58 protein-coding genes, 2 pseudogenes and 1 riboswitch (2 of these 61 running past the window's edge) are annotated in these 57,671 nt (G+C 39.1%); of the genes and pseudogenes, 14 read left to right on the plus strand and 46 right to left on the minus strand.

Annotation, left to right across the window (positions count from 1 at the left end):
• The 6 genes from ACYP5M_RS11795 to ACYP5M_RS11820 form a co-directional block, all read right to left on the minus strand.
• Positions 1–1,222, minus strand: the 5' portion of a protein-coding gene (locus tag ACYP5M_RS11795; protein WP_434167701.1) for an aspartate aminotransferase family protein. Its footprint begins 146 nt before the window's first position; the window shows 1,222 of its 1,368 coding nt (coding positions 1–1,222); its start codon is at positions 1,220–1,222; its stop codon lies off the left edge, out of view.
• A 44-nt stretch (positions 1,223–1,266) separates the two neighbouring features.
• Complete coding sequence (locus tag ACYP5M_RS11800) at positions 1,267–1,506, minus strand: ferredoxin (RefSeq protein ID WP_434167702.1); 240 nt, start codon at positions 1,504–1,506, stop codon at positions 1,267–1,269.
• A 13-nt stretch (positions 1,507–1,519) separates the two neighbouring features.
• Positions 1,520–2,383 carry a putative beta-lysine N-acetyltransferase gene (gene ablB, locus ACYP5M_RS11805; protein WP_459735073.1) on the minus strand — a complete coding sequence of 288 codons (864 nt, stop codon included), beginning with the start codon at positions 2,381–2,383 and terminating at the stop codon, positions 1,520–1,522.
• Positions 2,384–2,448: 65 nt separating this feature from the next.
• Positions 2,449–2,715, minus strand: coding sequence for a YokU family protein (locus ACYP5M_RS11810; protein ID WP_179891117.1), 267 nt, complete (start codon positions 2,713–2,715; stop codon positions 2,449–2,451).
• 2 nt (positions 2,716–2,717) lie between these two features.
• A complete protein-coding gene (gene kamA / locus ACYP5M_RS11815) occupies positions 2,718–4,160 on the minus strand; it encodes a lysine 2,3-aminomutase (RefSeq protein ID WP_434169722.1) in 1,443 nt (480 codons plus the stop codon).
• 268 nt (positions 4,161–4,428) lie between these two features.
• Positions 4,429–5,910 carry a sigma-54 interaction domain-containing protein gene (locus ACYP5M_RS11820; RefSeq protein ID WP_434167704.1) on the minus strand — a complete coding sequence of 494 codons (1,482 nt, stop codon included), beginning with the start codon at positions 5,908–5,910 and terminating at the stop codon, positions 4,429–4,431.
• 157 nt (positions 5,911–6,067) lie between these two features.
• Between ACYP5M_RS11820 and ACYP5M_RS11825 the strand changes: the two genes are divergently transcribed.
• The gene (locus ACYP5M_RS11825) at positions 6,068–6,577 is read left to right on the plus strand and encodes a GNAT family N-acetyltransferase (protein ID WP_434167705.1); all 510 of its coding nucleotides are present in this window, start codon (positions 6,068–6,070) and stop codon (positions 6,575–6,577) included.
• Between the two features lie 213 nt (positions 6,578–6,790).
• Here the strand turns inward: ACYP5M_RS11825 and ACYP5M_RS11830 are convergent, their stop codons facing one another.
• Positions 6,791–7,780: a LacI family DNA-binding transcriptional regulator gene (locus ACYP5M_RS11830; RefSeq protein WP_434167706.1), complete on the minus strand. Its 990-nt coding sequence runs from the start codon at positions 7,778–7,780 to the stop codon at positions 6,791–6,793.
• A 129-nt stretch (positions 7,781–7,909) separates the two neighbouring features.
• On the opposite strand from ACYP5M_RS11830, the gene ACYP5M_RS11835 reads away from it, so the two are divergent.
• Entirely contained in the window at positions 7,910–8,758 is an 849-nt protein-coding gene (locus ACYP5M_RS11835; RefSeq protein WP_434167707.1) for an HAD-IIB family hydrolase, read from the plus strand.
• A 16-nt stretch (positions 8,759–8,774) separates the two neighbouring features.
• Here the strand turns inward: ACYP5M_RS11835 and ACYP5M_RS11840 are convergent, their stop codons facing one another.
• From ACYP5M_RS11840 to ACYP5M_RS11870, 7 genes are all read right to left on the minus strand, one after another.
• Positions 8,775–9,698: a M15 family metallopeptidase gene (locus ACYP5M_RS11840; RefSeq protein ID WP_452444488.1), complete on the minus strand. Its 924-nt coding sequence runs from the start codon at positions 9,696–9,698 to the stop codon at positions 8,775–8,777.
• Positions 9,699–10,008: 310 nt separating this feature from the next.
• Positions 10,009–10,656, minus strand: a complete 648-nt coding sequence (locus ACYP5M_RS11845) for a 3-oxoacid CoA-transferase subunit B (protein WP_101223188.1) — start codon at positions 10,654–10,656, stop codon at positions 10,009–10,011.
• 17 nt (positions 10,657–10,673) lie between these two features.
• Positions 10,674–11,369, minus strand: a complete 696-nt coding sequence (locus ACYP5M_RS11850; protein WP_434167709.1) for a CoA transferase subunit A — start codon at positions 11,367–11,369, stop codon at positions 10,674–10,676.
• Between the two features lie 32 nt (positions 11,370–11,401).
• On the minus strand, positions 11,402–12,787 hold the full coding sequence (locus tag ACYP5M_RS11855; protein ID WP_459735074.1) for a GntP family permease: 1,386 nt from the start codon (positions 12,785–12,787) through the stop codon (positions 11,402–11,404).
• A 556-nt stretch (positions 12,788–13,343) separates the two neighbouring features.
• Positions 13,344–15,014, minus strand: a complete 1,671-nt coding sequence (locus tag ACYP5M_RS11860; protein WP_230178211.1) for a sigma-54 interaction domain-containing protein — start codon at positions 15,012–15,014, stop codon at positions 13,344–13,346.
• A 64-nt stretch (positions 15,015–15,078) separates the two neighbouring features.
• Positions 15,079–16,254 carry an acetyl-CoA C-acetyltransferase gene (locus ACYP5M_RS11865; protein WP_452444486.1) on the minus strand — a complete coding sequence of 392 codons (1,176 nt, stop codon included), beginning with the start codon at positions 16,252–16,254 and terminating at the stop codon, positions 15,079–15,081.
• Complete coding sequence (locus ACYP5M_RS11870; protein ID WP_459735075.1) at positions 16,251–17,198, minus strand: 3-hydroxyacyl-CoA dehydrogenase family protein; 948 nt, start codon at positions 17,196–17,198, stop codon at positions 16,251–16,253. The genes ACYP5M_RS11865 and ACYP5M_RS11870 overlap by 4 nt, the downstream gene beginning before the upstream one ends.
• A gap of 257 nt (positions 17,199–17,455) precedes the next feature.
• On the opposite strand from ACYP5M_RS11870, the gene ACYP5M_RS11875 reads away from it, so the two are divergent.
• Positions 17,456–18,232 (plus strand): 3-hydroxybutyrate dehydrogenase, encoded by a 777-nt coding sequence (locus tag ACYP5M_RS11875; RefSeq protein ID WP_101223195.1) that lies wholly within the window; start codon positions 17,456–17,458, stop codon positions 18,230–18,232.
• 296 nt (positions 18,233–18,528) lie between these two features.
• Positions 18,529–19,371, plus strand: a pseudogene (mle, locus tag ACYP5M_RS11880) (alpha/beta fold macrolide esterase).
• 61 nt (positions 19,372–19,432) lie between these two features.
• Here the strand turns inward: mle and ACYP5M_RS11885 are convergent.
• Positions 19,433–19,618, minus strand: a complete 186-nt coding sequence (locus tag ACYP5M_RS11885; RefSeq protein WP_286141416.1) for a YjcZ family sporulation protein — start codon at positions 19,616–19,618, stop codon at positions 19,433–19,435.
• A gap of 326 nt (positions 19,619–19,944) precedes the next feature.
• Between ACYP5M_RS11885 and ACYP5M_RS11890 the strand changes: the two genes are divergently transcribed.
• Complete coding sequence (locus ACYP5M_RS11890) at positions 19,945–20,484, plus strand: hypothetical protein (RefSeq protein WP_459735076.1); 540 nt, start codon at positions 19,945–19,947, stop codon at positions 20,482–20,484.
• Positions 20,485–20,526: 42 nt separating this feature from the next.
• Here ACYP5M_RS11890 and ACYP5M_RS11895 read toward each other — a convergent pair whose 3' ends face one another.
• The 5 genes from ACYP5M_RS11895 to ACYP5M_RS11915 form a co-directional block, all read right to left on the minus strand.
• A complete protein-coding gene (locus ACYP5M_RS11895; RefSeq protein ID WP_232782925.1) occupies positions 20,527–20,706 on the minus strand; it encodes a DUF4083 domain-containing protein in 180 nt (59 codons plus the stop codon).
• Between the two features lie 730 nt (positions 20,707–21,436).
• On the minus strand, positions 21,437–21,892 hold the full coding sequence (locus ACYP5M_RS11900) for an SRPBCC family protein (protein ID WP_459735077.1): 456 nt from the start codon (positions 21,890–21,892) through the stop codon (positions 21,437–21,439).
• 150 nt (positions 21,893–22,042) lie between these two features.
• Positions 22,043–22,915: an AraC family transcriptional regulator gene (locus ACYP5M_RS11905; RefSeq protein WP_427571529.1), complete on the minus strand. Its 873-nt coding sequence runs from the start codon at positions 22,913–22,915 to the stop codon at positions 22,043–22,045.
• 251 nt (positions 22,916–23,166) lie between these two features.
• A complete protein-coding gene (locus tag ACYP5M_RS11910) occupies positions 23,167–23,817 on the minus strand; it encodes a hypothetical protein (protein ID WP_459735078.1) in 651 nt (216 codons plus the stop codon).
• Positions 23,818–23,973: 156 nt separating this feature from the next.
• Positions 23,974–24,420, minus strand: coding sequence for a GNAT family N-acetyltransferase (locus tag ACYP5M_RS11915; protein WP_459735079.1), 447 nt, complete (start codon positions 24,418–24,420; stop codon positions 23,974–23,976).
• 219 nt (positions 24,421–24,639) lie between these two features.
• Between ACYP5M_RS11915 and ACYP5M_RS11920 the strand changes: the two genes are divergently transcribed.
• On the plus strand, positions 24,640–24,819 hold the full coding sequence (locus ACYP5M_RS11920) for a small acid-soluble spore protein H (protein ID WP_101223203.1): 180 nt from the start codon (positions 24,640–24,642) through the stop codon (positions 24,817–24,819).
• Between the two features lie 213 nt (positions 24,820–25,032).
• Here the strand turns inward: ACYP5M_RS11920 and ACYP5M_RS11925 are convergent, their stop codons facing one another.
• The 4 genes from ACYP5M_RS11925 to ACYP5M_RS11940 all read right to left on the minus strand — a co-directional run bounded on the left by ACYP5M_RS11925 (position 25,033) and on the right by ACYP5M_RS11940 (position 28,806).
• Positions 25,033–25,545: a DUF3189 family protein gene (locus ACYP5M_RS11925; protein ID WP_459735080.1), complete on the minus strand. Its 513-nt coding sequence runs from the start codon at positions 25,543–25,545 to the stop codon at positions 25,033–25,035.
• Between the two features lie 281 nt (positions 25,546–25,826).
• The gene (locus ACYP5M_RS11930; RefSeq protein WP_459735081.1) at positions 25,827–26,936 is read right to left on the minus strand and encodes a D-alanyl-D-alanine carboxypeptidase family protein; all 1,110 of its coding nucleotides are present in this window, start codon (positions 26,934–26,936) and stop codon (positions 25,827–25,829) included.
• Between the two features lie 356 nt (positions 26,937–27,292).
• A complete protein-coding gene (locus ACYP5M_RS11935) occupies positions 27,293–27,430 on the minus strand; it encodes a hypothetical protein (RefSeq protein ID WP_459735082.1) in 138 nt (45 codons plus the stop codon).
• A 404-nt stretch (positions 27,431–27,834) separates the two neighbouring features.
• Positions 27,835–28,806 carry an acyltransferase family protein gene (locus ACYP5M_RS11940; protein ID WP_459735083.1) on the minus strand — a complete coding sequence of 324 codons (972 nt, stop codon included), beginning with the start codon at positions 28,804–28,806 and terminating at the stop codon, positions 27,835–27,837.
• 370 nt (positions 28,807–29,176) lie between these two features.
• Here ACYP5M_RS11940 and ACYP5M_RS11945 point away from each other — a divergent pair, with 370 nt between their 5' ends.
• A complete protein-coding gene (locus tag ACYP5M_RS11945) occupies positions 29,177–29,569 on the plus strand; it encodes a thiol-disulfide oxidoreductase DCC family protein (protein WP_459735084.1) in 393 nt (130 codons plus the stop codon).
• Between the two features lie 444 nt (positions 29,570–30,013).
• Here ACYP5M_RS11945 and ACYP5M_RS11950 read toward each other — a convergent pair whose 3' ends face one another.
• From ACYP5M_RS11950 to ACYP5M_RS11985, 8 genes are all read right to left on the minus strand, one after another.
• The gene (locus ACYP5M_RS11950) at positions 30,014–30,472 is read right to left on the minus strand and encodes a hypothetical protein (protein ID WP_459735085.1); all 459 of its coding nucleotides are present in this window, start codon (positions 30,470–30,472) and stop codon (positions 30,014–30,016) included.
• Positions 30,473–30,542: 70 nt separating this feature from the next.
• Complete coding sequence (locus ACYP5M_RS11955) at positions 30,543–32,402, minus strand: S8 family peptidase (protein WP_350299978.1); 1,860 nt, start codon at positions 32,400–32,402, stop codon at positions 30,543–30,545.
• 481 nt (positions 32,403–32,883) lie between these two features.
• Entirely contained in the window at positions 32,884–34,230 is a 1,347-nt protein-coding gene (locus ACYP5M_RS11960; protein WP_459735086.1) for a DUF3238 domain-containing protein, read from the minus strand.
• A 148-nt stretch (positions 34,231–34,378) separates the two neighbouring features.
• The gene (locus tag ACYP5M_RS11965; protein WP_459735087.1) at positions 34,379–34,885 is read right to left on the minus strand and encodes a KGG domain-containing protein; all 507 of its coding nucleotides are present in this window, start codon (positions 34,883–34,885) and stop codon (positions 34,379–34,381) included.
• 143 nt (positions 34,886–35,028) lie between these two features.
• Positions 35,029–35,178: a YvrJ family protein gene (locus tag ACYP5M_RS11970; protein WP_101223211.1), complete on the minus strand. Its 150-nt coding sequence runs from the start codon at positions 35,176–35,178 to the stop codon at positions 35,029–35,031.
• Between the two features lie 40 nt (positions 35,179–35,218).
• The gene (locus ACYP5M_RS11975; protein ID WP_230178192.1) at positions 35,219–35,437 is read right to left on the minus strand and encodes a DUF2922 domain-containing protein; all 219 of its coding nucleotides are present in this window, start codon (positions 35,435–35,437) and stop codon (positions 35,219–35,221) included.
• A 43-nt stretch (positions 35,438–35,480) separates the two neighbouring features.
• Positions 35,481–35,699, minus strand: coding sequence for a DUF1659 domain-containing protein (locus tag ACYP5M_RS11980; protein ID WP_402899170.1), 219 nt, complete (start codon positions 35,697–35,699; stop codon positions 35,481–35,483).
• 184 nt (positions 35,700–35,883) lie between these two features.
• On the minus strand, positions 35,884–36,162 hold the full coding sequence (locus tag ACYP5M_RS11985) for a DUF2798 domain-containing protein (protein ID WP_434167725.1): 279 nt from the start codon (positions 36,160–36,162) through the stop codon (positions 35,884–35,886).
• 159 nt (positions 36,163–36,321) lie between these two features.
• Here ACYP5M_RS11985 and ACYP5M_RS11990 point away from each other — a divergent pair, with 159 nt between their 5' ends.
• Together ACYP5M_RS11990 and ACYP5M_RS11995 are read left to right on the plus strand one after the other, a co-directional pair.
• Positions 36,322–37,185 carry a LysR family transcriptional regulator gene (locus ACYP5M_RS11990; protein ID WP_230178190.1) on the plus strand — a complete coding sequence of 288 codons (864 nt, stop codon included), beginning with the start codon at positions 36,322–36,324 and terminating at the stop codon, positions 37,183–37,185.
• A gap of 163 nt (positions 37,186–37,348) precedes the next feature.
• Positions 37,349–37,990, plus strand: coding sequence for a hypothetical protein (locus ACYP5M_RS11995; RefSeq protein ID WP_101223216.1), 642 nt, complete (start codon positions 37,349–37,351; stop codon positions 37,988–37,990).
• A 43-nt stretch (positions 37,991–38,033) separates the two neighbouring features.
• On the opposite strand, the gene ACYP5M_RS12000 is transcribed toward ACYP5M_RS11995, so the two are convergent.
• The 6 genes from ACYP5M_RS12000 to ACYP5M_RS12025 all read right to left on the minus strand — a co-directional run bounded on the left by ACYP5M_RS12000 (position 38,034) and on the right by ACYP5M_RS12025 (position 43,195).
• Positions 38,034–38,288: a sigma-G-dependent sporulation-specific acid-soluble spore protein CsgA gene (locus ACYP5M_RS12000; RefSeq protein ID WP_101223217.1), complete on the minus strand. Its 255-nt coding sequence runs from the start codon at positions 38,286–38,288 to the stop codon at positions 38,034–38,036.
• Between the two features lie 108 nt (positions 38,289–38,396).
• Positions 38,397–38,594, minus strand: a complete 198-nt coding sequence (locus ACYP5M_RS12005) for a helix-turn-helix transcriptional regulator (RefSeq protein WP_034309784.1) — start codon at positions 38,592–38,594, stop codon at positions 38,397–38,399.
• A gap of 28 nt (positions 38,595–38,622) precedes the next feature.
• Positions 38,623–39,114, minus strand: a complete 492-nt coding sequence (locus ACYP5M_RS12010; RefSeq protein ID WP_459735088.1) for a DUF6773 family protein — start codon at positions 39,112–39,114, stop codon at positions 38,623–38,625.
• Between the two features lie 413 nt (positions 39,115–39,527).
• A complete protein-coding gene (locus ACYP5M_RS12015; RefSeq protein ID WP_101223219.1) occupies positions 39,528–40,955 on the minus strand; it encodes a GntP family permease in 1,428 nt (475 codons plus the stop codon).
• 135 nt (positions 40,956–41,090) lie between these two features.
• Positions 41,091–41,867 (minus strand): 3-hydroxybutyrate dehydrogenase, encoded by a 777-nt coding sequence (locus tag ACYP5M_RS12020; RefSeq protein ID WP_459735089.1) that lies wholly within the window; start codon positions 41,865–41,867, stop codon positions 41,091–41,093.
• Between the two features lie 44 nt (positions 41,868–41,911).
• A complete protein-coding gene (locus tag ACYP5M_RS12025) occupies positions 41,912–43,195 on the minus strand; it encodes a GntP family permease (RefSeq protein WP_459735090.1) in 1,284 nt (427 codons plus the stop codon).
• A gap of 420 nt (positions 43,196–43,615) precedes the next feature.
• Between ACYP5M_RS12025 and ACYP5M_RS12030 the strand changes: the two genes are divergently transcribed.
• From ACYP5M_RS12030 to ACYP5M_RS12040, 3 genes are all read left to right on the plus strand, one after another.
• On the plus strand, positions 43,616–44,527 hold the full coding sequence (locus tag ACYP5M_RS12030; protein ID WP_459735091.1) for a LysR family transcriptional regulator: 912 nt from the start codon (positions 43,616–43,618) through the stop codon (positions 44,525–44,527).
• Between the two features lie 158 nt (positions 44,528–44,685).
• Positions 44,686–45,600 (plus strand): NAD(P)-dependent alcohol dehydrogenase, encoded by a 915-nt coding sequence (locus ACYP5M_RS12035; protein ID WP_459735092.1) that lies wholly within the window; start codon positions 44,686–44,688, stop codon positions 45,598–45,600.
• A 162-nt stretch (positions 45,601–45,762) separates the two neighbouring features.
• Positions 45,763–46,116 (plus strand): hypothetical protein, encoded by a 354-nt coding sequence (locus ACYP5M_RS12040; protein WP_459735093.1) that lies wholly within the window; start codon positions 45,763–45,765, stop codon positions 46,114–46,116.
• A gap of 103 nt (positions 46,117–46,219) precedes the next feature.
• On the opposite strand, the gene ACYP5M_RS12045 is transcribed toward ACYP5M_RS12040, so the two are convergent.
• Positions 46,220–46,558, minus strand: a complete 339-nt coding sequence (locus ACYP5M_RS12045; protein WP_459735094.1) for a hypothetical protein — start codon at positions 46,556–46,558, stop codon at positions 46,220–46,222.
• Between the two features lie 536 nt (positions 46,559–47,094).
• Positions 47,095–47,198, plus strand: a riboswitch (purine riboswitch).
• 182 nt (positions 47,199–47,380) lie between these two features.
• Between ACYP5M_RS12045 and ACYP5M_RS12050 the strand changes: the two genes are divergently transcribed.
• A complete protein-coding gene (locus ACYP5M_RS12050; RefSeq protein ID WP_459735095.1) occupies positions 47,381–48,250 on the plus strand; it encodes a 5'-methylthioadenosine/S-adenosylhomocysteine nucleosidase in 870 nt (289 codons plus the stop codon).
• A 109-nt stretch (positions 48,251–48,359) separates the two neighbouring features.
• Here the strand turns inward: ACYP5M_RS12050 and ACYP5M_RS12055 are convergent, their stop codons facing one another.
• The 3 genes from ACYP5M_RS12055 to ACYP5M_RS12065 form a co-directional block, all read right to left on the minus strand.
• Complete coding sequence (locus ACYP5M_RS12055) at positions 48,360–48,731, minus strand: hypothetical protein (protein ID WP_434167733.1); 372 nt, start codon at positions 48,729–48,731, stop codon at positions 48,360–48,362.
• Between the two features lie 163 nt (positions 48,732–48,894).
• On the minus strand, positions 48,895–49,620 hold the full coding sequence (locus ACYP5M_RS12060; protein WP_101223227.1) for a ZIP family metal transporter: 726 nt from the start codon (positions 49,618–49,620) through the stop codon (positions 48,895–48,897).
• A gap of 156 nt (positions 49,621–49,776) precedes the next feature.
• Complete coding sequence (locus ACYP5M_RS12065; protein WP_101223228.1) at positions 49,777–50,115, minus strand: hypothetical protein; 339 nt, start codon at positions 50,113–50,115, stop codon at positions 49,777–49,779.
• 197 nt (positions 50,116–50,312) lie between these two features.
• Here ACYP5M_RS12065 and ACYP5M_RS12070 point away from each other — a divergent pair, with 197 nt between their 5' ends.
• Positions 50,313–50,807: a L,D-transpeptidase family protein gene (locus tag ACYP5M_RS12070; protein WP_459735138.1), complete on the plus strand. Its 495-nt coding sequence runs from the start codon at positions 50,313–50,315 to the stop codon at positions 50,805–50,807.
• A gap of 73 nt (positions 50,808–50,880) precedes the next feature.
• Here ACYP5M_RS12070 and ACYP5M_RS12075 read toward each other — a convergent pair.
• The 4 genes and pseudogenes from ACYP5M_RS12075 to ACYP5M_RS12090 all read right to left on the minus strand — a co-directional run.
• Positions 50,881–52,335: pseudogene (locus tag ACYP5M_RS12075) on the minus strand (Msr family ABC-F type ribosomal protection protein).
• A gap of 767 nt (positions 52,336–53,102) precedes the next feature.
• Complete coding sequence (locus ACYP5M_RS12080; protein WP_459735096.1) at positions 53,103–54,431, minus strand: hypothetical protein; 1,329 nt, start codon at positions 54,429–54,431, stop codon at positions 53,103–53,105.
• A 162-nt stretch (positions 54,432–54,593) separates the two neighbouring features.
• Positions 54,594–57,131, minus strand: a complete 2,538-nt coding sequence (locus ACYP5M_RS12085) for an SNF2-related protein (RefSeq protein WP_459735097.1) — start codon at positions 57,129–57,131, stop codon at positions 54,594–54,596.
• Positions 57,131–57,671, minus strand: partial view of a ParB/RepB/Spo0J family partition protein gene (locus ACYP5M_RS12090; RefSeq protein ID WP_459735098.1) — the 3' end only. Its footprint extends 668 nt past the window's final position; only the last 541 of its 1,209 coding nucleotides appear in the window; the start codon falls outside the window, past its right edge — the gene reads right to left on this strand; its stop codon occupies positions 57,131–57,133. The genes ACYP5M_RS12085 and ACYP5M_RS12090 overlap by 1 nt, the downstream gene beginning before the upstream one ends.

Raw genomic sequence — 57,671 nt, forward strand, 5'->3', positions numbered from 1 at the left:
CGATTCCTTCAATCGCACCTGCAGCAGGATAGATTATCAACCCCTTCGCAAAAGCCTTATTGACAAGCCTTGGAGTCAGGCCGATTTGCAAGTCGAATGGCGTTTTTGATACCCGATCTGAGACAAACTCAAGTCCAAGGAGAAGCCCTTTCCCTCTTACATCACCGATGATGTCGAATTTCTCGGCCAAGCCTTGAAGCTTCTTAAACAGATATTGGCCTTTCTCTTCCGCTGCGCGAACCAGGTCATTGCGCTCAATGTAGGAAAGCACTTCCAATGAAACGGCTGCAGATAGAGGGTTTGCACTATATGTGTGTCCAGCCATGATAGATTTCGAGCCTTTTAAAATGGGCTCCATGACACGGTCAGTAATCATCGTGGCTGCGATTGGAGTATACCCGGCGCTCATTCCTTTACCCAATGCGATGATATCCGGGGTGACTCCCCAGTGTTCCATTGCGAACATTTTTCCTGTCCGGCCGATTCCCGTCATTACCTCATCGGCGATAAAGAGAATGTCATAGGTTTCGCAGATTTCCTTAATCCTTTGATAGTAGCCATCCGGCGGTGTTACAGCACCAGCGGATGCCCCGATTATCGGTTCTGCGATGAAGGCTGCGACATTTTCGGAGCCGACCCTTTGAATCGCTGTCTCCAGTTCGTCTGCACACTTAAGCTTGCATCCTGAAGTTTCGTTATTATGAGGACAGCGATAGCAGTAGGGAGCAGATATGCTAGGAAAATCCTCCAATAGCGGCACAAAACGTTTTCTTCTTGGTACATGGCCTGACATCGATAAAGCGCCCATCGTGATCCCGTGATAACTCGTCCACCTGGAGATTATGCGATTTTTTCGCTCAAACCCTTTTTCTTGCCAATGTTGAATTGCGATCTTCATTGCCGTTTCAGTCGCTTCCGATCCACTATTCACAAAAAATGACCAATTCAAATCCCCTGGAGCCAGCTCACTTAGCTTTTTGGCCAATGCCTCTGCGGCTCCGCTCGTAAAATGAGACCTATATGCAAAAGAAACCTTGCGGGCCTGCTCCGTCATTGCATCGACAACGTCCATTACACCATGTCCAATACTTGCCGTGACCGCACCTGATGAGCCGTCTATATACTGTTTTCCATCTGTATCATAAAGATAAATTCCATTCCCATGAGAGATAGTGGGATAGTCCTGATCTAAAGTAGGTTTAATCAAATGATTTCGTTCCATTTCATCTCTCCTTTTAACGTTCGTACATATTATCTATTAATCTATTACGTTCTTAAAAGACTAAAAGGCTCATCCTGAATCAGGATGGATTCCGTAGGGCAGCCTTCCATGGCATCTTGCATGTCATCATGCAGGATTTCAGGAACTTCGGCAATCCCCTGATTATCGTCCAGGATGACGAAAGCGATCCCTTGATCGTCATAGTCATAAATCTCAGGACCTGTTGCACCGCATGCCCCGCACGCAATACAGGTTTCTTTATCAACCCATGTGTATTTAGCCATAGAAACAATCCTCCTACTTGACGGATAAATCTTTACCCCAAATATTCATATCCTCATACTTATCCCAAATATTGCAATTCTTCGTTAACCTGCCTCCATATTCATACCCCAGCTGATGAAAGACTGCGTTCATGCCCATTGACAATGATCGCGCTAATGAATAAGAGCAATAAATGTTTTTCCTGAACAATTCTTGTTCCAATGCGGAGATGAGCACCTTCATGAAACCATGCTTTCGATGCTGGGGAATTGTTGCACAGTCCGTTATTTCAGCATTATGATACATCTCATTCACTTCAGCGGATGCAGCACTCACGATGGTTCCTTCAAATTCGATAACACTAAAGATCGTCCCTTCCTCCATCACTTTCTTGATATATCGCTCATCATTCATCGGTGTAGGATAGGTTTCAAAAATGGCACCATATAGCTTCGCCAGCTCTTGTGCATCTTTCTCCGTAGCAGACCGGAGGATATAACCGTCAGGTATTTGCTGAGATGCATTCGGTCTAGGAACCGTGGTTACATCTTGGATGACTATATCTTCCTTGACCCAAAAGTCGCTTGTCCGCCTTTCATCCGTTAAATAGAAGGCCATGCAATAGGCATCATTCCCTTTGAAATACTTGCTCAATATTCCTTCCAGCATGAATCCTTGACCTAACGCCGCCGATAAATCTTCATTCCTTGCTTTAAGTATCACTTTTGTAAAGCCCTGCTCCTTTGCGATGGCAAGGGCCCGATCGATCGCTTTTTTGATATTTCCCCGATAATCATCCATGCGCAAGCGCTGATTGGCATGATCATGATAGAGCTCCATCGTATAACAATCCCCAGTCTCCGCTTGGGTGAAAAAAGGCAGCTTTTGAACAGGCATTATGTACCCCCCTTATTTAAAGAATTCGGGAGAAGAGATGCCTATCATCCGCTTCTCCCGGCATTCTATTTCCAATTGAATAATTTTTTGATAGGTGCCTGAAGAAGCTGATCATACGTGAACTCATTAGGATATTCACTCACATCATATATAGATAAGGCTTCATCCACCTTTTGATTCATCGAATCGGACACATAGATTCCACACTCAGGACAGTTCACGGCCGGAACTTGAAGGACTTTTATTGAGCGTTTCCCGTCAGGCATGATCCAGTAACAATCCTTCTTTTCACTTTCTTCCACGTTTGGGGCGTTGCACCACAAGCAATCCATCTTCATTCCTCCTTGCCTTCAGATTTCACCGAGCCGCTGGCGGCCAAGGCATTCTTTTTTTCTTGTGCCAACCTTAATTTTTCCTTCATTTCATCCCGTTTATCACGGCGATCCTTCAATGAAGCATGTTCCTCAGTGACTTCATACGCTTTTCTCTTGTCAAGACGACGAAGGCCTTCTGGCACCAAGTTGAATTTCTCGTCCGTCATGAGAGCGGAAATCCCGACGGCTTCTTTCCTATCCGCAGTACCATACACTTCATCAAAGTAAGCATCTGCACTGCCGGCAACATAATTCTTCGGCTCCGGATAGCTTGTGATAACTCCTTCAAAGTTCCGTAAAACGACTTTATCCGGACTTTGCGAAAGAAGGTAATTCGGAGTCAAGGCAATCTTTCCGCCTCCGCCAGGAGCATCCACCACAAAGGTAGGCACTGCATATCCTGATGTATGGCCGCGCAGCGCTTCAATGATTTCAAGTCCTTTTGAAACCGGCGCCCGGAAATGGCCAATCCCTTCAGATAGATCACATTGATAAATGTAATAAGGTCTTACCCTTGCTTTTACACAGTCATGCATAAGCTTTTTCATGATATGTACACTATCGTTGATTCCAGCCAGGATGACTGCCTGATTACCAAGCGGTACGCCTGCCATCGACAGCATATCACATGCTTTTTTCGCTTCATCCGTCAGTTCAAGCGAATGATTGAAATGTGTATTCAACCAAACCGGATGATACTTTTTCAGAATATTACATAAATTTTCTGTAATCCTCTGCGGGAAAACGACCGGTGCACGTGTGCCGATCCGAATGATTTCCACATGCGGGATGGCACGTAGGTTACTCAATACGTATTCAAGGATCTTATCATTGATCAGCAGGCCGTCTCCGCCAGAGATCAGCACGTCCCTCACTTCCGGAGTGTTCCGGATATATTCAATCGCCCCGTCAAGCTGCTTCTTGGGAACACCCATGCCAACCTGACCTGAGAAACGGCGTCGAGTACAATATCTGCAGTACATGGAGCATTGGTTCGTTACAAGGAATAGAACGCGATCCGGATATCGATGCGTCAATCCTGGAACAGGGGAATCCTCATCCTCATGCAGCGGATCCTCCAAATCATATCTAGTCTTGTTCATTTCTGCCGAAAGCGGTACCGACTGTAAACGAATCGGACAGCGAGGATCATCGGGATTCATCAAAGAAGCATAATAAGGCGTAATGTTCAACGGAATCGTTTGAGTCGAAATCCGGACTCCTTCTTCTTCTTCAGGTGTCAGGTTGACGACCTTTTTCAAATCATCCAGTGTTTTAATCGTATTGGTCAATTGCCAGAGCCAATCATTCCACTGCTCTTCCGTTACATCCTTCCACAATTCGATATCATTATAATGCCTGCGTCCACCTAGGTATTCTTTATGTTTTACATCCAATCCCATCAAATTCATTTAAAATGCCCCCTTTATTCTTAGAACTTATATATATACTCTCGCAAGAATGATGCCAACATGAATAACATGGAAAACATAAGCAAAAAGGGACAAATCGAGCTTAAAATCGCAAGAAATTTTTCAATACGCATAATTTTTTGCAGCCAGATTCTTTGCGCCAAGCAAAAAATCAAAAAAAGAGGGTCTCTATACAAAAGAGCCCTCTTCAGGTTACAACATGATCAAGAAAGTGGCAGCGTTTGCAAAAAACCTGCATTCACTTTGAATCCTTCGACCCTGCCGTATAAACTTTTTCAATGCCGTACTTGTTTAACTTATATTGCAGTCCCTGCCTTTTAATATTGAGGGCTTCTGCCGTTTTGCTGATATTCCCGTTATATTTCTCGAACATATTGATGATCATTTCCCTTTCCATTTCTTCAAGAACGACAGGTAAATCAATCCTGTTTTTCAATGGGGAAGGCTGGCTCTGCGCATTTGCTGCAGCATAATTTCCTGAAGGGAAAAGATAAGCAGGAAGATGATGTTCATCAATCATATCTTCCCCAGCGTCCATGACGTTAAAGGTTAACTCGATGGCATGTCCCAGTTCACGAATGTTCCCGGGCCATGGATATTGAAGAAGCCTCTGCATCGCCTTTTGACTGATCCCGCGCACTTCCGTAAAAAATGATTTGTTGAATTTTTGAATAAAGTGATTGACGATTTCCGGAATATCCGTTTTACGCTCGGAAAGAGAAGGCATCTGGATCGTTACGACATTGAGGCGAAAAAACAAATCCGAACGAATGATTTCCCGCTCCAACGCCTCTTCTGGAGAAATGTTCATCGCAGCAATGATTTTCACATTAATCTTTTGCTCCTTCGAACCTCCAACACGGCGCACTTCACCTTCCTGAAGCACCCGCAGCAATTTTGCCTGCAGACCGAGGTCGAGGCTATTGAGCTCATCAAGGAAAAGAGTACCGCCATTTGCCTGCTCAAAAATGCCCATGCGATCCATCGCTCCGGTAAAAGCCCCTTTCGTCGTGCCGAACAGCAGCCCCTCCATCAATTCCTTTGGAACGGCCGCACAGTTTTGCGCGATGAAAGGCTGATTTCGCTGAGCACTTACATTATGTATACTTTGCGCGACCAGTTCCTTCCCTGTCCCTGTTGGTCCATAAATCATGACTGGGGAATGTGTACGGGCCGCTTTTTTAGCCAATGAAATCGCTTGCTGAAAAGCAGGGCTATTACCGATCAAATCACTAAAATGATAGGTCGCCGACCCTTCAGAGAACTTATTTTTCCTATGGGTCTCGGCCAGCTGGGAACGCAAATCGACAATTTGGTCATACATATTCATGACCTTCGTAATATCCTTAGCGATTTCCACTGCCCCAATAATTTCACCATCCTCATATAAAGGATACGTACTATTGATCGACGTTATTTTTTTCTCCTTTAAATTGACATATGTTTGAATCGACTCAATCGTTTCATTGCCTTTTTCCAATGCTACATGCAGCGTACTGGATTCATCAGTCAATGAAGGATAAAGCTGAAAAATATTCTCCCCCAGCACTTGCTCCCGATCCAGCCCGTCGATATGCGCCATCATTTCATTGTAAAAAACCGTATCCCCATCTTTATTCACAATATGGACACCCACATTGATCACATTCAATATCCATTCAAATTGAGTGGAAAACTGATTTACTGAAGATTTCATTTCTTCATCTCCGTTCTCTGTCATTTGATAGAATCACCTGTAAATTATAGCATTTAATGGGAAACATTCATCTCTTTATTCTTATTAAAATCAAACTTCAGCACAAAGGCAATAGAATAATAAGGTCAAATAAAGGAATTAAGCCAAGAAAATTATAAGAGAAAATATATAAAATTTAGGGGTGAGTCAGATTTCGGAAACTAGATTAGAAATTAAACCGTGGGAAGATAAAGACCTTCAATTACTATTTCAACTTAATGCCCCAGAAATGATGGAACATCTTGGCGGACCAGAAAGTAATGAACAAATCCTGAAGCGTCATCAGCGGTATCTACAGATTGGAGATAAGGGATGCATGTTTAGCATCACCCCGTTTCCAGAGGCAAAGGCAGCCGGTTCCGTTGGCTACTGGCAGAAAGTGTGGAACGATGAATTTGTGTACGAAATCGGTTGGAGCGTCCTCCCTTCCTTTCAAGGAAAAGGAATCGCATCTCATGCCGTGAAGGCACTGATGGAGAAAATCAAAGCCGAACGAAATTACAAATACATTCACGCATTCCCTTCGATCACTAATCCTGCATCAAACGCAATTTGCCGCAAGCTCGGCTTCAATCTCATATCCGAATGTGAATTCGAATACCCGCCAGGGAGCTTTATGAAATGCAATGATTGGTGCCTGGAACTTGAATGAATTCTATAGATGAATAGTGGATTTGTGTATAGGAAGGATCATACCGTGGTAAGTCGAATTATGTTGGGTTTAGGTGAATTATTTCCCGGGAAAGTCGAATTATTCTGGGGGGTGGTCAGATTATTCCCGGGGTAGGACGAATTACAGAATTTCTTTAGTGTCTGTCTGAAAGGATAATAAACTGAATAAGAAGCTTTTATATCTTTATGAATGTTAGGTTGATTCTCTGATTTTAAGTTTGGTAGGCAATTTAATAATGTCGCGCTTTAATTTCAAATCTTCATTTAAGTATTTTATCAATTCTATTACAGTGCGTTGTCCTAGTTCCATAATCGGTATATCGATTGTGGTTATGGTAGGGGTTGTGACTTGGCAAATAGATTGATTATCATAACCAACTATAGCCAGGCATTCCGGTATTTTATAGCCCAACGCAGTTGCCTTTTTAATAATTCCTGCTGCTACCTGGTCATTTCCAGTAAATAAGGCAGTAGGTTTTTCTTTTAATTTGACTATTTCATCACAAATACGGAATCCATCTTCAATATTAAATCCATGTCCAAATATCCAATCGTCATTATGTAATAAATCATTATCCGCTAACGCTTTTATAAACCCCTCTTTTCTTTGACCCTGTGCCTGACTATAAGAAGTATCGTAGCAAAAACCTATTTTCCTATGGCCTTTTTCTATTAAATGATTAACAGCTTTGTATGTCGCTTCGAATTCGTCATATCCGATAATCGGTATAGAAGCGGAATGATGGTATTCATTACACAGTAAAATTGGGCCGTATTTCAAATAAGGCTTGATTACATTCCATTCATTTTCTAACGCTCCTAAAATAACACCCTCTACTTCTCTATTCTTTAATTTCCCCATAACATCTAATTCATTTTTCGCATCATAAAAGGTTTGAAAAATAAGAACTTTATAATCATTTTCCAAGGCTGCCAGAGATACTCCTTTAACCAATTGGGCAAAGAATGGATGATCGAAACTTGGGACTGATATTGCAATGGTTTGGGTTTTATTTGACCTAAAATTCCGGGCTAGTGAACTTGGTGCATAATCAAGCTCTTCCATGACCTTTAAGATTTGTTCCCTTTTTTCATTTGATACATATGGATGATTATTTAAGACTCTGGATACCGTTGTTTTAGAGACATTACATATCTTGGCTATCTCACTAATTCTCGTCATTTAATCCCATCCTTGTAATATGTGGTTGACATGTTATCGATTTCAGAAGTTATGATTAAACCGTTGCTAATATATTAACAAAATTTTTCTGAGTTGTATTTTTAAAAAGTTATATTTGGAGGGATTGTTATGTTATTGAATAAAAAGGGCGGGTTTCAGTTATTGCCAAAGGTTGAAGACCCAAAATACATTGTATTCTGTGATTTCGATGAAACCTATTATCCTCATTCCATGAGTCACGAGAGACAGGAAGATGTATATGAACTTGAAAATTACTTAGAAGCAAAAAGCATGGATGAAAAACTTGTCTTTGGCTGGGTCACTGGGAGTAGTACCGAATCAATATTACATAAAATGGAACATGGTGGATTCAGATTTTTCCCCCATTTTATTGCAAGTGACTTAGGTACCGAAATCACCTATTTCTCGGAAAATAACTTTTTGGAAAGTGATCCAGATTGGCATTCACAGATTAATAACGAAGAATTTAATAAGAGGAAAATCGATGAAATTTATAATGTTCTACTTAACGGCAATATACCATTGATTCCTCAGACTCAAATGGGAAGTTCACGCTACAAAAGGAATTATTATTATCAAATACAACATGAATCTGTCGACAAGAAGAATTTAGCCACCATCCAGAGGGTGGCCAAAGAGTACGGGATAGGGGTAAATATCAATCGTTGCAATCCCCTTGCCGGCGATCCTGAAGATAGTTATGATATAGACTTCATTCCATTAGGCACTGGAAAAAACGAGATTGTCCGTTTTATGCTAGACAAATTCGGGCTGAGTCGGGAGCATGCCTTTGCTTTCGGGGATAGCGGCAATGATCTGCTCATGTTAAAAAGTGTTAAACATGGTTACCTTGTAGGGAATGCAACTCAAGAAGCGAAGGAAGCTCATACTAAAATAGCGACAGGTACGTACTCCAAAGGAATATTAAGAACTTTACAATCCATCATTACTATTTGAGTGAATCGGATTTCCATCAAGCAAACAATTCATTCCATGTTACTTTGCCTGCAAGCTTATCAGCAGAAATCTTGCTTGCTTTTTGGTATTTGAATAATGCCGCCTCGGTTTTTTCCCCGAATTCTCCGTCAAGAGTACCGGGGTTAAACCCTTCCATATATAACGCTGCTTGCAGGATCCATGTGATATTGCAGCTAGCTCCTTTTTTTATTGTGACGGTTGCATTCTTCGTTTTAGGCCCCCATTTTCCATCGACAACAAGCTTTTTATTGAATTGCTTATTCAATTCCGTTTGTAAACCTATTATAAGGGCCTTTCGAGTTTTGGGACCATAAAACCCATCACACTCAATATTCGTTTCATATCGGCTATTTAACGTTTTTTGAATCGAAATGATAGGATATTCTCCTTTGCCGGTTTTCTGCATTTTCCTTTTTTCTAATTTGAAAGTAAGGCCGGGTTCTTTTCCTGTTTGTAACTGTGTATAAGATAACCCGCCTGTCATCTCCAAGTGGGGGTAATCCTTGAATGAACTCCAATCCCCGCCCCATTTAAATCCTAAACCCTTACCTATGGCAGCCACTCGCTGCCATTTTGAATTAACTGTCCATATCGCCCTCCTGCCATCATCACTCACAATGAAGAAGTCAATAGCCAGTCCATAATTATGATAGGATTGCCCTGGCTTAGCGTTCGTCACAATGGGTTTAGCTAGATTACTATAGTTTTTTCCTTTGTAGCTGTAAACTCGTCCTTGACCATAAAGGTTGGCTTGTTCTTCCAAAGAGCGATAACCTGCACTTATCTGTACAGTGATTCCTTCATTATAAGCACGTTCCACCATTTCCAATGCTGATGCCTTCACAACAGGATTCATCCCTTTGCCCATCTTTTTCACTGATTGCTCCAATAATGTCCGTAATGCTACTTTCACTGTCATCCCTCCTTTTAAGTTCCCATCAAAGTTTATATAAGCCTTTTTAAAGGAAAAGTAGCAGAGTTGGAAAAGTTTGTTCTCATGTATTAGAGAATAGAAGTGATATGTTATTTATTTAACAAACGTTCCTGCTGATTCAGAAATCCCCTCCCTTTCCGCCGACTGTCTGCCAAGTATTGATAACTGAGGTTAAAAGGCCTTTCGTTCCTTCATTATTGATAGGGAATTCCACAAAAAAAATTAGACTGCTTCCGTTCGCCCGTTTGCGAATGAAAGCAGTCTAATAATGTATTATTTTATTTTTCTCTTTAACTTACGCTTTAATTTCAATAGAGGGGCTAACTGTAAAGTCGGCCTCTGTTTTGCTTTTCACTTCATCAAGTGTTACGCCATTTTGCAGTTCAATCAATTCCATGCCAGCTTCTGTAAATTGAAAAACAGCCAGTTCGGTAATCAGGCAATGGACGACTTTTTCTCCCGTCAATGGCAATGTACAGCTTTTTTTCACTTTGGATTCCCCATGCTTGTTCACATGGTCCATGATGACAACAATACGTTTTGCGCCTTGGACGAGGTCCATCGCTCCTCCCATTCCTTTTACCATCTTCCCTGGAATCATCCAGTTTGCCAAGTCCCCATTTTCGGAAACTTCCATCCCGCCTAAAATGGCTAGATCGATGTGGCCGCCGCGAATCATTGCAAACGATTCAGCGCTATCAAAAAATGATGCCCCTGCTTTTGCGGTTACTGTTTCTTTTCCTGCATTGATCAAATCCGGATCGACTTCATCCTTTTGTGGATAAGGGCCGATTCCCAGTAAGCCATTTTCCGATTGAAGCATGACATTAAAGTCATTCGGGATCATGTTGGCAATCAAGGTCGGCATTCCAATCCCTAAATTTACACACATACCGTCTTGGATTTCTTTAACGGCCCGTTCTAAGATTAGTTGTCTAGTCATTCGATACTCCTCCTTTTTTATGCGTTAGCAGTTGTAAGTCTTTCAATTCGTTTTTCATAGTCATTCCCTACAAGCACTTTCTGTACATAAACTCCTGAAGTATGAATTTCATCCGGATCGAGCTCCCCTGTGCCCACAAGCTCCTCCACTTCGACAAGCGTGACTTTCCCTGCGGTGGCAACGACAGGGTTAAAATTCCTTGCCGTTTTACGATATACAAGATTACCGAAATGATCTGCTTTCCAGGCTTTTACAAAGGCAAAATCTCCGACTATTCCTTTTTCCATAATGTATGTGCGGCCATCAAACTCTTTATGTTCTTTACCATTTGCGACTTCCGTTCCTACTCCTGTAGCTGTATAAAAGGCAGGAATTCCCGCTCCGCCCGCTCTTAAACGCTCGGCCAGCGTTCCTTGGGGAACTAGCTCGACCTCCAGCTCGCCGCTTAAAAATTGCTGTTCAAATAACTTATTTTCCCCTACATAAGAAGCGATCATTTTTTTGATCTGTTTGTTTTCAAGCAATAGCCCCAGACCCCAGTCATCGACACCGCAATTATTGCTGACAATCGTCAAATCCTTTACACCTTTGTTACGCAAAGCAATGATCAGTTTTTCTGGAATTCCGCTTAATCCGAACCCGCCTACGATAATGGTTGCTCCATCCTCGATTTGTTGAATAGCGCTATCAAAAGATGTTAATATTTTACTCATTTTCCATCATCTCCATTCTAAATACTATTCTATTAAATAAACAGTGAAGTTGCAAAAGCTATGATGAACACGGTCACTGTTTTCAAAATCGTAATCGCAAAGATATCCTTGTAAGATTGACGATGTGTCAGTCCAGTAATGGCAAGTAAGGTAATGACGGCACCATTATGCGGCAGTGTATCCATTCCGCCAGATGCCATGGATGCAATTCGATGAAGCATTTCCGGGGTGATTCCGACACTTTGGGCCACCTGCAAATAGTGACCTCCCATTACTTCCAACGCAATCGAAAGTCCACCAGATGCAGATCCGGTAATCCCTGCCAGCACATTGACGGCAATAGCTTCGGATACAAGTGGATTACCGCTTGCATTGAACACCCAGTTTTGAATGACCGAGAATCCAGGTAGCGTTTTCACAACATTCCCAAAACCAACTTCAGAAGCGGTATTGAATATCGCTAGCAATGATCCCATTGCCGCAGCTGTTAATCCACTTGCCAATTTGACCTTGATGCGTCCAACATTCAGAAGCATCGCTGCAATGATACCGATTGTCAGTGCCACAATCAAAGACCAGGATGAAGTGACAGTGCTTACATCTGCAATGTTGAAAGTTTCCTTCAACATCGATGCATCATACCAGTGCTTAACCGAAATGGCACTGCGGCTGAAAGCAAAATTAAATGCTACGACAAGGATGAGCGGTACGATGGACAGCCAAAAGTTAGGCAGGTTTTGCTGTTCTGCACTTTCTGGCTCATTAATATGTCCTTCCCCGTATCCTTCACCATTTGCCAACGCTTGTTTACGGCGACGCTCTAACCAGATCATTCCTCCTGTAAATACCATGATCGCGCCAATAATCCCCATTACTGGAGCTGCATACGTATCTGTTCCGAAATAATTCGTTGGAATGATATTTTGAATCTGAGGTGTTCCAGGAAGGGCATCCATCGTATAAGTGAAAGCGCCTAATGCAATCGTTCCCGGCAATAATCTTTTTGGAATGTCTGCTTCTTTAAAAATTGCCGCTGCGAATGGATAAACGGCGAATGCCACTACAAACAATGAAACCCCGCCATATGTCAGCGCCGAACACGCCAGCACTACAGCAAGAATGGCCTGCTTTGAGCCTAGTGATTTTACGATGGTCTTGGCGATGGATGCAGCTGCACCGCTTATCTCCATGACTTTTCCAAATACGGCCCCTAATAAAAATATCGGGAAAAACGCTTTTATATAGTTAGCCGCAAACGTCATATATGTCTCTGTGTAACTCGGCAGCAAGTGTCCACCGGATAAGATGACCGCCAGTAAAGTAACAACCGGCGCTATGATAATGACCGGATAGCCCCGGTAGGCTAAAAAGATTAAAAGTCCCAGCGCCACAACAATGGCTAAAATTTGAATCACCAACTCAATTCCCCCTTTTCTCCCCTTGCCCCAAAATTGTTTCGGCGGCATTTAAATAGAACTATTAATCTCCTAAATTCCACATTTTTAATCTTTCCGCTTTTACCATCCAAGCCTGCCTTCCCCAAGTCAGGCTGAATGATCTTCCAATTTTTGAGAACGCTTTCAACAATTTGCTGAATTACGAAATCCCTTTTCATTTTACGTGAAAAAACAGTATAAAATGACAGATAGGCCATTCACTAAGTAATTATGCAATTATTGTGCCAACTTTAATGCAATGAAAAATCTCATCTTTAAAGCCTTTTCCAACAGTTTATTTCCCTTTTAAGAGCTAAAGTCCCTTAAAACTGTCAAGGTTTCAGTACACCTAAATATAAACTTTAAAAAAGTGTAAGACTTTTCTTACAACTTTCAAATTTTCTTTCGTTTTATGTACGGATTTCCTAACACACGCAAATATTTGCTAGTGAAAAATATGCACAAATGTGTATCTATTCTTAATTGGTGTTAAAAAGTATAAAAAAAGTGCCCTTGGGCTAAAGGGCACTTTCTGCATTCATAAACCATATTTATTCATTTTTTCATACAGCGTTGTTCGACTAACTCCGAGTCTCTTTGCCGTTTCTGATTTATTGCCTGAGGTCATTTCCAAGCATGAAACGATTGCAGCCCGTTCCGTTTCATCCATTACTTCAGCTAAGGTACGGATCGATACTGATTCTTTATGACCCGTTATTTCTTTAGGGAGATGCTTGGAACGTATCATTTCCCCTTCTTCAACAATATTCATTGCGCGTTCAATGATATTCTCCAACTCACGAATATTCCCCGGCCATTTATAAAGACGAAGCAGCCGTAATGCTTGATCACTCATTCCCATTACGCGTTTTTTCATAAGGTTCTGATACTTTTCAACAAAATGATTTCCCAGTATTTCAATGTCCTCCGGTCGCTCCCTTAAGGAAGGAACCTGGATTTGCAAGACCTTCAACCGGTAATACATATCAAGCCGGAATTCCCCTTTCGAGACCATTTCCTCCAGATTACGGTTCGTTGCAGCGATTACCCGTACATCAATCGGAATACTTCCCGTAGAACCTACTCTCTCAATCTCTTTTTCTTGTAAAACACGGAGCAGCTTCACCTGCATATGCAGTGGCAGCTCACCGATTTCATCGAGAAAAATCGTTCCGCCTTCAGCCGCTTCGAACTTACCTGCTTTTCCGCCTTTTTTTGCACCAGTGAAAGAACCCTCTTCATAACCAAAAAGCTCTGACTCCAGCAGCTCTGCCGGGATGGCGGCACAGTTCACTTTGACAAACACGCCCATGGCCCGTCTGCTATCATTATGAATGGAATGGGCAAACAGCTCCTTACCTGTTCCGCTTTCGCCCAAAATCAACACATTCGAGTCGCTTTTAGCTGCAATTTTGGCTTGACCTTTCACTTCCATGAAAGCAGGACTTCTTCCCATCAAATGATCAAACGTATATGAGGCCTTATTTCTCTCGCGAAAATCGCCTTTGTACTTTTTCAGCTCTACTTCAAGTGAATTTATCCGCTTGGAAAGAGCGGTAAATTGCCCGACATTCTTAAAAAGGATCTTTCCGACCGCTCCTATTAATTTATCTTGTTTCCGTATCGGGGAGCGGGTCGCAATAATATAATTATCTTTAATTTTTTGTAATTCAGCGACCTCTTGCTTGCCAGTTTTGGCGACCACATGCATACGGGTGTTTTCAATGACCTCCGTTACATGTTTCCCTATCGAGCTTTCCTGATCGACCCCAAGAAAATCCGCATAAGCGTGGCTCAGCATTTGGACATACCCTTCCGTATCAACCATCACCAAGCCGTCATAGGCAAACTCGATAATATCCTTAAACAGAAGTTCTTCATGATTATCGATATTAAGAAAATCACTTTTATTATTTGTAAACAATAGGAGGTAAATCTGATACTCCTCATCACCCATTTGAATGATGGCTTTTCTGACAATCCCATTATTATCATTCAAGCGGATCGGAGTATTTACAGCTGGTACAAGGTTTTTTTCTAAAATCAATTTTATTTGCATCTCAAATTGATTCTCAGCAAAAGCCTCAGATAATACGCGATTGCTTAGAACGATTTCTTTTTCGTTTTTCGTCACCAAAACACCAAAAGGCAATTCTTCCAATATCGCTTTCACTAATTCCAATTGAATAGTTTTATTATCGCTGACCATTCCTATTCTCCTTAACCCGTCTGAAGTTTCCTCCATTATATCATAGGAAAATGAGGCCAAGTCATTACCGCTCCACAATCAGCGCAGTTCCTTGCCCGCCACCGATACATAAGGTGGCAAGGCCGGTTTTTGCATCTCTAAGCTTCATTTCATACAATAAAGTCACTAAGATGCGGGCACCGGAAGCGCCTACCGGATGACCCAGGGCAATCGCCCCTCCATTCACATTCACTTTCTCCGGCTTCAGTTCAAGGTCCTTAAGCACGGCGAGTGACTGTGCCGCAAAGGCTTCATTCACTTCCATCAAATCAATATCTTCTATTGTCAATCCCGCTTTTGCCAAAGCTTTCCTTGTAGCAGGAACTGGACCGTATCCCATGATTTTCGGATCAAGCGCGGCGTTTGCATATGACTTGATTGTCGCTAATGCTTCCAATCCCAGCTCGTCTGCTTTTTCTCTAGACATCAGGACCAACATCGCACCCCCATCATTGATTCCGGATGCATTTCCTGCCGTAACCGTTCCATTTTCCTTAAAAGCAGGACGCAGCTTCGTAAGTTGTTCTATCGTCAGCCCATGACGCGGGTGTTCATCTTGGTCCACCAAGATCGTCTTTCCTCTGCGTTTATATTCAACAGGTACGATTTCATCTGCAAATCGTCCTTCAAGCTGCGCCTTTTCAGCCTTCATTTGACTATCTAAAGCAAATTCATCCTGCTTTTCACGGCTGATTTCCCATTGCTCGGCAATATTCTCTGCAGTCACACCCATATGATATTGATTAAATACATCCGTTAAGGCGTCATAAGTCATTGAATCCACCGCTTCGGCATTACCCATTTTCTGCCCAAAACGATAATTTGGAAGTAAATACGGAGCATTGCTCATGCTTTCGATACCCCCGGCAAGAATCACATCAGCATCTCCAAGGGCAATGAATTGCGCTCCCATTATGACTGTACGAAGGCCAGATCCGCAAAGTTTATTAATGGCCATGGCCGGCGTTGTTTCCGGAATCCCTGCATGAATCGCAACCTGACGTGCCACATTTTGCCCTAATCCAGCAGAGAGAATATTCCCAACCAATACTTCATCGATCAAATCAGCCGAGATATTTGCCCGCTTAATCGCTTCCTTAGCTGCCACGACTCCCAAGTCGACCGCTGAAACATTGGCAAGACTGCCTCCAAACGCACCAACTGGTGTTCTTGCTGCCCCTACAATCACTACTTCTCTCATAACACTTCCTCCTTCTCCATTTTTAATTTTCCCAGTTTAATAAAATTACGGTCCCGCTCATTGATTTTCTGGGAAACGGTAGATTCTTCATACGTAAAAATCCCTTCTCCCGACTTCGTCCCAAGCTTTCCCTCGGCCACCAAATCACTAATCAAATCAGGGGCTTCCTTACTCTGATCCAATGCCGGTGAAACATTATCGAAAACACGCTGCCAAGTGTCCAGACCGCCAAAGTCAGCAATCTCGATCGGTCCGGTGAATGCCCATCGAAAACCTGGTCCAGCCGTTATCGCTGTATCGATATCCTCAGCATTGGCAACGCCCTCTTTTAATAGATAAAAGGCTTCCCGCATCAAGGCAGTCTGGAGACGATTGGCAATGAATCCTGCTATTTCTTTTTTCAAGAGAATCGGAGACTTGCCGATTTTACGCATCAAATCCATTGTTGTCTTTACGATTTCCGGCTTTGTTTCGTCATGCTTAACAATTTCAACCAATGGAACCAAATGGCCAGGATTAAAGAAATGCGTGATGATCATTCGGTCCGCAAACGATGCCTTCTCCATCAATTGAGAAATTGGAAAGGTCGATGTATTGGAGGCAACAATGGCATCCGGTTTGATTATTTCCTCCATTTGCTCATATAGATTCAACTTCAGCTCGATGACTTCCGGAATGGCCTCAATGATAAAATCAGCATCTCTTACTGCCCCTTCCAAATCCACGCTATATGTAATATGGGCTAAAGCTACTTGCTTTTCCTGATCAGTCAAAACCCCTTCCTCGATGAGCAATGATAGATTCTCAGAAATTCGATTTTGGGCACGGTGTAGCAACTCTTCCTTAATATCGTTAATGGTGACGAAATACCCGCTAACTGCAAAAGACTGAGCGATTCCACTTCCCATTACACCTGAACCGATAATGGCTATTTTTTTAATCATCCAGCTTCCCCTTTCCGTTTCAATTACCTTTATTTACTCGCCTTTTTATATATGCAATATCCATGCCAACGATAAGGGGGAATAAAATTCTTTTGTTATCAAGAAAATCATGATAGACTCTTACTCATTAACCTAAATCATATTTTTAATAACCTTCCCTTTATATTTCCAATGGAGCTTACTCTGAGAAATATTCCCTGTTTACGACATATAATGACAGACCTGGACCATTACATTTTTTATTGGAGGAATGTAATATGGTTAAAGATAAAGTGGCGATAATTACCGGATCCGCTAGAGGAATCGGCTTTGAGATTGGAAAGATATTTGCTGAAAATGGCGCAAAGGTCGTTTTGTCCGACCTTGATCAAAACACTGTTGAAAAAGCTGCTCAAGACCTTAGGAACAACGGCTTGGAGGTTATCGGCTTAAAAGCTGACGTAACTAGTGAAGATGATATTATCCAACTAATCAAACAAGCTAAAGACAAATACGGACGAATAGATATTTTCATTAATAACGCCGGCCTTCAGCATGTTGCACCTATTGAAGAGTTTCCAACTGAAAAATTCGAACTGATGATCAAAATCATGCTGACCGCGCCGTTCATTTCAATTAAGAACGTTTTGCCCATCATGAAAGAACAGGGCTTCGGCAGGATAATTAACATCTCTTCCATTAACGGTCTGATTGGATTCGCCAACAAAGCAGCGTACAACAGTGCCAAACACGGTGTAATCGGTTTGACGAAAGTCGCCGCCTTGGAAAGCGCCTCTTTTGGCATAACCGTCAATGCCCTTTGCCCAGGATACGTGGACACGCCTCTCGTCCGCGGTCAACTGGAGGACCTGGCGAAAACAAGACAAGTTCCACTGGAAAGCGTTTTGGAAGAGGTCATCTATCCACTTGTCCCACAAAACCGCTTACTCGATGTAAGTGAAATTGCCGACTACGCCATTTTCCTCGCAAGCGACAAAGCAAGGGGCGTCACAGGCCAGGCAGTCGTGTTAGATGGCGGATATACAGCTCAATAAAATGCATCTTAAAAACCCCGAATAAAGGACACCAAAAAAGGTGCTCTGTATTCGGGGTTTTCTGTCTTCATGGAAATGTGGGAAAATTTGGTGACAAAAAGAAATCCCCCATGTTACAGTAATATAGGGATACCTCCCACTTTTACAAATATCAAAAGGAGGCCTCGTCATGATTATTAAGTGGGTTAGACTGCGATAATTAAAAGCGCAGGCCAATCATCATGCTCCGGAAAGAATATATTGATCTGCGCCATCGTAACGGCTATTGGATAATATTTAATACGGAGGTAAAAAACATGAGTGAACAGATACTGAAAATAAATAAAGTGGATATATGTACTGAAAGTTTTGGAAACCCTAAGGACCCTGCCGTGCTTTTGATCATGGGAGCGATGTCTTCATTAGATTGGTGGGATGATGACTTCTGTCTCCGTCTTGCCGATTCGGGGAGATTTGTGATTCGCTACGATCATCGGGATCTGGGACGGTCTACCGTTTATGAACCCGGTACCTCCAACTATACAATAACGGATTTGGCTGACGATGCCGCTGGTGTCCTGGACGCTTATTCCATAGGGCGGGCTTCTATCGTTTGAATGTCACTAGGCGGTATGATCGGCCAGATTCTTGCCTTAAGATATCCGGAACGCGTAAATACGCTTACGCTAATTGCATCAAGCGTGTTCGGGACAGTAATGGAAAAACTGCCTCCAATGGATCAGAGCATATTGGATCATCATGCAAAAAGTGCTTCCATTGATTGGTCAAATCGGGAGACGGTCATCGCTTATCTTGCGGATGGATGGAAAACTTTAGCCGGTTCCAAACCTTATGAGCAGGAAAGAATGCATAAACTGGCGAAAAGAGAGGCTGACCGTGCCAAACAGCTACCGAGCAGATTCAATCATGCCATGCTTGCTGGCGGAGACGAATATTTCGATCGAATGGGTGAGATTTCCGTACCTGTCCTCATCGTTCACGGCACAGAAGATCCAGCCTTGCCATACGATCACGGACTTGCTCTTGCGAAAGCCATCCCTCATGCTGAATTAGTGACTCTTGATGGATCAGGGCATGAGATTCATAGTGAAGACTGGGATGAAATTATCGACTCAGTCATAAAGCTTACTTCGCGATAATTAAAATAAGTTAGCATAAAGGAAGCCGACCAATAAAGGTCGGCTTTTCTTTATACATTTGTTAGCAGAAACCGCCATATCCTTGAACGGGATAACAGCCACCGTTACCTCCATCGCCGCCGCCGAAACAAGCAGCTCCAACGATGATTAAAAGGATAAACAAAACGACTATAAAAGCGAAACCGCCACCAAATCCACCAACATCGTTACCGCAACCGCAATTTGATTCATGACCACAATTTGACAATAGAAACATCTCCTTATTTGTTTTAGGAGGAAAAAATTAAATGGGTTAATTCAACATATGTTCTAATTAGGATATTGACACAAAATCACCGAAAACTTTTTTAACCACCCTTAGTTGATCCGAAATAAAACAGTTTAACAGCGTATTTTTACTGTTTTGAAATTTCATACACCTTCACCTGACATAGCGTCGAACTGCCGGACACCTTATCACTAAGAATACGAACATTCAAAAAGGATTTATCTCTGTGAAGATGATAATTGTTTTGTAATATCCTACTAACTTCAGCTTATTGTACAATGAAGGTAAAAAGGTTCGAGGTATTTATGATAAAAGGAAATTCTTATATTCTTGTTTTCTCCATGCTTGTTCTGTTGACAATAGTACTAGTTTCAACTACACCGATCATAATTAAAACTTTACTTGCTTTAATAACGATTGCGTTTTTATTTCCTGTGATTAGAAAGCTTCTGTTTAAAGACCATCTCAGAAAAATTAAAGTGGCATTCTACTCATCATTAACCTTTACTATTGGTTTATTTCTTGTCTCGATTTTTGAAGAACCATCCTTTAAATTAGATGGAGATTTCTTTCAGATTATTCTTATTGTATTTTTTTATAGTTTAATGGGAAATTTCTTTTATGGCTTACCAGTCTCACTCATTGCTGAATTTATTTCAATGAAGTATTTCAATATTCGTTTCTGGTTATCTGGAGTAATACATATTGGTTTTGGATTGGCTACATACTTTATTGACCCAGGAGGTTTCTTTATCTATGCGGTTATTTGCTCAATAATCTTTTTTGCACTAGATGAAATCACTAGAGTATATTCGGCTTCTTATTCGACTAACCTGAGCCGATAGAGTGGCCTGTGTGGAACAAAAAAAGAAAAGGATTAAAAGAAATTAATCTCTTTTATCCTTTTCAAGCATCTCAATTACTCTATCAAGTTTTTGTTCTATTTTATTGGTTTGTTTTGACCTTGTAAGAAGAGAACGAACAAAAAAGTAAACAGCAAAAATCATCCCAATCAACAAAACAAACATAATAAGTTGATATACCATATCACCGATATTGTAACCCAAAGAACTTCACCCCTTTCTTTTTTTGGTTTAACCATAGCTCATGTCTACTGCACAGAACGTAGAGTTGACAAAATTATTCGTATAGTTTTTTAGATATCACTTTTAATTCTTTATATATTTGTGTAAGTAATATTAGAATATGTAATGGCAATCCAACTGCAAGTAGCGAAAGTAAGCGATACAAGTGTAATAGTTAAATATATAGATATAATTAGTGCATTCAAATAAAATTCTCCTTTTTTGGCTAATTATAGCATATGACTCTTACAAAGTTGGAAAACACTACGGCTCCCTAGCTAACCTGCCCCTTTAGTCTTCAAGAAAATCAACAATACTTTTTATCAGAGCTGATTTTTCAAAAAAAGTAATAATTTTACACTTTTATACTGGAACATTTGTTCTACCTGTGTTATTCTTATAAAAACAAATAAAAAGATCAAATCGCAGCCAAACGATTTGATCCGTAATTATAAATAAAGGCCGGTTGTATCCGCGGGCCTAACACGGTTGTACCGCTGAGCCGAGCCAATTGCTAACGTTCAGGGTGCCGGTGATAAAGACAGCTACGAACTTCAGCTAAAGCACCCATTAGTTCTATAACTACTTACCAGTAGTGTTTTCTCATGTAGTTCAATTTCACAAATGTCATAATTATTAAGTGTGATAGTTGGGTCAAATTCAACATTTCTTGCTTCTACCTGCTTTCTTTATGAACTGACCTGCCACTAACCTAGTTCATATTCTCGGCAATCTTTTTCAGTGCCTTTGCACGAGAAACGATAAATGCTCTCATATACTTCTCTAAAAACAACTTATCAGCTAAAACTCCAATCGGACCGAACGGTGACTTATATTGAAATTTATCCATCATTATAGTTCCGCCCTGTTCTTCTATAAACTGATGTGTGTGTATGAATGAATGGAAGGCACCCTTCATCATAATATCCACAAACTTATATGGTTTTTCCATTAATGTCACTTTGGCTTTCAGCCTTTGTTTAATACCAAAGTGAATGGCTTCCCAAGTAACAGTATCTCCCTTTTCTAAAAGCCCTTCTGTCACACCATCAACAGCAATTTCCTTTGTTTTCGCTGTCGTTTTAGTATGGATATCCACGCTCCTCGCTAGGTCAAAACATAATTCAACTGGTGCTTTAAAAAATTGTTGATACTCAATAACAGGCATTTTTCAATCTCCTTATATAAGCACTTTCTATCCATCATTATAGCTCGTTAAAGCAAATATTACCTAGCTCTCCCTCATTAATCTTCCTTTTTTTCCACAGGAAAAAAAGCTGCCTTAAGACAGCTCTTCGAATAAATCTTTTGCCTATATTTACTTTTTCATAACGGGGATCCATATTTCACTTCTAAATGTTGGTGAGGTTATGTCTTTATTTTCGTTCCAAAGGATTTCCGGCCCTTCTCTTTGTTCATAGTTAGAGGATGGAAACCATTCGGAATAAATCCTGCCCCATACATTTTGCAGTGTTTCAGGAAAGGGTCCGACTGCTTCGAATACCGCCCATGTAGATGCATCTACTTTCAGCTGTGTTAAGTTTTCTGGACATTCCCTCGTTGTTGCTGCGCCGATATAATGATCAAGCTCCCCTTTTTCCTCCAACCTGCCTTCGGAAAAGTTCGCAGATGCACTAAGCAGTCCTAATGGCTCGACATTCGATAGGTGTTTAAGTTCATTTATCGTTTTCTCGTCTAAACTTTTCCACATCGATGCAATCTCTGGATTAACCCCGTTAAAAATGATTGGAACTCTTTTTTTAATTCCAATTATGTGAAACGCCTCTTTTTCTTCAATTCGATAGTTCATTTCACTGCCTCCTTTAATGGATAATTGGAAGGACATCGGTGGATAGGCTTTAAGTGAATGGCCATTACTTCTCGCTTCAGATGGTGTGATGCCATGCAAATGTTGAAACGCTCTCGCAAAAGAGTCCGGTGAGCTGTACCCGTACTTTATCGCTATATCAATGACCTTCATGTTGTTATCTTTAAGCTCAAACGCTGCAAGTGTAAGCCGTCTTCGGCGGATATACTCGGATAGTGAAATACCTGCAAGGAAGGAAAACATCCTTTTAAAATGATATTCCGAGCAATAAGCTATCCTTGCAACCTCTTTAAAGTCAATTTCGTTCGTAAGATTTTCTTCAATGAATTTAATGGCACCATTCATATTTTTGAGCAAATCCATTCAATGACCTCCCTTATATCAACAGAATAGCAGGAGTTGTAACTAATCATCCGACATTCTGTGCACGATTATGCAGGATATAAACTTTTCCGTTAGTTTAATTACAAACCTTCACGATTTCTTATAGACTTTCAATGAAAATGCAATTACTTCCTTTTACAAAAGTAATGAAAACTAACACTCTGTAAGTCATTTTATTATTTCTAATTTTTATAAAGGACTACCCTCAAAACCAATCCGCAAAATATTTTTTAACGAACCTCTGTCATATATCGGTTATATAAATCATCACATTTTTCTAGGCATTCTAAATATAATTGTCTGATTTCTGATATTGGACATAGTTTTATGTAACTTTCATCTTTTATTATCTTAATTAGTGGGTTCATTTCATGATAATAACTATATTCTTGATTTTCTTTATTTAAAATGCTTTTATATCTTTTTAAAATAGTTATATAAGCATCGTCAATTAACCTGTAATCACATTTGGCTCTCTCTTGTTTATAAAATGTATAGATTTCTCTTCCGAAAAATTTACCTTCCGTAAAGAAGGAAGAATTTACTGGAGAATAATAAAGATACTGATCTTGATAAGGTCTCTTACTAATCTGCATTCTATGCCAATTTTTCACTTCTTTATACCGATCTCCTAAAGCTTTATAATCATTTGATATCGTTTTGGTTTGGAGATTCGATACATATTGAAAAATAGCAGAATTATTTTCATAGTCAGAAATAGGAGTTATAGAACACCAGCATATATAGTTATTATCTAATTTCCCAATAATGCAGACCTCTTGTTTGGGACTAATGTATATTTCAAAAGAAATTTCCTTATCATCTACTTTATAATTTGGAACTACATTATGATTTTGCTTGATCAAATTAAATTTTTCCATTTTAATTCCTCATATCTTTTCGTAAATTTACTGTATTCCTGCATATAAGTCAGAATTTCCACTTCAGCTAATGCCCCTTTTGCTCTATAAGAAAAGAGCAATTCGTCACTGCCCCTTAGAGAACTTTCGCACGTGTTAATGAAAATACTCTTATTGTTAAGATGGGGATTTACGGACTTTTTGCATAAATAGCTCTGGATTATCAATCTGGTTAAAACCGTATTTTTTATATAATGAATGTGCATCATTGGTTGCTAACATAAACCTGCGAACCCCTTCTAGATCGGAATGATTGGTGATAACCTCCATTAACCATTTTGATAATCCTAATTTACGATAGTCAGGTAATATAAACACATCGCAAAGGTACGCATGGGTTGCTAAATCGGTTATTACCCTTGCAAATCCAACTTGTTCAATATCTTCATTTCCTATTTCACCTTTATAAACCCCAAAACATAAGGTCGTATTTTCGATTGACTTTATTACTGTTTCCTTGGGTATTCCCTTTGACCAGTAAGCTTCCTGATTCAAAAAATTATGTATTAAATCCAAATCTAAATGCTTTTTATTAGTGGAAATCGAAAACCCCTTAATATTCATTTTACATCCCCCTGACCTTTTTTAATTTTCTGTAATTATACCAAATCACTGATTTTAATCTTCTGAACTAACCTGCCGAAATGTTAAAAGCTGCCTTAAATATAACTCGATCTTAAGTAAGGTTTAAGGAATTCTTGGAAGAATTTTAATACAACAAGTATAACTAAGTAACCCGAAACAAATATTATACATGTTGCAAAATCAAAGGAGGTGGCTAAAATGAAAGCACAACGAGCAGAAGAAATTGCTTCTTCACCAAATATGGTTAATGTAACCTATAATGAGGAAAGCATCTATATCGAGCACGTCGATGAACAAAATGGAACAGCTACAATCCATCCCCTTGATGATCCAAATAAAAAACAAAGTGTTTCTGTAACCAGCTTAAAGGAGCAGTAATTTCCTCGATTCAATAATAGACCTCCACTTTCGGGTGGTGGTTTATTGTTCGATTAAGTTCATTGAACAAGCATCACGTCTATATAGCGTATATTCTCCCAGAAGCTAAAAAAAAGCCAACATCAATCGTTGACTTTAATTCCTAATAAAGTTACAAACTGCACTTTCAAAACGAATTTCGATGGGCTAAGCAATCTTTTACAATAATTAATATTACTTATATATTTCATTCTCTAATATAATCACTTTTTCCCCATTCGCTGCTTTTCCAATTTGTTTCGTATTTTCAACCAACCGAAAAATATTATCACAGCATTGTTTTGCACCTATAACTAATAATGGTACACCTATAAAATCAACTTTTAATGCTCTTGATAGGTAACCCCCTATAGACATGGCAATAGGTACCGTTGGTGATGTATTGGAGAATACTATTTTTTCGTTAAAATGAAATTTCTCTTCTAGTAGTAATGTCAATTCTTTTAATGCTGGAACCACAAGCTTTTCTCTTTTATGTCCAATTGTATAAACTGAGTTGCCATCTTCATCGGTCCCGCGAAAAATCAGCTTTCCAAACTCTTTTTTCGTTAATTTATTGAAATATTTTACATTTAATATTTCTTCCTTAGTTAGTTTTCTTTCCGATTGAGGTAATTGTTTTAAATGATATGCGGCAGCCATAGACGTGGTATGTGTCCCCCCATAATCATTATAGATATACATCATGAAATCATCCCTAATAGTTTTTTTAATACTATTATGGTCATATACTCCATTTCCAATTCGGTTGATTATTTTAGGGAAATATCCGAATTCAGGAATATGATCTTATTTGACATAATAAAGTTGTCCTATCTAAAAACAAGATCGTTTTGCAGTAGATAAGAATATTCCTGTGTTCGAATCATCAATAAAAATAAAAGAGTACACCTATCAGTGATACATGATAAGGGCACTCTTTTATTGTTTTTATTATTTATAAACTGGGGTATGTATAGTAACGAGTTCTAAAACCCTCCCAATCCTAGAGATGGGACAGAAAATTTTATTAGCCTATCATTGATTGTTTCTTTTTTAATCGGGGCAGGCAATACTGTGTTCCTAACATCAGCGACCGTTTTAAGGTCAAAGGATTCTATTGCTTCCCCTTCTTGGTTCATGATTGAGAGAATTCCATCATTACCCGTTTTTAGACTAGGTTGATCACTGCTTAAATGAGTATAGTATAAGTCTTCGTTCAGCGTGTAGGAATGAGAGTAGTCCGCTGAATAAAGTTTGCTTTTTTTATCAATTTTGCCTGATATAAAGTTATCAAAGCCATAGTTGAATAAAAGCTTCGTATCAGCGTAGGCAACCTTGTCTGAAGGAGCTTTTAGAGTGACAGCAATCAATTCCTGATCACCTCTGGTGGCAGTGGAAATCAGGGTGTAGCCGGATTGACTGACGAAACCGGTTTTCCCGCCGGTTATTCCCTTATAGGGGAGTTCTCCTTTTAACATTTTATGATGGGTAATTAGAGTCGTGTCCCATGTTTCCACTTCCCATGGTAAAGCCTTCTTCCCAAAATACTCACGGAATGTTTCATTTTCCATTGCATATTGGGTAATTTTCGCAAGGTCACTGGCTGTAGTTACATGGTCTTTGTCAAACAATCCATGGGGGTTCGTAAAATGAGTATCGGTGACGTTTACTTCTTTTCTTAAATACTCATTCAAATCTTCCATAAACAGTTTTTCACTGCCAGACATATGCTCGGCAATTGCGATGGCTGCATCATTTCCGGAGTTGATTAGCATTCCTGCAATTAATTTGGAAAGCTCTATTTCCTCCCCAGGTTCAATAAATACCGAAGACCCGTCTGCCTTCGCTGCTTTCTTGCTTACAGTCACTAGTTCGTTCATATCCCCGTGTTCTATAGCATATATAGCCGTGGCAACTTTCGTTAGACTGGCTGGATACATACTTTTATTCATGTTTTTTTCGTATAATACTTTTCCACTTTTCGCATCAATAATGATACCGGCTTCACTATTGAGGGGTAAGTCAGATTCTGCACTTACAGTCGTAGAGGCGAAGGGGATTAAAGCCAAAATGAAGATGAAGAAAAACTTTTTCATATGCCGCTCCTTTGATGATAGTAAAATCCTATATAGTCATAATAAAATAAATCTGAATGTTTAGAGTTGATTTATTGAAAGTGAAATACAAAAGTAATTACCCCTTAATAATTTTGGAAACATTTCGGGGAATGGACTTCATTTTCTTTCCTGAAATAACTTTATAAGGGTTGTAACCCTTTTAGTGGAGCCTCCATTTAATCTCCATTAAATAGATTTTTTTGTAGATCACTAAATATCTGCAATTTCTTTTCATGAAAAAAACCCTTCAAACTGAAGGGATCTGTCTGTAGATAAAATCTAAGAAAAGCCAGCTTGACTGCAGTTTTTTTATTTAAAAAACGTTCCAGATGATTTCAGAAATCCGCTCCCTTTCCGCCGACTGTCTGCCAAGCCGCATCAAAGCAAGCGGCTGCGGTGCCTCGGCTAGCCAATAATTCGGCAAGAGTGTCGCAAATTTCTTCAATCCAATAAGGATTACAGTAAAAAAACATGAAGGATAATCTAGTCTTGTATTAAAATCATAGTTCGAGATGAGACCGTTCCCGCCCGCGGAAAGCGAGTACCTGGAGTGGAAATCGACGTTCCGGGTTTAATAAACCCTCATAAAAACTGTAAACAAAAGGGGCTTTATCTAAATTTCAAAACAGAGTTGATTGGAACGAAAGGTGCGAGACTCCTGCGGGAAAAGCGCGTCGAGGGGAGACCCCACAGGCGCAAAAGCGCCGAGGAGGCTCCCCGACCGCCCGCGGAAAGCGAGTGCCTGAAGTGGAAATCGACGTTCCATGTTTAATAAACCTAAATGAAAATTGAGACTAACTTGTTCTTCATCGAGTTTGTCTACAGCCTGAGCCCTTCAAACAAATGGGCTAGTTACTTTATATGAGTTAAAATTCTGTTATGTTTTCATTTTCATTCCTATTAACACACATTCCACTTTTACTATCGGTTTTCTTGATAATATAAATATAATGGTTACAGGTATGACTAATAAAACATAGTACTGGCCACTTTCTTTGATCCAATCATATATAAATGAGTTATAAACATATTCCAGAAAAAACATATGAAAAAGATAAATACCTAATGTAATTGATCCTATTTCAGTAAAAAAAGTATGTTTTTTAGGAACAATACATAAAAAACAATAAGTTGCTGCTCCCATAATTAAATAAACGAGAAACTTATATATAAAACCGAGGGCAATGGGGCCTTCCATTAATTCCTTATAACCTAAACGGCCATAAAACCATTCCCTCCAAGTCATTTCCCCATAGAAATAAATACCGATAAAGATTAAACCTAGTACAGCCCAGCCTATTAGGGCATTACTTTTCTTTTTAACCCATTCAAAATGATTTTTTTCTAAAAAATGACCAATTAAAAAGAAAGGAAAGAAAAAGAACGTTCTCGACAAACTTAACCATTCATTCACTTCACCAAAGTAACCGATTATTAGAGAGACAATTATTGAAAAAACGATTCCATATTTCCTCGAGGAAAATATAAACAATAATATATTCCAGCAGAATAAGCTTATTAAGAACCATAATGCCCATCTTGGAGTCAAAATTGTGAATTCAATTGGCTCATCAAATAACTTCTGATAATAGAAGGTATAAATCACCTGGAATATTACATAGGGAATTAATATTTTCTTAATTAGCCCCCAGAGGTCCTTTTTACTTTTTATCTTTCTTGAAAAATAGCCGGATACTAAAATAAAAGCTGGCATATGGAATGAAAAAATAAACAAATAAATTGTTAAAATCCATTCGTTTTCTTCCACCATTCTAGCTAATGTGTGTCCCAAAACAACTAGTACGATTAAAACAGCTTTCGCATTATCAAAATACGGATCACGCTTCATGAAATCTTACCCCCTATAAAGAAACTGCTAGTTATATCTTCTGATCCTCAATTATGGTTTGAATGAAAAAGCCGGCTTTCCTCTAATATAGGATTGCCGGCTGTTTACGGAACTTCATTGGAGTATCTACCATATCATAGCTTGTTTACAGTATAGTTAATGGAAAATAACAGTTTGATAACAGAGACTTAAACAAAAAACTCCACCCGCCAATCGAGACGCGCTAACGCACCCGTTAATGACTTGCCGGAACGGACAATCACTTTCAAAATCAAATCCCAAGCAGTTCCAGACGTTTTCGCCTTAGCAGAACGGGTAGTGTATTATATAAGCATGAGTATGATAACGTCTCTCTATAGGAGGAATGTTCATGAATCCAATCATATTATTTGATGGTGAATGCAACTTTTGCGATTCGAGTGTCCAGTTCATTATAAAGCGGGATCCGCAGGGGCTTTTTCATTACGCTTCGCTTCAAAGTGAGGCGGGGCAAGAGTTGCTGAAGAAGTATGATGTACCTGCAGATATAGATAGCATGGTCCTGATCGAAAGGGATAAGCCCTACTATAAATCGTCAGCAGCCTTGAGGATTTGCCGCCGCTTACAAGGGGCATGGAAATTTCTTTACGGCTTCATCATCGTTCCAAGCTTCATCCGGAACTTCGTTTATGATTTCATTGCCAGGAACCGTTACAAATGGTTCGGAAAGAAAGAAGAAAGCTGTATGCTGCCGTCGCCAAGTGTTCGAAAGCGCTTTTTATAAATAGACTTGTAAACATTAATGTTAATTTAATTAATGACCGTGGAGAAATAGTTCGCACTTAGGGGAAGAAAATCAGGAAAAGGCTAATCAAACATCTTCAGAAGTTTGGGTAAAGGAGCAGATAATATTAATAGCAGTTGCCAATGAAAACCCGGAAATTAATTTTAGATACACTTTATACCTCTTTATAGGGAAGTAAACAATTTAAATCGAAGCCCCAAACTGCCATATTAAGCTCGGAATGAAAACACAGATGGAAAAGGTATTTAATTTTCTGCTTTCGTTATGGCTTAGATTATCTCTTTATTGGCATTCTATAACGTAAAAAAGGTAATTCAGCTGAATTACCTTTTTTTACGTTATAGAGTTTCCGGTAAGGCTCTTTAACGAATGTGGTTGGTACACATTAAAGAACAATATTTATGAAGTGTGTTTATATAATTGTTAAGGGTGAGTTATTATTTGCTCAACTTTATTAAGAGTACTAGCATTACTTGGAATAAATTGAGCAGTTAATTGATAGTCTCCTTTTGAAAGCAACTTCGAATTAATTCTTATAGTATACTCCCATGTGTCTCCTTTATTAAAATCTTTTTTATGTTTTTTAGTCGGTTGAGATTCAACAGTAATGATATTCCCCTCTTTAATTGGACTATTCGTTATTGTTTTGAATTCTACGTCTATTTCATTACCTGTAGCAAATTGCAAATTAAAGTTCTTATTTGTATTATTGGTAATTTTATAAGTAAAACTCTCATAGTCTTTTGTTGTCAATTGATGTTCCAGGGATTGTTCGACGTTAAGATCGAGTTTATTGTTCTTTTTATCAATTTGAGCAATGTAGTAGTAATAGGCAAATATTATTAATGAAACAATCACAATACCAATAATGAACTTTCGCACAAGATACCCCCTTCCAAATGTTGAACATTACTTGTTTTATTCTCTCTTTTTTGTTACTCTAACTATTTATTTAGTAACTTTTCACACTGCTTATAGGAGGATTGTCCGCGTAGTCTTTACCCGTTCCTGTAGAAATTCCGTATGAAAAACCTCCTGAGCCACCACCAATAGATGGAGTTATCGTTGTGAAAGCATGAGAATATTCTACTGTTGCTTGTAAAGGTCCATTGTTTTTACTTGAAGCAGATTTAGGTAGATAAATATATTGAGTGAATTTCCCTATATCATCATGTGATCCAGCACGTAGATCTACTTTCCAAGACATACCCGCTTTTAAAGAAGGTTTAAAAACAGTAACAGATTCAGTAATAGGAATTGCACCATAATAAGTATGAGATAATTTACTTGTAGATTTATACCAAGCGTTATCAGTCCAGGCTAGAGCAAAAAGATCCACGTACCGATTTTTTGGCATGCTATTCCAATTATAACTACCATTTATTTTAAACTGTTTTTCATTACTATTCTTAATTCCAAGATAAGACGCACTTACTTTTAGAGTAATACTTCCACCATTCTTTAAATTTTGAGCTTGTACATCCCCACTAATTTCATCTTCCGGCACAAATGTATAAGTAGTTTCAGAATAGTCAGGATTCATTGCTCCTTCAGATATAAACTCTTTCAATTCTTCATTAGTTGTTCCATCAATAGCTTCTTCTGACCAACCAGCTTCAGTTAGAAATGCCAATTCTTCTTCGGTTAATTCATCTTGTTTCGAATCTGTTTGGATGTTATCTGGATTGTACGGTTCTACATATTGAGAGATAGAAGGATCAACATTTACCAAATTATATTTTTTTTGATTTTCTAGTGTTGTAGCGTAGTCTTTTAATTTTGTGCGCATTTCTTTATTATCAAGGTTTGCATTTTGTGACCAAAGAAGGGCTGCAGCTCCTGAAACATATGAGGCAGCTATAGAAGTACCACTTGCTGTTATATGATCGCCATTTAAATCTAAAGTTTGGATATTTACTCCCGGGGCAACCAATTCTAATTGATCGCTATAATTAGACAGTGAACTCATTTGATTATAGAAGTCTGAGGCTCCAACACCAATTACATTATCATAGGCAGCCGGATAAGTAACTTTTTCAGTCCCCTCATTTCCAACTGAAGAAATCATTAAGACTCCTTGATCATAAGCTTTATCAATTACATTTTTCAATATTTCAGATTCTTTAATACCACCGAAGCTCATGTTTATAATATTGATATCTTCTTCAATTGCCCACTCAATTCCTTCAATTATATCACTATATTGTCCTGTACCATTTTGATCAAGTACTTTCCCAACATACAATTTAACATCTGGAGCTACTCCGTGGAATCCAGAATTTTCATATGAAGTTGCAATTATACTAGATACTGCTGTTCCATGACCGTTTAAATCTATAACATCTTCTTCACTATCTATAAATGAAGCTTGCTTTTCTATTACTATCCCAGATTGATTAGAAATCCCGGTGTCTAAAATTGCAAGTTTAATGCCTTTTCCAGTTATACCATTTTCATGAGCTTTATCAGCATTAATTCGTTTTGTTCCCCAACTATATCCATTTTCAAGATATGTTTCTCCATTTAAAGGAGTAGATTGTACCGTTACATCTTCTTCAATCAGTTTTACATTTGGATTTTTCTTTATTTTATATAATTCATCAGCTGTTAATGATGCTTTTGCAGTCTTAAAATGCTTGTATTTCCCTTTGATTTTCCCTCCCTCTTTTTCAATTAATTTAGTATCCAATTTTTTATTAAACTCTACTAAATAGTTCTTTTCGCTTTGATTCTTTGCTTTACTTACACGCGGCTGTGAAAAAAATGAAAATATTAAGATAAAAACCGCAATAAATGAAATGATTTTTTTCAACTAACACATCTCCAGTTCAAATTTTTTATTTAAATATTGTATATCAAAAGCAACACCGGATATATTTTACCACAATTTAAATAATTTAGTATATTTTACTAATTTTATTTTAATTATCGTTTGAAATGATGGTCAATAATTAGTTAAATTAAATTTTCCTAAATAACTAATTAGCCAAAAAACAGTAGGAAAAATTGTATGATATAACAAAAGCGATCAATACTGAAATTTCATTGATAATAGCAAATAACTTAATTGCTGCTACACATTGGTCTAGCAGGTTTCAAGCAAAAAAGTGTGCGGATAGTCATACCCAATCTAAAGGATTGCCTCATTTATAATGACTTAATCTTGTTTCACATCTTCTCACAGATTTGGAACAGGTATTTTAACGGGTCTATAATGAAAATCAATACTTTCCTATAACAGAGGCGCTAATAAACAAAAAAGGACGATCAGCGCTCACGGCTTTTCGTCCTTTTCATTGTGTAAATGAGGAGTATCTCCATAAATGATTGGCCGTAGGATGCGCCATCATTTCGAGCCCTTTGTTTTCCGCCAGGTGCAGGGGGGCCCAGTCTGGGTCATCTGCCTCCTTGAGGTAGACTTCGTGATGCGGTGCCTGATCATGATAGCCTGCTATATTGATTTCGCCATTTCGGTAAAAGGTCCCAATCACTTTATAATCCACGGCTGGAGAAATGATGATTGGGTTGCCTACAGAGTGTGTCAGCTGAATTGTCGTTTTTTCATGATTGGATAATACGCGCTTCACTACAATGTCTTCATCCGAGGCCACTCCTTCCTCAAGGAAATCGCCATCATGATTGTAGGCTTCACTTTTCCCGACCGCTTTGGCAAATTCAATCTCGGCCTTTCTTTCCTTTTCGTTTATATACACATCGACTCTAGTCCGGAAACGGGATGATTCAGGATCAAACCCGCGATTGTCACCTTTAAAAATGGGAACCTTCGATGCAAGATTGGGGTTTTTCAGCCACTCATCCGGTAAAAAGGTGGTATAGCGAAGCTGCCAATTTCTTTTCTTTTTACCGTCCACATCGTTTTCAACTGGCTGTAAAAGTTTTTTTACAGGCCCTATCTTTTTCGTATTCGTTATTTCCTCGATCGCTGCCTTTGCTTGGGATGAACCTTTTTTTACGGCTCCGACAATACTCGCTAAAAGGGATTTCACGGCATAGGACTCCTGCTCCGAACGCGGAAGGGGCCGCTTTGCTTTAATGGTATATGTGTATTCCTGATCTTCACTAATACTTCGATCACTGAAGGAACATCCACCCACTTTCCCAATATCCACGCCATTTCGGTAAATCGTATACTCTTTTATTCCTTTGATGGGCTCCCATTCCAGGCTGGCTTGGCCTTTTGCGACAATCGTGGTGAATACCAAATCCAAAAGGATATTATCTTCTTTTTTATTTTCGGCGGTCGTTGATGTCTGTATTTTCATCCTGTTTACTGACTGTTCTTTTTCATTCAAACTATCTATCGTGTACGTATAGATGGTTCCTGGAGTCAGACCCCGATCTGCAATCTTTGGCTCCGAGCCGCTGTAAATAAGCTCTCGCCCCCTGAATACCCGATAGAAACCGCCTTCATCCGGCCAAATAAGTTTTATGGAATCTTCTTTCCGTTCGATCTTGCACATCAATGAAGCCGTTTTGAATACCGCTTGATGCTTCCTCTTATTGGAGACCAGATAAGCGAATCCCGCAAGACCAAGAGCAAGCAATGAATGCCGTGCAGTGAATGTAACTCCGCCTACTTTTAAACGGGGAAATGAATAATGAGCAATCATCTTCTTCATCACCTCTTCCTTTTCTAGGTGTTATTCTTTACCCACTTTAATCCCTAAGCACACTTTGCAATGTGCTGTGAAGGACAACTTGCTGGCATAACAAAACCGAGGGAATGGTTACTCCCTCGGTCATTTATAAGTTTCACTGGATTATATTTTAACGGCGGCTTTTTTCCCCGCCTTTGCGTCCTGCTTCTTCACGGCTCATTTTTCCATCATCGGAATCATCACGTTGATTGGCTCGTGCCTCTCCGCCTTTTTCGCCGATTTCCTGATAGAATTCCTTGCCATGACTGTCGGATGTCGCTTCTCCGCCTTTTTTACCAATCTCCTGATAGAATTCCTTATCATGATTTTCGGATGTGGCTTCTCCGCCCTTTTGGCCAATCTCTTGATAGAAGTCCTTATCATGATTTTCGGATGTGGCTTCTCCGCCCTTTTGGCCAATCTCCTGATAGAATTCCTTATCATGATTTTCGGATGTGGCTTCTCCGCCTTTTTGGCCAATCTCTTGATAGAATTCCTTATCATGATTTTCGGAAGTGGCCTCTCCGCCTTTTTGACCAATCTCTTGGAAAAATTCCTTATCATGATTTTTTGCTGTCGCTTCCCCGCCTTTGCGGCCAGCTTCTTCCCTGCTCATTTTTTCATTGTTGTTAGTCATTAAAACTCCTCCTTATTATTTGGATTTTTTAAGAACTAGCTACAGTTTTATGTATACCCGATAGTTTTGATATAAAACTAGAATCTATTAAAATTTCAAAAGGAAAAGCATCATGAATGATATCACTCATGATGCTTCCTACCCTACTTCGGAATCCCTTCTCGCAAGCGATTTGGCAGCTCTACAAGGGTTTCATTCAAAGTATCCAATTTCGTTTCAATTCTATGAAGCAAATAGAGGGTAACAATGATTGGGAACCCAATATCACTGACAAATGGCAGAATTTGATCCACTTTTTATTCACCTCACTTCAAGTGTGTAACCTCCCGTTCGTTAAATAAGTTCCACTTCCTCCACATTCCGCTCGACAAGGCGCGCCGCCTTCAAATCGACGAAATTCCCGGAGGATGTAACGAACACATTCCCCGCAATGATTTTTTCCATTGCCTGTTTAACCGTGTTTACTCCGACCGGATCCTTCGGATTATCAACGGAAATCGTCGCTGACTTTCCTTCAGCTGTAACGAAAATCAATTCCAATACTTTAGCCATTTCAAATCACCTCCCCCTCTTCCGACATCTTTCGAAAAACCGATTAGCCAATCAAAGAATACGTATCCACCCGGGTCACTTCACCCATTGGATAATTCTGTACACTTGCGATTGCAACTGCTGTCGAAAACAACTGGTCCGCCGTCGCCTCAACCTTGATGTTTGAAAATGTCCTCCGCTTGAAAACGAGGGCGCCTTTTTCATTTAACCCCGTCTCAAAATCGATTCGCAACGTACTTGATACTGGAATTTGATTTGCCATACCACTCACCCCCTTTCACACTCTATATAAACTTTTACAGGATGAAAGTAGCATGGTCTTGAAACTTTTACGGAAAACGCATAAAAAGCTCCCCATCATTTGGGCAGCTCTATATCAGTATTTTTTAAAAGTCCATATTCTTTACTTTTTTTAAGGAAATCCTTTGATTATCTACTGGCAATTATCATTTGTCTTCTTCTCTCACTAAAAAATCTTTCTCAATTATTATCGGTTTTTCTACAAAATCAATTCTTCTCATTATTTGTTGTATTACTCTCGGGAAAAAGTAAGCTCCAAAGAAAGCACAGATAAAAGCCTGTGACCAAGTTTTTAACCAAGTAGCTAGGAATATATGATCATAACCCCTATTTATTGAGACTAATATAAATGAAATAAAAAAGGACATACTAAATGCCATTAAAAATGCATAAATAATATTTCTGTATTTAACGTTAATTTTCATTATTTTTCTACTTCAACTCCTGATCTATTTTAGGTTCCTTGATTTTTTTATTTTCTGTTGTTCTGTTCCCAACTATATTTTATTTCTTCCATTTACATTAGTAAAACCAATTTTTATAATAGGTCTATTAGAATTACTAATGCAAAGGGGTTAGTCAGATTGAATTCTTATTATGCATTTATCAAAACCATAGAAACAGGCAGTTTTACAAAAGCTGCTGAAGAACTTGGCTATACGCAGTCCGCCATTAGCCAAATGGTGCATTCATTAGAGGAAGAGCTTTCCACCACTCTTATTTTACGTTCTCGAAAGGGTATTACCCTGACACCAGATGGCGAGGAATTTTTGCCATATATCCGGAAGATTTGTAATTCACATAGGGAACTGACTGAAAAGCATAAAGAGATGGAGGGACTGCAAAGCGGTCTTATTCGAATTGGCACCTTTTCCAGTGTTACATGTCATTGGATACCGGGATTGATCAAGGATTTCAAGGAACTTTACCCGACTGTTCATTTTGAATTACATCAAGGAAATTATTCGGAAATCTCAAACTGGATTAAAGAAGGCAGCGTAGACTTTGGCTTTGTGAATTCAAATGTTACGGATTTAACTACGATTCCCTTGCAAGAAGATGAAATGGTGGCTGTAATGCCAGTAGATCACCCTTTAGCATCATCCACAGAAGTCTCCTTGGAGGAATTGCTAAAAGATCCTTATATCCTGTTGGATGAGGGAGTTATACATGAACCATTAATAATTTTTAAACAGTACAATTTTGAACCTGATACACAATACCGGGTCTATGATCCTTATGCGATTATGTCCATGATTGAACAAAAGCTTGGCATTTCGATTTTACCGAAACTGCTCTTAAATAAATGTCCCTATAATATTGTAACGAAAGCCATCTCCCCTTCTATTATCCGAACAATTACATTGGCATACAAAGATAAAAGGGTATTGCCAATAGCAAGCAGATATTTTATTGACTTTATTATTGAAAGGTATAGGGAAATCTAACCTCTATTTTTATTATCGTTTTTGCTTTTCATTTTATTTTCCCTTGAAATTATTTTTTTATAACTGACCTTTTTGATGCGAAGATAAATAGCAGTTGGCTTTAAATGGCACGTCAAATTCGCCTTTTCTGGGAAATAATAATCACGAAAGGAAGTGGATGTTGATGTCATTAGAATGGTTTGACAGAGTAAGCGGGGAATTGCAGGATCATCTTAAATCAATTTGTGAAAAATACGACCGCAATGGCAGTTTGATCGTGGAGCGCGGGTCTAAGCATCCACGCATCGAGTTTTATACAGAGCTGGATGACAATGAGCGGGATTATTTTGCCACGCTGTTTTTTGATCCGTACAATGAAGAATTTTATATGGAATCGTTCGAGCCTGATTTAGGACAGATCAGCAAGGTCATTCTTTCGGACATTGAAGATATCGTCGATGCTGTCCATGAGAGCTTCCATAACTATTTGGAAGAGGAAGATGATGATTACGAATATGATATGGATGATGATAATGATGATTTGTATGATCCAGACGGCAACGATTCCGAAATATACGAAATCGATGTAGATTGGGAAACGCCTGAAGTGACTGCCTATATCCAGGATAATGAAGTCGAGGTCACCTATCAATTCGGTATCGTCCAGGAAACAGGTGATGGTGTACTGAAACGGATCAATCGGATTCGGACAGCTGATGATGACCTGATAAAGGATGAAACGAATTTCATTTTCAGCAAGGAAGAAGCAAGTACGATCATCGCCATGATAGCCAGTCATATGGATTCACTAAGTGAAATGGAATAAAACCAATAAAACCTTGTCCATGATCATCATGGACAAGGTTTTATCATATAATAATCAGTTCATATACCTCTGATAATTGCGTGACCCGTTCCGTATCACTAGCTTCCTTCGCATGTTTAATTTCCTGAGGAAGAATATGGTTAAGGAGACTGGCTTCTTTACCGGATAGTTTATTGACGAGTTCTTCTTCAGAATGAAAATGTCCGCTTTTGATTTTATTATAAATTTCCTGGGCTTCAGGATATTGGTCCGTATAGTTAGACAATATCTCACGTAAGTAGCCAATCGTACGATCCATCAAACCATCCCTCTCGAATGTTAGATTTTTGCTTACATGCTATACCTTCCCCCATTTTTTGATGATAAATTCCTAAAAAAAAGATATCCAAGTCAATGGATACCCTAATCAGTCTTCCTCCCAAAATAAATCATCCAATGTGCGGGATAATGCTTTACAAATTCCGACACATAAACTTAATGAGGGATTATACTTTCCGGATTCAATCAATCCTATCGTTTGCCTGGATACGCCGACAATCTTGGCCAGTTCTTCTTGTGACAAGTCCTTTTCTACTCTCGCAAGCTTCAGTTTTATATTTTTCAAGGGAAAGCACCTACTATTTCTTATTATCTTAGCTATTCTTCATTCCGATTTTCTTCGCCAGCAAGTATATACCACCAAAAAACAGAAGTAAAATCGGCAAATAGATCATAACGGATACAAACGATACCAATACAAAATACCATACGCCCTGGGAACTGCTATCGGCATAGGATACAGCACTATTCACCCCCATGAATATAGCGATGATGAGTGCTAAAGCAACCGTCCCAAGAATCGTCTTCCTGCTCATCGGTGTTTTGCTTGTGCGGTCATGCATCTCCACCTCATCCCAGAATACACCTAAGAAAATGGAACGAGCTAAGTAATACAGCCCTCCTGCAACAAGGATCGCGAACTCCAGATATAACTCCCCGCTGCCTGCACCATATTTATATAGTTTGAAAAGTCCACTCACCAGGCAAATGGCCAAAATGACGTAATACATTTCTTTATAAATTTTATTTCTAACATTCTCAACCCGCTCATCCGTGATCTTTTTCTTTCGTTTGAATAGATTCATCTCTGATCGACCTCCAATAATTCCATCGCTTACCCTTATTATATGATTTATTTAACTTTTTGCAACATATATATTACATTTTATATTTTATAAATTGCAATATGTATAAAAAAAGATATCCAAACATCAAGTTTGGATACCTCAATAACCTTATTTAGGGTTTTACTCTAAAGTTTTGGGGATTTACTCGTATATCTCCATTTTCGGAGATATACCTGCAATTTTCGTTGATATATCTCCATTTTCGGAGATAAACCTGCAGTTTTCGTCGATATATCTACATTTTCGGAGATAAACCTGCAAGTAACGTCGATATATCTCTATATTCGGAGATAAACCTGTATTTTCGTCGATATCGTGAATTCTAGGCTTTTACTCGTGAGTTTTGGAGTTTTACTCGTGAATTCACCATTTTATATAATGCCAAACCAAGTATAGAGGGCAATGATGACAAAGACAGCCAATGATTTAATGATGGTGATCATGAATATGCTTCCATACGATTGTCTATGCGTTAATCCTGTGACGGCAAGCAGGGTGATGACGGCTCCGTTATGCGGAAGTGTATCCATGCCGCCTGATGCCATCGCGACTACACGGTGCATCACTTCAGGTGAGATATTGGCCGCGGCGATTGCTTGATTGTATTTATCAGCCATTGCGCTTAATGCAATTCCCATCCCCCCGGAGGCCGACCCTGTTATGCCTGCCAGTGCACTAGTGGTGACAGCACCGTTGACAAGCGGATTCGAGAACACACCGGATATCCCGTCACTGATCTTCGCAAATCCTGGAAGGGCAGCGATGACTCCGCCGAAACCATATTCCGAACCAGTGTTCATGACGGCAAGCAATGAGCCGCCAATACTGTTGTTCAGTCCTTCTTTCATGTTTTTCGTCACTCGTTTCCAATCATAGGCAAGGGCTGTGATGATCCCGACGATCAGTGCAATCTCCACCGACCAGATTGCAGCATTCGCTGCTACATCAACAGAATAATCTTCTAATCCCATTGCGGAAAAATCAAATCCATCAGGATACCAGTTTGGTATGGCTTTAGATAGATAATTATTCATGATGGCAACCAACCCAAGCGGAACGAATGCTAAAATCTGCCGGAATACAGATTGGTTTGAATGTAAATCAGGAGCGGGCTCCCCTTTTTCCTGTTCAGGATCAGCGGCATTTTTCGCAGCAAGCCCATAATATCCTTCCCCTGCTTTTTTGGCTCTTCTTTTTCTGCTTTCCAAGTAGGCCAATCCAACCGATAAGACAAAGATGGCGCCTATGATTCCAAGTATTGGAGCCGCATAAATGTTTGTACCAAAGAAGGACGTAGGAATGACATTTTGAATTTGGGGAGTTCCCGGCAAAGCATCCATCGTGAACGTGAATGCACCAAGTGCGATGGTAGCCGGCATAAGCCTTTTAGGTATGTCGGCTTGCTTGAACAATTGAACGGCAAAAGGATAAATGGCGAAAACCGCAACAAATAAACTCACGCCGCTATAGGTTAAAATCGCACCCAAAAGGACAATCGTCAGCATCGCTTGTTTGGCACCGATCAAGCGGACAATCGTCTTCGCAATCGATTCGGCGATTCCCGACATTTCGATGATCTTCCCGAAAATGGCCCCTAATAAAAAGACGGGAAAATAGTTTTTTATGAAAATGACCATCTTTTCCATGAATACGCCGGAATAGAACGGCAAAACATTCCCCGGGTCAATGAAGAAAACAGGTAAAAGTGCAAAGATAGGTGCAAATAAAATGACAGAATAGCCGCGATAGGCTGCAAACATCAATAGCCCCAGCGCCAGCAATATAATCATTAAGTCCATGAAAGTCCCCCTTAAACATATATTCCAAGTTTGAATAATTTCCCCAAACTAGTTAAAAATACGCCAAAAGTGAACCTCTCTGACAAATTAAAATTTGTCAGAAAGGTTCACCTTTATTTTTTTTATAATTATTGATTATTGAGCTGTATAGCCACCGTCAATGACAACAGCTTGACCTGTTACGCTTTTCGCTTTATCGCTTGCCAGGAACAATGCATAATCAGCAATTTCACTAACATCCAATAAACGTTTTTGAGGCACTAATGGAAGAAGGACTTCTGCCAATACATCTTCAATCGGAACATTACGTGTTTTCGCCAAGTCTGCCATTTGTCCGCGAACAAGCGGAGTATCGACATATCCAGGGCATAAAGCATTAACAGTAATACCGTGTTCTGCACCTTCCAAAGCAGCAACTTTCGTTAAACCGATCACTCCGTGTTTTGCGCTGTTGTAAGCCGCTTTACCTGCGAATCCGATAACACCGTTAATGGAAGAGACGTTAATGATGCGGCCGAAACCTTGTTCTTTCATGATTGGGAACACGGCTTTAGTTAGAATGAACGGCGCTGTCAGCATGATTTTTATCATCAATTCGTATTTATCAGTCGGGAAATCCTCGATTGGTGATACATGCTGCAGCCCGGCATTGTTAATCACGATGTCAACCGAACCGTATGTTTCTTTAGCTTCCTTCACCATATTTACGATATCTTCTTCTTTTGTAACATCGGCTTTGATTCCAATTGAATCGAAACCAAGTTTTTTCAATGATTCCGCAGCATCTTTCACCGATTCTTCATTAATGTCGGAAAGAACCACTTTGGCTCCACTTTCAGCGAAATGCTTACCAATTTCAAATCCAATACCGCGAGCAGAACCTGTAATAATAACGACTTTATTTTCAACCATTATGAATTCCTCCTAGAGTAGATTAATTAATATATCGATATTTATTAAACGATACCGATGGCACCCATTATGATGCCGACGATCATGGCAATAGTCGGGATGATGAACGCAACCACGAAAACATCCTTATATGTTTCTTTATGAGTCAATCCTGTAACCGCCAATAGTGTCAATAGAGCACCATTATTAGGGAAAATGGATGCACCTGAAGCGACTGCCGCCATTCTGTGGAATACATCCGGGCTGATTCCCGTCGATTGTGACAAGTTGTAAAAAGTATCGCCAAGTGCATTAAGCGCAATACCCATACCTCCTGAAGCTGAACCAGTGATGATTGCCATGATTTGTACGGCAAGAGATTCAGCAACGAGCGGATTGCTCGAAATATTAAGCAGCCAAGAAGTGATGTTATCAAATGCAGGTATAACCGCAATGACTGCTCCGAATCCAACAGCGGCACTAGTATTCAGGATGGCCATCACTGACCCTTTCGCTCCCTCATTAACAGAGAAAATGAACTTTTTGTAATCCTTGATATTAATGACCATAATGCTCAGAACCCCTAATAATAATGCATAGATAGGTTCTAATTTCACAACGTTAAGCAATAGGACAACAATAAGAAGCGGAACTAAAGACAATAACCAATTCGGTACTTTTTCATCTTGCTCAGAACCGGTAACCGCATCATCCGATTCGATGAATCCTTCTCCTTTAGCAGAAAGAGATCTTTCTCTGTAGGATAACCAGAAATACCCGCCAACTGCCATTATCAATGAAGTGACGATACCGATGATCATGCCTGAAGTGGGTGTCGTATGGAAATACTCCATCGGTATCAGGTTTTGGATTTGCGGTGTACCCGGTATGGCCGTCATCGTGAAAGTGAATGCCCCAAGCGCAAAAGTGGGAACAAGCAGCCTTCTCGTAACGTTTGCTTCTTTAAATAACGCAAGCGCGATCGGATAAACGGCAAACACGACCACAAATAAACTGACTCCGCCATATGTCAATAAAGCGGAAGCGATCAGTACCCCTAGAATCGCCCTCTTTTTACCAATGATCTGCGTTACCTTCTTGGCAACGGATTTCGCTGCACCCGTTTCTTCCATCAGCTTTCCGAAAATCGCTCCTAGCAGGAAGATCGGGAACCACTTCTGAACGAACCCGACCAATCCGGTCATATACGTTCCGGTATACGTATCAAATACATCCAATCCGCTCATCAATGCTACTACTCCAGCCACCAGCGGGGCCACCCAAATGATGGACCATCCCAAATAGGCCAAAGCCATCAGCAATACTAAGCCTACAATTATACTTAACACTCGAAATCACCTCTTTCCAAGGTGATGTAAATAGTTTTGCTTTCCATCATGCTTCCCCCTTGATGTGTAAGTCCCTTATGCTGCAGACTTCAAAATCCTTGTCTTACAGCTTCAACCCTAAAAGATACCCTCTTTTTGTTATCTTAAAATAACTTCATAAACCTACCTTGTCCGCATTTCGAGAAAGATGAATAAGCTGATTGATAGGATGGAAATATATTCATTAACATAAAACATCATAAATACAGCTCCTACTAAAGCCCTTTCTCCTTACACTTTTACAGTAAAGAATATTTTATTAAAATAGGGTTATATATACTTGCTTTTTAATCCTCATATAGTTTACATCTCCTTAATTTATAAGTAAAATGAATAATAAGAATACACTTTATGCTAATGACGAATAAATAGGAGAAAGATATGGAATTACGAGATTTAAAATCATTCATGGAAGTGGCCCAACATAAAAGTTTTACGAATGCCGCCGCCAATTCTTACTTAACACAGCCTTCCTTAAGTAAAGCCGTCAAAAAACTCGAAGAAGAACTGAGTGTGGAACTCTTCGACCGCTCAACGAGACACCTGCGCCTGACGGATGCCGGACAAATCGTATATCAGCAAGGCCAAAAAGCATTTGCGGCATTATCCGAATTGAACGTACTCTTGGATGACCTCAGGGACGTTACAACAGGCGTTGTGAAAATCGGCATCCCTCCGTTGATCGGCACGCTGTTTTTCCCGGAAATTGCCCGCAGCTTTCAGGAACGTTATCCGAAAGTTTCCCTCGAGTTGGTCGAACTGGGAGCAAAGCTGATTGAAAAGCTTGTCGAAGAAGGCGAAATCGATCTCGGCATCGTCGTATTGCCTGCCAGCGAAGCTAATTTCAATATTTACCGCTTCATTGAAGACGAATTCGTTTTATTTCTTCATGAAGAGCACAGACTAGCCAGCCATTCAGCCGTCACCTTAACTGAATTGAAAGACGAGAAATTCATCCTTTTTTCAGAAGACTTCACTTTACATGATTACATTATCCAGGCATGCGTAAAAGACGGATTCACCCCTGACATCTCATACCAAAGCTCACAATGGGACCTGATCATCGAACTCGTCTCATCCAAACTGGGCATCACCCTCCTGCCCAGATCGATTTATCATAAGCAAACCAACGAAAATGTTAAAATCATCCCGTTAAAAAACTCGAACCTCCACTGGAAACTCGGGATCATCACCAAAAAGGACGCCTACCATTCCTTCGCCTTGAAAGAATTATTGAAGATGCTGAATGAAGGTGTTGGTCTAGTGCAAAATGACATTACAAACACCAAGTAAATATAAAAAAATGTAAAAGCAGTGGATTTCGGAGGTGAAATATCACTGCTTTTTAGCGTTTCTTCAGAAGTTTCTTCAGTTTCGTTTACATATAGTTTTATAGTTCAGCTTAAATCATAGTATTAAAAGACTGAATCAAAAACTAAAGGAGACTTGCGATGAAAGCAATGGTATGCACAAAATACGGTTCGCCTGATGTACTGGAACTCAAGGAGGTAGCAAAACCAACTCCCAAGGACAACGAAGTTCTGGTGAAGGTTCATGCGGCAACAGTCGCTTCAGGGGACATAAGAGTCCGGAGCTTCAAGAGCCCCTTCTTATTATGGCTGCCGATGCGGATCTTTCTGGGGCTTAGAAAACCGCGAAAACCGATACTCGGAGTGGAGCTAGCCGGGGAGATAGAGGAAACAGGGAGCAATGTGAAAAAATTCAAAAAAGGCGACCGGATTTTCGCCATGACTGGAATGAATTTTGGGGCTCATGCCGAATACACATGCTTACCTGAAGACGGGGCAATCGCAATAAAGCCCATCAATGTGACCTATGAGGAAGCCGCCTCCGTTTCTTTTGGGGGAACGACAGCTCTGCATTTTTTTAGAAAAGCCAATATCCAGGACGGACAAAAAGTCCTCATATACGGTGCATCCGGTTCTGTAGGGACTTCCGCGGTACAGCTTGCCAAATACTTTGGAACAGAAGTTACCGGAGTATGCAGTGCCGCTAACTTTGATTTGGTGAGATCATTGGGAGCAGATAAAGTGATTGATTACACAGAAGAGGATTTCACGGAAAGACAAGAGCGATATGACATCATCTTTGATGCAGTCGGGAAAAGCTCAAAAGCCACATGCAAAAAAGCACTAACCCCGAACGGTCGATACGTGTCCGTTGAAGGGCAAGGAATAGCAAAGGTACTTACGGAAGATTTACTATTTCTCAAGGAGCTAATCGAAACTGAAAAGATAAAATCGGTCATTGATAAACGCTACCCGCTGGAACAGATACCCGAGGCTCATAGATACGTAGAACTAGGACATAAAAAGGGAAATGTCGTGATAACTGTACATGATTAACCCTGACAAAACCTTGCAAATGTTATAACTACCTCTTGAACATGTAAATACCCCTTAGACAATTGGATCTGAAGGGGTAGGATGTCATTATGCAGGAAGATGTTGAAACTTTTTCCAGCAACAAACGTATATGGATGAGAGTTGTAATTTCTGGAGGATAGAATGAATACTGATGCAATCGTACGATTAGTTTTAATGTTAGGGATTCCAGCCTTCATGATGTGGCGGGAGTATAAAAAGATGTCAAAAGAAGAACGAAATGAAGTGAAGACTGATTTTACGAGTAAGCGTTTTATCGCTACATATGGTTTAGTCGCACTCAGTTTGATATTCTTGTTGGTCGAACCAATTTTTGAAGCGACATGGATGAAAGTGATTAGCGCCGTGCTTTTTTCATTTGGAATGATAGTGAGCAGCTTCTTTACATGGTTGAACGCTTCATCAAAGTGTAAAGCAGTGCTTGGTATCATCTCTTCAATAATCGCTTTAGCCATCTTTTTATGGGCGATCACCTAAATACTTGCAGCCCTTTGCAAGGAAACTAGTTAGAGTGAGCCCGATTACTGATTCGTAATCCGGCTCGGTTTAAGGAGAAAAGAGCGATTTTAATTTAGCATTATCACATCTCATTGAATCTCTTTAAAAAGGATTCTAACTCACCTATTGATTTAAATTTAAAAGAATACCCATAATGTATTGGAGTTTGGCCTTTATTCACTCTCTTAGGAAATTTTTTTAATGCAGTACTATGATACTTCTTTTCACTTTTAAAATCTTCATTGTTTTCTACTGTCTTTGGATCCAAAACAACACCAATCTCTTGAGTAGGCAATAAGTATATTACCTCTCCAGTTTGGATGTTTTTAAATTCTGTAGCCTTACTAGTCTCCTTTTCTTTTTCATAACCATTTCTTTCGAAAGTCCTGTATAAGCTCGCCATTCCTTCACTTACTATCATTGTTTCATCTCCTAACTCTATTATTCGAGGCATTAATTGTGGATTATCTCAAAAAGATGCCAAAACGCAACGAAAAAGTAAAATATAATAATTAATTCATAACGCTAAATACTCAGATAAATTCTATTAGATTTTAACATATATAAATTATTATCCCGCACTCATTAAAAAATATTATCCATAGGTGGGAAGATTATTGAGATTCCTCCTTGCAAAAGGTTAAGCTGATGCTATTCAATGTGTAAAGTCTTGCGGTGAAAATGAATAAATCGCTGTAGTTATTTTCAACGTACTCTTCAATGATCTCCATCCCTTTTTTGAATCTATCAACTAATAAATGTGTGTAATTTTCATCCCAGGTAAACCTGTTGATTCGTTTAAGCTCATCGGCCAATACTTGAAACTTGAACTCCTCAACAAGAAGCTATAATTATGATTTTATCGAATCACTCCCTAAACACGAACATTAAATTATTTTTATATTTTAATGTTCACTTTTTTTATTGATTATCTATCATTTGTTTGTTATATTAGCAAAGTAATAATCGTAATTTACTCGTATATGCTCGGAAATATGGTCTGAGCGTTTCTACCTGGTTCCCAGTGAAAGAACTAGACTACGAGTTAAAGTATATTCAGCTGCCCGCTTTCTTGAGCAGCTAATGATTTAGCATTCGCTTCATTTTTGCTTGATTATCTATACTTTGACTATCGTAGGTCTAGAAGGCAGTAATCATTCTGCCGTTCTGGACCTTTTTCTTTGGACCATATCTGCGAGTGTTTCAAACAATCGGATAATTTGTTTTTAAGGAGAGAAAAAACATGTTAAAAAAGTATACTATATTAGGAATCATTGCTTTACTTTTCGTGTCGGTAATTGCAGCATGCAGTTCTGCTTCCAAAAATGAAACGGTCGAAAAAAAGACTCAAAGGCCTATCATGATTCAAGGTCCAATGCCAATTGAAGCTGAAAATTTCGCGAAAAGGTTAAAAAATGTTAAAGAAGAAAAATCAGGAGATTTTGTATTTTATATTGGAACTTTAGACAATTATCCTGTAATCGTTGCCAAAACAGGTAAAGGGATGGAAAACACAGCTGCCGCTACAGCATTGGCCATTGAAAGATATAACCCTATTGCCATCATCAATCAAGGGACATCAGGCGGACATGATCCAAGCTTAAACGTTTTTGATATTGTTTTAGGAAAAAGAACGGTAAACCTAGGTTCATTAAAAACGGCTGATAAAGCTGAAAACGAAGGAATCGATCCAACCATATGGAAACCAATGGACCTAATGGCTTCTGAAGGAAGTGCAGGAGAAGATCCTAACGCTGAAAAACCACGCTTCTACGAGGGAGATAAGGATCTACTCGCAGCTGCTCATGCAGTTAAAGACACTTACACAAAAGGTAAGGTTGTCGATGGTACTATCGGTTCTGCAGACGTTTGGAATAATGAAGTGGATCGGATTAAGTGGTTCCATACGAAATATGGTACATCCGTGGAAGAAATGGAAGGAGCTTCGGCAGCACAAATCGCCAAAGCTTACGCTGTGCCCTTCTTAGGTATACGAGTGCTATCCAATAATAAAGTGAATGGCGGTAAATATAACCCTAATACAGCAGCAGCCAATCAAGAATATGTGTATGAAGTAGTCAAAAAGTATATCTCTACGATGCCAAGCAAATAAGACCGGGCTCGGAGCATATAGAATTAGAATCTTTTTGGTCAACTATCCCTATAATGAAAAAAAGAAGAGCACATAATATGTGCTCTTCTTTTTTTCGCCGATACCCTAATTAGCTGACTATTGATTCTTCCTCCTTGCAAAAGGTTAAGCTGAGACTATTCAATGTGTAAAGTCTAGCGGTGAAAATAAATAAATCGCTGTAGTTATTTTCAACGTACTCTTCAATGATCTCCATCCCTTTTCTGAATCTATCAACTAATAAATGCGTGTAGTTTTCATCCCAGGTAAACCGATTGATTCGTTTAAGTTCATCTGCCAATACTTGAAATTTAAACTCGTCAACAAGAAGCTTCAATTGATACAATTTATCTTTATTTAAACAAAAGCAGTTGTTTTCATTTTCATGATTTTCCCGGACAAATGTAATGAACCCTTTTAAATTATCAGCTAACATATTCGCTATTTGCATCTCGAAGTTCATTTCTAACAGCTCCTCAATGTCTAAAATCTATATGAAGAGTGTATGATTTGAAATGATATTTTAACACCAACAATTCTTTTTTCGAGATAGATTCCTTGTGCATTTCCTTCTATGATAGAATTTTCACAAAAAAAATTGCCCCCTTCCTTCCAAGGGGACAATCTCACATCGAATCCAGAACCAAAGATATAAGCAGGCCAGCAGCGGTGAATATGCCCGTGATCGGCCCTCCGTCTTCATATGCTTCAGGCATCATCGTTGAGGCGATCATGGCGATGATTCCCCCGCCTGCAAAGGCTGCCATCGCTGCCAGGACATAGTCCGGGGCATGATCGAGGAATAGATAGCCCGACATCGAGGATAATGCCGAAATGATCAGGACGGAAAACCACAGCAGCATGATTTTCTTCTTGGAGTAATCACTTTTGAGCAAACCTGTTGTACTTGAGAGCCCCTCCGGAATATTACTGATGAAGATGGCAATGACCAATAGCCAGCTTACCGAGCCACCGCTTATTAAGCTGGCGCCGATCATGATCGACTCCGGTATGGCATCCATCACGGTTCCGATGAAAATGGCTAGGCCCGCTTCCTTCGAAGAGTTATTATTGGACCGTTTCCTTTTATCCGCACCTTTTTTGGAAATAAGAAAATCCAAGGCAGTAAACACGCCGGCCCCTGCTATGAATCCGATCCCCGTCGCCCAGATTCCACCATCACTCACCGAATCAGCAAGCAGCTCATATGCCGCGGCACCAATCAATACACCCGTACCAAAAGCCATGATATAGCCAATGATGTTTTTCTTGATGGGTATGAAGATTGCGGCAAGTGCGCCAAGCAGGACGGCAGAACCCGAAACCCCTCCCCAAAAGACCGCATTCCACATAGAACTCCCCCATTTCCTTTTTATAGGATAGTGTACCCGGGTTGATGTTAGGGTAAACAAGGGGCCGCTTTTGGCAATTCCAGCAAAAAAAAGCAGTTATATTCGCTGCCATGGTTTTTGTGTATAGAATGGTAGAGTATCCTGCTCTTCGCTGCCTTATATGACTGATATTTGCGGTTTTCCTTCTTCTCTTTCACTAACCTTTTCGATTTTATCGACAAACATTTGAAAAACCTTTCTCTTTTCTTCAAGCTCTTTTATCGATTCTTTCAATTCGTTCAATTTTTGTTCAAAAGGTTTATGATAGAGCTCGCGGATGCTTCGAATAATTTCATCATTAATAGTGGATTGTACAACCTGTTTGGTAATATTGAATTTATAGGAATAAACCTGAAGTTCACGCTTAACTTCATCATACTCTTTTTCTATCCCATTTAACACATCACTAATTTCTTCATTCCATTCTACTAAAGCCTTTTTCACATGTTCCTCCACCTTTATTCCCCCTCTTTAACTAACAAAAATCCATCTCCATAAAAACTTATTTTATCAAATGTTCATTTCGGTTTCTTTTCGGCTAAGTTACTTAACATATTAGTTACATTAAAAACAGATAACAGCGAGTTACGAAACACTTTTGAAAAATCACATAGAATGAAACATGACAACTATAACCTATGGAGGTGTTCAGACTGATTCATACAGTTAAACCAGGTGAAACACTGACACAGATATCCAAGGACTATCGGAGACCGCTATCGGCCATCATCGCTGCTAACCCGAACATAAATCCAAATGTCATTAATCCTGGTCAACCCATCATGATCCCTGGTTTTCCCCCTGCTGATACCATTCCATTTCAAATCGATGTGTCCGTTAACAATCGTAAGCTAAGGCTGCTTAAAAATGGAGTACTGCAAAAACAATATCCAATCGCCGTTGGAAGAATGCTGTTCGGTACACCAGTAGGACAGTTCATCATTATCAATAAAGCCCCCAACCCCGGAGGCCCATTCGGTACAATGTGGATGAGTCTATCCAAGGAGCACTACGGCATTCATGGAACGAATGATCCCAGCTCGATCGGTAAAGCCGTCTCCAAAGGCTGTATTCGCATGCATAATCGGGACGTGGAGGAATTATCAAGGATTGTTCCAATCGGGACACCGGTTACGATTCATCCTTAATGTGTTCAGTTACTCTTATATAAATAAGCCGATGGAATTTTCTCATCGGCTTATTTTTCCGTAAACGTAAAAATCACACTTGAACCAATTTTTTCGCCTGAAGCTTATACTGAATATCGGCAACCTGCTTTATGAACGCTTGATCATGGGATACAAATATGATCGTGCCTTCATATCCAGCTATGAATCGTTCCAATGCTCAAATGGCAGTAATATCCATAAAGTTGGTCGGTTCATCCAATAACAGAATGTTGTATTCCCCTAAGAACAACTGACAAAGCTGGAGGCGAATCGCTTCTCCGCCACTTAAGGACTGAACGCTTTTCAGTATATCCGTCCCAGTAAACTGCATCGAATGCAGGACGCTTCTTAAAAAACCTTTATCATATTCTGAGCGATTCTCCAGGAATTGCAGAACCGTTTCATCTTTTGCAAATCTATAGCTCATTTGACGGAAGTAACCCATTTTTGCTTTTGGAGAAACCGTTAAACCTGTACCATTATTCGCAATATGGTGAAGCAAAGTACTTTTACCGCTGCCGTTGCTGCCTGTGATGGCTATTTTTTTACCGATCGGCAGTTGGAAACTCACCTCATCCAATAATACGTTCTCCTTCACTTGAAGAGTCAATCGGTCCGCCATTATCGGGAACTTATTATGCAATTCCAATTGCTTTGACTGGCGAAATACGATTTGCCTTTCCTCTTGAACAGCTTCCACTTCCTGAAGTTTTTCCACTCGATGCTCAATTGCCTTCGCTGCGCGTTGTGCGGATTTTTGGCTTGTGCCTTTCGATTTCGTCATAAACGACTTATTCGGCTTTGCATTCGCCTCTTTTTTTGACAATCTTCCAGCCTGAGCGATTTTTTCAGCCTTTTTCATTTTTTCCTGCGCCGCTTTTTCAAGCCGGCTCTTTTCTTTAATGAATTGTTCATGAGCTTGCCTCTGTTGTTCACGTTTTAACTGCTTCTGTGCCATGTACTCGCTGTAATTTCCTGAATATACAAGTACCTCGCCTTCATGCACTTCCCAAATCGTTGTGACGAGTTCATCCAATACAGCCCTGTCATGACTAACTAAGACAAGCGCACCATAGTAATAGCGTAATTCATCAAGTAAAAACGAAATGCCGTCTTGGTCCAAGTGAGTTGTCGGCTCATCGATAAGTAACGCTTCATTATAGTGGGTAAACAATTGGGCAAGCTTCAGCCTCGTTTGCTCACCGCCGCTTAGTGACGCAGAATTTCGCGGAACTGCCAATTTTCCCAGTAACGCTGGATCAGCTTCTGCAACAACAGGCGCTTCAACTTGCTCAAAATAGCCACGATCAACGTACCCCTTTACCTTTCCGGTTGTCGGTTGAATTTCTCCAGCAAGCAACTTCAATAACGTACTTTTCCCTGTACCATTTTTCCCGACGATGCCGATGCGGTCAAATTGATGTACAGCCAATCGATCAATCTTCAATATCTCTTTATCTAAATAAGTCACTTCGACATTTTCTAATTCAAAACATATTTGTTCCATATTCGCTACCTCCGAAATTTGTGATTTCGTATCGATAGCTTGGATCGATACGAGCTTCTATTTCAAGCCCGCATCAAAAGAATAATAGAAATTGCAATTTACATTCCCCCTATTTTATAGTCACCGCTGAATGATCATCTAATCGATATGAGCTCAACTCAAACTCTCATCAATAGAAAAGTAACATCATCAAGTTAAATCCCTCCAAAACAAAAAAGTACACAGAAGGGCCCTGTGTACGGAAAAAATCGGCATAGATATCCGGTAGAACGACAAACCCTCTACAACATATCCATCCTATACACACAGCAAATAACCCCTTATGCAAAGTGGTTTTTTCCATAATATGTGTGTATATCAGTATAGTTGTAAAAATGCCACGTTTATCGCTCCTTTCAAATCTTGCCCCTATTTTAACCAGGAAATATCCAATAGTCAATATTTTGTTTTATATAATAACATTTTTATAAGAATTTAGAGACAGGGTGAATTGAAAATTCACAATACCTTCTTCCGCAAAGAGAAACAATTTTTATAATAACTCTGCCTGCTTTCATTTCGTTCTCAAATGGGCACTTTCCACAAAAAAGGCAGAGTTAACCCTGCCACAGGGCCATTTTTTCATTGGTGCTTGAAAAGACAAAAAAGAGACATTCCCCAAAGGAATGTCTCTTCAGACTGTAGCCAAACTCGATATTCATCGAGTTTGGGGACTACCTATTTTGGGGAGTCGGCTTGAACCCGGTATCATTCATTCAATCGACCCACTAAAAAATAATTCCAGCACCACCTGTCGCAATACACGTTTTTTCAACTTTTAATGTATAGCCATCTTTATTGAATACATGAACATATCGGTTCCATGTGACTATACCGATATCATTTATGGTATAAAATACTATGACAGGATTTCCTTCACTACTGTAATAAAAATGAGGCTCTTTTATATCAGGCTCTTTCTCAATCATTTCCCATTGATCATTACTGTAATACTTATATGATTCATCTCCTGATTCCTCTTGCAGTGGCAAGATAACATCTCTTCCCCAAGATGTCCCATGCCAATTAGCTCCAAACTCATTTAATTCATGATATACGATTGCTGCCTGTAAATAAGATAAAGGCGTTTTATCTCCTTCAATGACCTGCATAAAATCTGACAATGCGTGATTTGGTTTTGGAGCGGATAAGAAACCATCTAATTTCTTATAATCTTCTAAATCCAGTAACTCCTTTTCTCCAGGAATCGCCCATACAATTCCATTACCATTACCGCCACTATCACTAAATTGATACGCCCTTAGTTTATAGCCACTTTGGATGCTTAGGTGAGAAAATCCCTTTACAATGTATTCAGGATTTACAGGCGTTCTATACCACCCATAGTCGTCATCATCATATTTTTCTACTTGTTTCGTTTCTACGATTAAATTAGGTTTTGTTGCATAGCTTGGAAAACGTTGAATACAAAACTGCTGTTTATATATCATAATGAGCTCTTTTGCCATCATTGGTCTTTTTGTTGGAATGAGCGGACATGGATGATAATAGTCATCCCTTAAGTCATGTTTTTTTCCAAAAGAAGGAACCTCTGCTTCTCTTATTAATTTACGCCATTTCTCTTTCATCAGTTGAAAGTTCTTCCACTTCTTTTCAGTAATACCCCAACCAAGAAGAATCCAAGGGTGCTGCGATTTAAATAAATTTATATTAACTAGCGGTTCGGTAATATCATACTCACCAGAATGGACAAGATTTTCAAAATGTTCTATTGCATTTTTTGACTTAGCATTTTGAAGATTAAAAATATTATAGATATGTAATCGCCCTGAAATAGGCTTATCTTTACCATAAATTCCTTCAATAACAGAGACTAACTGTTTCATAGTTGGATCTTCTTCCTTTATCCAACCACTGGCAGACCCCACTGTATTAAGTAAATGAGTTAATTCTTTATCTAGTGTGGCTGATCCTGGATTTTGTAAAAGACATGCTCCAATAGATTCCTCCGAACTTCCCCACTGAATGTAAGCAGAAGTTCGGTAAATATTTTCTCCCCTTTTAACAAATGATCCATAAGCCTTTGGCTCCATCATGCTTAATCTCCTTTTTTACTATCGTAAATTATATGCTAAATCGATGGTGGTTTAATTTTAATTAGTCTTTCAATTGGTCCAAACTATATGAAAAATGGATGAATCCAACTCTCTTTATAAATAAAAGGAGCAATACCTTTAGATAAGCTCCTTCTAACTAAACTAAATACTAAATAAATTTTTTAAATCTTCCGCATCATCAAATATCATAGGTCCTAGAATGTTGCCTTCTATTGCGTCCTCCATGTTTTTTTGCTTTTCCTTTAAGCGCCAATAGATTTTTTCATCGATAGGATTGCGTTTTTCTTGCTGTCCATCCAACATTAAGTAATAGTACTGGGTATATTGCTCATGTGGTAATCCTAAACGATGAATACGGTCTCTAGACTGTAGCATATGAGTTAAATTAAAAGAATACTCAAGATAAATAGCATCATGACATGTTTTATGAAGTGAGACAGATTCAGCTAAAGTATGTGGGTTCGTGATTAACACATCTATTTTTTGATCTTTAAACAGTTGAATAAGCTCATCACGTTCAGACTGAGGTGTCGCCCCATAAATTACACGTGCTTTTATGCCTCTACTTTGCAAGTCCTTCATCACTTTATTAATCGTATCTACAAACATGCACCAAATAATAGACTGTTTTCCCTCTTGATATAGCCCTACTGCTATTTCGATTGCTTTTCGATATTTCGAAGTTGATGAGACAGAGCGAATCAACATCTTTTCTTCTTCACTAAATGTAATCTGATCATCTTCAATTATTGGCCAAGCTTCTTCATTGTCTATATCAAACAGCTCGCTATTTACAATAGATTTCAAAAGTAACTCGGGATTAGACGATGCTTGAATTAAACGAATATACAATACGAAGACTCGATGCCCATATTTCCTATACAACAAGTCTATAATTTGTTGTTCATCCACATCCATTTCACATCGAACTAATATATCTTCATTAGCTTCTGGAACAGATAATTGCTTTTTGGTAGTACGCCAAAAGAAAGGGAATAATTTTTCTGTGATTTTATCAATTTCTACAGGCGTAGGATTTTTCAAACGTAACAAATCGAAATTAAAAAATAATTTATATTCTTCTTGATAAAGTACATTTAAGAAGTTGTATATATCTTCATAAGTATTGGGTATTGGTGTTCCTGTTAAGACGTACTTATATATTGGTTTTTTAGAAATTCTTTTCGCAACTTTAGCTCTCACACTCGTAATACCTTTGATTTTGTGCACTTCATCGAATACTAGAATAGTTTTCTCATTAATAATACTCATCAAAGCATCTTCATATTTAGCGAGTGATTCATAGTTGATTAAGATTAAGTTTTTATCCCGGCTATTTAATCTTATTTGGACCTCTGCCCCATCTTCCTCATGAATATCTAATACTTTCAACTCTTTTTTATTGCCAAAGTTCTCAACAAACTCTAGCTTCCAAGATAAAAAAGAGTTTTTAGGTCCGACCATCACTATTTTATCCGCTTTATTAACTTCAGGTGCATTTAAAAATGCAAATACACCGTATATCATAGATGTTTTCCCTGAACCAGGAACTGAAAAATTGGCACACTTCTTCATTTGCATCATATAAAATGCACTCCAAAGTTGTTGATCCCTTAAAGAACGATGTAATTCTTTATTTATCACTTGCTTGAACTTTTCAAAGTCAGATAAAACTAGAGGATTTTGTGTTTTTATCATGAGTGCATATTTGGCTCTCTCTTCAATCATAAAATTATGATTAAAAATATATTGTTGAAGTCTATCGCTTACAACAAAATTGAACCCTTTTTTGTCAGCATATTTTTCAAAAACTTGAATTATATACTGCATATCAATATAAGTTAAATCATCTTTAAAGTTTGGATATTCTCCATCATAATAATATCTCAACTTCTTAGATAGCAAGTAGTCTCCTGGTGTCACTTGAAAACTTTCAAGTCGATCATATAATACAAGTAATTCATTTTCTATCGTCAAAACAAGTGCATCTTTTGTTAACAATTCTACATCCAATATAAGACGCCCCTTATCAAAACTTAATATTCTTTTTTTTACAACTTCATCTATCTCTGTAACGTAAATATTATTTACCTCATTACGCCAAAGTTTCTCAAAGACTTCTTGTGCATGAACAATTTTTTGTCTATCAAAATCGGATACTAACCAACTTGTTGATACATCAAATGATTCATAGTTTGCGATGATTGCTGCTTGGGTCTCATTATTTGAGCCTGTAAAATAAATAACATTTTCATAGGAATCATAACAGAGGCCATATTTCGCATGGAAAAGTCCTGCCTTTTTAAATGCAATTTTTATATCTACATAGCCTGTAGCAATTAGATTCGCCAAATTAAATAACTGCATTTCTTCAGCTAAGGACAATTCTTCTTCCATTCTATTCAACAGTTCTTGTTGAATTTTCCGATTGGCATAACCACTTTTGATTAACAAAAAATCAGCTTCACTAATCTCATGTGAAATGATTAATTTATATTTACCGCCATTCTTTATAAGTCCTTGTAACCCTTTTCCATAAGCGGCAAGTGCTTTTGAACTAAAATAACCACTTACTCTGTCATATCTTACAGCATTCCCTAAAACAGGATTATAAAATTCTTCGATGACATTTGATTCGGCTGTATAATAACTAGGTTTCAAATACAATGTCTTGAACATTACATTTTGCTCTCTAATAAACCTAATGTCGCATTCACCTTATCTAATAATTTCTTGAATTCCTGTTTATTTTCATCGCTCATTTTAGAAACGGCAACTGAGTCAATGCTGTCTAATGTTGTAAATGCCCTTGTTAGCAATTCAACTGGTTTGTTCCTTGCATTAATAAGCTTATTCTTTTCTATATAATCTTCTACAAGGTCTTGACTTTGCTTAACAACCGCTTTTTCTTCTTGAATGGCTTCTTTGATTGAAACAACAGAGCTTTGTTTATCTTCACGTAATTTCTCATAAATTACCTCTACAATTTCTTCGTGATCTTCAATAAATCGAGCAACATTGTCTGTCTTAATAATATGATTACCAATGTCACGGATATGACGAGTTAAATCCCCTTGCTTTGAAGTCAATAAATTTGCAAATAATGTATCCTTAATAGAGTCAGCTTCTGCACCTTCTGTTACTTTATTTAAAATCAACATAATCTCTTGTAAAGGACCATCTAAGTTTAATTCTCGTGCAATATAATATTTACCTTTA

The sequence above is a fragment of the Peribacillus sp. N1 genome (genome assembly GCF_054600815.1).

Coding starts and splice junctions, on each gene's coding strand:
- ACYP5M_RS11995 (WP_101223216.1), top strand. CDS start 37,349: ATGTCATTAGAATGGTTTGACAGAGTAAGCGGGGAATTGCAGGATCAT.
- ACYP5M_RS11925 (WP_459735080.1), bottom strand. CDS start 25,545: ATGATGTATATCTATAATGATTATGGGGGGACACATACCACGTCTATG.
- ACYP5M_RS11870 (WP_459735075.1), bottom strand. CDS start 17,198: ATGATTAAAAAAATAGCCATTATCGGTTCAGGTGTAATGGGAAGTGGA.
- ACYP5M_RS11835 (WP_434167707.1), top strand. CDS start 7,910: ATGTTATTGAATAAAAAGGGCGGGTTTCAGTTATTGCCAAAGGTTGAA.
- ACYP5M_RS12020 (WP_459735089.1), bottom strand. CDS start 41,867: ATGGTTGAAAATAAAGTCGTTATTATTACAGGTTCTGCTCGCGGTATT.
- ACYP5M_RS11910 (WP_459735078.1), bottom strand. CDS start 23,817: ATGGAAAAATTTAATTTGATCAAGCAAAATCATAATGTAGTTCCAAAT.
- ACYP5M_RS11905 (WP_427571529.1), bottom strand. CDS start 22,915: ATGGATTTGCTCAAAAATATGAATGGTGCCATTAAATTCATTGAAGAA.
- ACYP5M_RS11810 (WP_179891117.1), bottom strand. CDS start 2,715: ATGGATTGCTTGTGGTGCAACGCCCCAAACGTGGAAGAAAGTGAAAAG.
- ACYP5M_RS11840 (WP_452444488.1), bottom strand. CDS start 9,698: ATGACAGTGAAAGTAGCATTACGGACATTATTGGAGCAATCAGTGAAA.
- ACYP5M_RS11860 (WP_230178211.1), bottom strand. CDS start 15,014: ATGGTCAGCGATAATAAAACTATTCAATTGGAATTAGTGAAAGCGATA.
- ACYP5M_RS12050 (WP_459735095.1), top strand. CDS start 47,381: ATGTTAAAAAAGTATACTATATTAGGAATCATTGCTTTACTTTTCGTG.
- ACYP5M_RS12080 (WP_459735096.1), bottom strand. CDS start 54,431: ATGATGGAGCCAAAGGCTTATGGATCATTTGTTAAAAGGGGAGAAAAT.
- ACYP5M_RS11920 (WP_101223203.1), top strand. CDS start 24,640: ATGAAAGCACAACGAGCAGAAGAAATTGCTTCTTCACCAAATATGGTT.
- ACYP5M_RS12010 (WP_459735088.1), bottom strand. CDS start 39,114: ATGAATCTATTCAAACGAAAGAAAAAGATCACGGATGAGCGGGTTGAG.
- ACYP5M_RS11845 (WP_101223188.1), bottom strand. CDS start 10,656: ATGACTAGACAACTAATCTTAGAACGGGCCGTTAAAGAAATCCAAGAC.
- ACYP5M_RS12085 (WP_459735097.1), bottom strand. CDS start 57,131: ATGTTCAAGACATTGTATTTGAAACCTAGTTATTATACAGCCGAATCA.
- ACYP5M_RS11940 (WP_459735083.1), bottom strand. CDS start 28,806: ATGAAGCGTGATCCGTATTTTGATAATGCGAAAGCTGTTTTAATCGTA.
- ACYP5M_RS11985 (WP_434167725.1), bottom strand. CDS start 36,162: ATGAAAATTAACGTTAAATACAGAAATATTATTTATGCATTTTTAATG.
- ACYP5M_RS12040 (WP_459735093.1), top strand. CDS start 45,763: ATGAATACTGATGCAATCGTACGATTAGTTTTAATGTTAGGGATTCCA.
- ACYP5M_RS11800 (WP_434167702.1), bottom strand. CDS start 1,506: ATGGCTAAATACACATGGGTTGATAAAGAAACCTGTATTGCGTGCGGG.
- ACYP5M_RS11980 (WP_402899170.1), bottom strand. CDS start 35,699: ATGGCAAATCAAATTCCAGTATCAAGTACGTTGCGAATCGATTTTGAG.
- ACYP5M_RS11915 (WP_459735079.1), bottom strand. CDS start 24,420: ATGAATATTAAGGGGTTTTCGATTTCCACTAATAAAAAGCATTTAGAT.
- ACYP5M_RS11875 (WP_101223195.1), top strand. CDS start 17,456: ATGGTTAAAGATAAAGTGGCGATAATTACCGGATCCGCTAGAGGAATC.
- ACYP5M_RS11900 (WP_459735077.1), bottom strand. CDS start 21,892: ATGCCTGTTATTGAGTATCAACAATTTTTTAAAGCACCAGTTGAATTA.
- ACYP5M_RS11945 (WP_459735084.1), top strand. CDS start 29,177: ATGAATCCAATCATATTATTTGATGGTGAATGCAACTTTTGCGATTCG.
- ACYP5M_RS12035 (WP_459735092.1), top strand. CDS start 44,686: ATGAAAGCAATGGTATGCACAAAATACGGTTCGCCTGATGTACTGGAA.
- ACYP5M_RS11820 (WP_434167704.1), bottom strand. CDS start 5,910: ATGACAGAGAACGGAGATGAAGAAATGAAATCTTCAGTAAATCAGTTT.
- ACYP5M_RS11830 (WP_434167706.1), bottom strand. CDS start 7,780: ATGACGAGAATTAGTGAGATAGCCAAGATATGTAATGTCTCTAAAACA.
- ACYP5M_RS12045 (WP_459735094.1), bottom strand. CDS start 46,558: ATGATAGTAAGTGAAGGAATGGCGAGCTTATACAGGACTTTCGAAAGA.
- ACYP5M_RS11960 (WP_459735086.1), bottom strand. CDS start 34,230: ATGAAGAAGATGATTGCTCATTATTCATTTCCCCGTTTAAAAGTAGGC.
- kamA (WP_434169722.1), bottom strand. CDS start 4,160: ATGGGATTGGATGTAAAACATAAAGAATACCTAGGTGGACGCAGGCAT.
- ablB (WP_459735073.1), bottom strand. CDS start 2,383: ATGCCTGTTCAAAAGCTGCCTTTTTTCACCCAAGCGGAGACTGGGGAT.
- ACYP5M_RS12060 (WP_101223227.1), bottom strand. CDS start 49,620: ATGTGGAATGCGGTCTTTTGGGGAGGGGTTTCGGGTTCTGCCGTCCTG.
- ACYP5M_RS11975 (WP_230178192.1), bottom strand. CDS start 35,437: ATGGCTAAAGTATTGGAATTGATTTTCGTTACAGCTGAAGGAAAGTCA.
- ACYP5M_RS11850 (WP_434167709.1), bottom strand. CDS start 11,369: ATGAGTAAAATATTAACATCTTTTGATAGCGCTATTCAACAAATCGAG.
- ACYP5M_RS12000 (WP_101223217.1), bottom strand. CDS start 38,288: ATGGATCGTACGATTGGCTACTTACGTGAGATATTGTCTAACTATACG.
- ACYP5M_RS12055 (WP_434167733.1), bottom strand. CDS start 48,731: ATGAACTTCGAGATGCAAATAGCGAATATGTTAGCTGATAATTTAAAA.
- ACYP5M_RS12015 (WP_101223219.1), bottom strand. CDS start 40,955: ATGGACTTAATGATTATATTGCTGGCGCTGGGGCTATTGATGTTTGCA.
- ACYP5M_RS12030 (WP_459735091.1), top strand. CDS start 43,616: ATGGAATTACGAGATTTAAAATCATTCATGGAAGTGGCCCAACATAAA.
- ACYP5M_RS11930 (WP_459735081.1), bottom strand. CDS start 26,936: ATGAAAAAGTTTTTCTTCATCTTCATTTTGGCTTTAATCCCCTTCGCC.
- ACYP5M_RS11935 (WP_459735082.1), bottom strand. CDS start 27,430: ATGTTTTTTTACTGTAATCCTTATTGGATTGAAGAAATTTGCGACACT.
- ACYP5M_RS11965 (WP_459735087.1), bottom strand. CDS start 34,885: ATGACTAACAACAATGAAAAAATGAGCAGGGAAGAAGCTGGCCGCAAA.
- ACYP5M_RS11865 (WP_452444486.1), bottom strand. CDS start 16,254: ATGAGAGAAGTAGTGATTGTAGGGGCAGCAAGAACACCAGTTGGTGCG.
- ACYP5M_RS11890 (WP_459735076.1), top strand. CDS start 19,945: ATGATAAAAGGAAATTCTTATATTCTTGTTTTCTCCATGCTTGTTCTG.